Source organism: Janthinobacterium sp. SUN128 (assembly GCF_030587275.1).
In the GTDB taxonomy this organism is placed as follows: Bacteria; Pseudomonadota; Gammaproteobacteria; order Burkholderiales; family Burkholderiaceae_D; genus Janthinobacterium; species Janthinobacterium lividum.
This window is the reverse complement of sequence record NZ_JAPWHY010000001.1, coordinates 225,262-282,117: the sequence shown is the minus strand read 5'-3', so window position 1 is coordinate 282,117 and position 56,856 is coordinate 225,262. Positions and strand designations below refer to the sequence as shown.

Here is a 56,856-nt window from a genome sequence, read left to right as displayed (position 1 = left end):
CAGGAAGAGGAACAGATAGACCAGATAGGAAAGCATGATGGATCAGCGCCCCGCCGCAGTGGGTTCGAACAGGGCGGCCGACACGCCGATGCCAAAGCTGTTCAGGCGCTCGAGGAAGCGCGGGCGGATGCCGCTGGCCGAGAAATGCCCGACCACCGCGCCGCCCTCGGCCACGCCCGTCTGCCGGAAACTGAAGATTTCCTGCATCGTGATGACCTCCCCTTCCATGCCCGTGATTTCCTGGATCGACGTGACCTTGCGCTTGCCGTCGATCAGGCGCGACACTTGCACCACCACCGACACGGCCGAGCTGATCTGCTGCCGGATGGCCTTGCTGGGCAGGTTGGCGGCCGCCATGCTGATCATGTTTTCCAGCCGCGTGATGGCGTCGCGCGGCGTATTGGCGTGGATGGTGGCCATCGAGCCTTCATGGCCCGTGTTCATCGCGCCCAGCATGTCGAGCGCCTCGGCGCCGCGCACCTCGCCCAGGATGATGCGGTCCGGGCGCATGCGCAGCGCATTGCGCACCAGCGCCCGCTGCGTCACTTCGCCCTTGCCTTCGATATTCGCGGGCCGCGTTTCCAGCCGTACCACGTGCGGCTGCTGCAATTGCAGCTCGGCCGCGTCTTCCACCGTGACGATGCGTTCCGTCTGGCCGATAAAGCCGGAAATCACGTTGAGCATGGTGGTCTTGCCGCTGCCCGTGCCGCCGGAAATGAGGATATTCATCTTTGCCTTGCCCAGGCCCTGCAGCACTTCGGCCATCTCGGCCGTCATGCTGTGGTAGGCGACCAGGTCGGCCAGGCGCAGCGGATCGACGGAGAAGCGCCGGATCGACATCACGGGGCCGTCGATGGCCAGCGGCGGAATGATGGCGTTGACGCGCGAACCGTCGGGCAGGCGCGCATCGACCATGGGGCTCGATTCGTCGATGCGCCGGCCCACGCGCGAGACGATCTTGTCGATGATCTTCATCAGGTGGGCGTCATCGTCGAAGCTGACGTCGGTCAGCTCCAGGCGGCCGCCGCGCTCCACATACACCTGCTTGTGGCCGTTGACCAGGATGTCCGACACGCTGGCATCCGCGAGCAGCGTTTCGAGCGGCCCGAAGCCCAGCATCTCGTGCTGGATGTCGCGCGTCAGGCTCTTGCGCTCGGCGTCGTTGATGACCACCGCCTCTTCGTCCAGCAGGCGCTCGACCAGGCCGCGCAACTCTTCGCGGATGCGCTCCTGCGACAGGCGCTGCATGCTTTCCAGGTCGACCCGTTCGAGCAGCAGCCCATGGATGCGCAGCTTGAGGTCGCGGTAGCCGTGGTTGTCGATGGTGGCCATGCGTAGCGGCGCGAGCGCGGCGATCTTGGCGCTGCCGAGCCGTTCGCGGATGGACAAGGCGGCGATGGGGGAACTAGCCATGAAATGCTCCTGTTCTGGGATGGGGATCAGCGCGTGGATCAAGCGCGCCGCAGGACGCGGCCGAACCAGCCCTGGCGCGCCGTGCTGGCCGCGCCGCCGGCCAGGCTGGCGGCGAACTCCTGCAGCGAGCGGGTGATGGGGCTGGCTTTGTCGAGCTGCAGGATAGGCACGCCCTGGTTGACCGAGGCGGCCGCCGAGGCGTAGTGATTCGGCACCGTGCGGTAGACCGCCGTGCCGTACGCCGCTTCCAGGTCGCGCAGGCGGATTTCACCGCCCTTGTCGTGGCGGTTGACGATGATGTGCACCTTCTCCTTCGCGTATTCGAGCGAGCGGAACATGCCCAGCAGGCGCTTGCCATCGCGGATATACGGCAAGGTTGCCTGCAGGACGGGAAAGATCATGTCGGCGTGGTCCAGCGCGCGCACGCTGACGGCGTCGAGGTTGCGGCCCACGTCGAGCACGATGAAATCGTACTGGCGCCTGGCTTGCCGGATGATGGCGTCGATGTGTTCGGGCGCCACTTCGCTGGCGTGGGCCGGATCCTCGGGCGCGGCCAGCACGCTGTAGTTGGGCGTGATGTGCAGCATGCTCGATGCCAGGAACGAGGCGTCGAGCCGGTGGATGTCGCGCGTGACGTCGGACAGCGTGGCCAGCGGCTTGTTCTCGGACACGAAGAGCGAGGCGTCGCCAAAATGCAGGTTCATGTCGATCAGGGCAACGCGCTGCTGGCCGCCGGCGGCCAGCGCATAACCGAGGTTGCTGGCGATGAAGGTGGCGCCGCTGCCCCCCTTGCAGGAGATGAAGGCCAGCACCTTGCCGTTGCCATGTTCGCGCCGCTCCAGCTTTTCCTCGATGCGTTCGAGCGCCGCATACAGGCTGGCCGGCGCGGCGGGAAACGGCAGCACGTCGCGCACGCCTGCACGCATGGCCTGCAGCAGGAACTCAGGCGCCTGCTGGTGGCACAGCACGATGAAGGCCATGCGCGGATGCTGGTTGCTGAGGCGCTCGATGGCGGCCAGGTCGGCGCCGTCGTTCGACGGGCGGTCGAAGATCAGCACGTCGGGCAGCGATTGCGCCGCCTGCAGCGGTTCCAGCGTTTCGCCGCCTGCGTTGATCTCGTCGAGCCGGTTGCGGCTGCGCAGCAGCAGGCCCAGTTCGGACAGCGTTTTTTGATCAGTGGAATGGATGGCGATTTTCACGATATGCCTTGCTGGTTCTGTGGTGACGATGCCAGGCTCACTGGCGCGCCCCGACGCCGATGGTCAAGGCTGCCCCTTGCGGTGCGGGCGCGGCAAAGCTTTTCTGGTACGCCGTGTAGGCGGCCTGGGCGGCCTTGCCGTCCATGCCGGCCACGGGATCGCGGTTCGCGCCCGCCTGCGGCGACAGCACTTGCCGCAGGCGCAGTTGCGCGACGCTGTGGCCGAACTGGCGGTCCAGGTTCGGCGTGGCGGCGCAGCCGCTGGCGGCCAGGGCGGCCAGCAGCACAGAGAGGGAAAGGGAATGCTGCATGCTGTGCTCCTAGTGAGTGTCAGGGCCGGCGGGCGCCGTCTGCGTGGCCGCTTCCTGCCGTGGCCGTGGCGCGCTAGCGCCTTCCATTTTTCCTTGCAAGAAGAACTCGCCGCGGCTGGGCGCCACATAGGCGTCGGTCGGCAAGACGATATCGCCGTCAAGCGTGCCGTCGAGCGGCTTGACCAGGTGCGGCGTGATGATGAACACCAGTTCCGTGCGGTCGGTCTGGAAATCGCTGCTGCGGAACAGCGCGCCCAGCACGGGAATCTCGCCCAGGAAGGGCAAGGCCTTGATATTGGTCGTCACATTGTTCTTGATCAAGCCGCCAACGGCAAAGCTCTGGCCGTCAAACAGCTGCACCGTGGTGGTGGTGCGCCGCGTGGTAAAGGCCGGCAACACGGCATTGGCGGTGGCGCCACCGCCGGTGGTGATGCCGATGCCTTCGCGGTTCAGCTCCGATACTTCCGGCGCCACCTTCAGGTTGATGCGTCCGCCCTCCAGCACGGTGGGCGTGAACTTGACGGCGATGCCGAATTCCTTTTCTTCCAGCGTGATCTTGTTGGTAGTGCTGTCTTGCGCGACCGGAATGAAAATCTTGCCGCCCGCCAGGAAACTGGCTTCCTGGCCACTGATGGCCATGATATTCGGTTCGGCCAGCACCTTCACCAGGCCGTCGCGCTTTTGCGCATCGAGCGTCAGCCCGTTGCCATTCTTGCCGTGCACGGCGCCCAGCTGGCTGGGGTTGCCGCTGAGCAGGTTCGACAGCAGGCCATACGTCCAGTTGCCGCGCGTGCCGCTGATGCCCACGCTGGCGCCCAGCTGGTCGACCAGGGTCTTCGATACTTCGGCGATTTTCACTTCCAGCATGACCTGTTGCGGCGCCGCGATCGACAGCATATTGATGACCTTGACGCCGCCGGCCGCGCTGGCCGCGCCTTCGGCCGGCGCAGCCGCTTCGGCGGCGCCGCGCTGCGCATAGGCCTGCGCCATCTCCAGGATCTGGCTGGCCTTGACGCTGTCGCTCACCTGCCCCGACAGCACGATGCTGCCGCCGGCCGCACCGGCCTTGACGGCGCTCTCGCCGGGGAAGACATAGGCCAGCTGCGCCTGCAAGCCTTCGACATCGACCTCGACTTCAATATCGACGATCACGGGACGCTGCTGCCGGTCCCACAGGATCAGGTTGGTGCTACCCGGGGCCAGGCCCCAGACGAACAGCTGGCTGGACGTGCCCAGCATCCTGGCGCCGGCCACCCGGGGATCGTTGACGGCGATCTGCGACACAGGCAGGCTCAGGTTGCGCAAGGTAGACTTGCCCACGGCGATGCGCACGGGCGCGCCCAGGCGGGCGATATCGGCGCCCAGCGACATGGCTGGCGCCGCGACGGGCGACATGACGGCCTGCCTGGCCGGCGCCGCCGCGCTGGCGCTGACCGGCCAGGCCATGCCTGCCGCCGCGCCGCCCAGCATCAGGGCCAGGCGCATGCCCGCACCCGCAGCGTGCTTACGAAATTTGTTCATCGATCATCCTTGCTTGCCTGCTGATTTTTAAAATTGCTGGACGCTCGTATCCATGCCCTTGATGACGGTGATGCTGTCGCGCGCGGGAGCGCGTGCCGGGGCCGCCTGGCGCCGCGCCGCGCGCACCGGCGCGGCCGCCGGCGCCTTCAGTTCCAGCAGCGACTCCTTGGTGGCGCCGCCCGTGGTGACGGGCGCCGGATCGACCTGGTTGCGCAACACCAGCGACAAGCTGCCCACGCTGCGCGCCAGGTCCAGCTTTTCCACCTGCTCCGGCGTCAGCTCCAGGGTCACGGCATTGACCACCTTGGGCTTGTTGTCGTCGCGGCCGGACTCTTGCGCCACGGCCAGCACCAGGATGCGTTCCAGCACGATCTTGGAAATGGCCAGCGGCCCGCCGCCCGCCGGCCTGGCCCGGTCATCCTGCGTATGCACGAGAATGTCGACGAAATTGCCCGGCAGGGCGAAGCCGGCCACGCCCACCACGTCATTGACGCGCACGGTCATGGCGCGCTTGCCGGCAGCCACGATGGCCGACAGGCCGCCGGTGGCGCCGGGCGGCGCAAGCTTGCTTTCCAGCACAGGCTCGCCCCTGCTGACGGCCGTGCGCGTGATGCGCCCGTCCAGCGCACCGGCCTCGCCAAACGCCCCCGGCGGCATGGCGCCCGCCGGCCAGTCCATGCCGCGCAGCATGGCTGGCGTCACCTTCGCGCCCACGCCGATATCGACCAGCGCAACCATCACCGTCTGGCTGGCCGGCGCGCCTTGTCCCGACATCCAGCGCGCCGCCGCCAGCACGGCGCCCCCCGCCATCAGCAGCGCCAGCAGCAGCACGATCGCAACGCGGCTATTTCTCATGATTTTTCCTCTTGGTAAAACTTGGGTTTCCGGACGGGCATGTCATGCATGGCCGCCCGCCGCCAGGGCCAGCCAGATGGCGGTGCCGGCGGCAATGGCGATCGCGTACGGCAGTTTGCCGCCCGGCACGGCGGGCGCATCGACCCGCGGCACTTCCCCTGCCGCGGCGCGCAGCCAGCCTTGCAGCAGCAATTGCCGGGCATTGCTCATCGCCTGGCGCAGCGTGCCCTGGCTCAGGGCGACGGCCAGCGCCAGCACGCCGCCAGCGAGCAGGCTGCACAGCACGGCAAACACGGCGGGACCGGGGCCAAGAAAAGCCCCCACCATCGCCATCAGCTTGACGTCGCCCGCGCCCAGCGCCTTCATCGCATACATGGGCAGCAGCAAGCCCAGGCCGACGGCCATGCCGCCCAGCGCCAGCCACGGCCCGGCCGGCGTCACCCCGGGCAAGGCCAGGCTGTTGAGCAGCACGCCAAGCAAGGCGCCGGAAAACACCAGCCGGTTGGGAATGCGCCGGCGGCGCACGTCATGCCAGACAGCCGCGGCAAGCAGCCCCCACAAGACCATGGCGGGGCTGAACGTCCAGAAAGAATGAGGGTCCATCGTGTACCTGATGCAAGCCGATGGCATGACGGCATGCACATCGTTGGGCGGGAAGTCGACAGGCCGGTGCGCAAGGGCAGCCGGCCTGCCGGGGTGCAGCGCGGTGGGCAGGCGCCTTAGATCGCCGCGCCCGTCAGCTTGGTGCCGATCGCCTTGAAGGCGCCATCGAGGCCGGTGGTGAAATAGCCGACGGCCGTGACCAGCGCCGCAGCCACCAGCGCAGCGATCAGCGCATATTCGATGGCAGTCACGCCATCTTCTTCGGCGATAAAGTTTTTAATGAAATTCATATTATTCCCTTTCAGGTCAAGTTTTAAACATGATAAAAACTGAAAATACAGTCTGAAAATAAAAACATTATCCTTGTTTTTATTTGCCATTTTCTGATGCGTGTATTTTATATAAACAAACATTAAATAGAATCAGAGAAAAGTCATTTTATGCCCAGTACAAACCATCTTAATTTTTTGTCTATAATCAGGACATATGTACTGTCATTCCGCATGGACGGGTTCGGCCAGGCGGTTGCGGGTGGCGTACACATATAATTCCAGGCGGTTGGTGACATCGAGCTTGCTGTAGATCGATGTCAAATGATTACGCAAGGTTTGCTCCGAGATAAAAGCGCGCTGGGCGATCGCACGGTTCAGCGCGCCATTTCCTTCCACCATCATGGCCACGATCTTGCGCTCCTTCAGCGTCAGCCTGGCGATCCGCTGCTCTTCCGGGTCGGGCGCAGCTTCCGGCTTGTTCAGCACGCCCAGCATGCTGTCGAGCAGCGCCGGGTCCAGGCACAATTCGCCTCGATGCAGGCGGGCGATGGCGTCGATCAGTTGCTTGACGGACGTTTCCTTGCCCAGCACCGCGCGCGCGCCGCTGCGCACGGCCCGCCCGCACTCTGCCTGGTCCTGCGTGCCGCTGAACAGCAGCACCCGCGAGACGCCATTGCCCAGCAGCTGCGGCAGATAATCGATGGCGCAGGTGCCGCCACAGCCAAGATCGGCGTCGAGCACGATGACGTCGGGACACAGGGTGCGCGCCAGCAGCAGCGCGCTGTCGATCTCGGTGGAGCTGGCCACCACCTGCATCGCGGGCTGGGCGCCGGCGAGCAGCTGCTCCAGGCCCCACAGCCAGGTCTTGTGGTCCGACACCAGCACGACGCGTATGACATTGTTTGTTGACATGCTTTACCTCTTTACTTGTAGCCCACTCCCTTCGCGGGAAGGTGGTTGATCCGAATCGGGTTGCCTGCCTCGTCCGCGCGCGCCTTCTGCTGCCGCGCACGGGGGAAAGAAGTCATGGGGGCACGAAGGAAGAGGCGTTGGGCCGGCACGCGCCAACGCGGTGCGTGCCCCAAGGCAGCGGTCGCCGCATGCCGGGCGTGAGCCGATGGATGGGCAGCGTGGCCAGGGCGGACGCGCCGCTGGCGCGCCATCGCTGCTGCCACCGCTGCTGTTGCTTACATTGCAGCATTTTTGTTGCATCACCTTGCAAAACAAGTCCTTGCCTGCACGCAGGACAATCCTGACACCAGGCCTGTTTTCATACCCGCGCATATTACTCCCGGCCCTGTAGCGACGGGGCCGGCACGTTTGAAATAACGCAGTTAATTGCGATTATCTTGACCTGTAATAATTTAAATGGCGGACACACCCTTGAAAATCGATATAGAATAATTGCCAGTCAAATGGCGCAATGCCATCCGCCCGACATTCGTCATCGCGGAACTTAACCGGATTATTCCCATGCGCTTAAAACAGGCCGATTCCCGCATATTCCGCAAGCACAGCGGACAGGCTGGCGCCACCCTGGTCGAATTGGCCCTGATAACACCGGTCTTTCTCATGCTGATAATCGGCATCATTGAATTGAGCATGGCTTATTTTGCCAATATGACCATGCAGCACGCGGTGCGCGAAGGGGCGCGCTATGCCGTCACGGGGGCCAGGGATCTCGACCCCGACAGCGCCAACCAGCAGCGCTACCACGCCGTCATGCAAAAGATACGCGACAGCTCCATGGGCATGTATGACAAGGTCAGCCCCGTGATCTCCGTCAACGGCAGCGATGCGGTGGGCGCCGCCATGTTCGGCCAGGCCGGCGATATCGTCGTCATTTCCGTCGATTGCCGCTGGGCGTTTGCCACGCCTTTGATCCGTGCCCTGTTCCGCGACGGCCAGGCGCATTTCGTGGTGGCGGCCACCATGCGCAATGAAAGCTTTGGCGGCCTGTGATGCGCGCGCCCACTCCCCGTTTTCCGCGCCGCGCCGCGCGTGGCATCGCCGCCATCGAATTTGCCATCGTGCTGCCGCTGCTGGCGCTGCTGCTATTCATGCTGGTTGACCTGTCGCGCGCCATCCAGGCCAAGACCATCCTGCTCAATATCAGCCGCGAAGGCGCCAACCTGTCCGCGCGCGCCACGTCCGACCTGAGCGGCTCCAGCCAGGGCATCATGAACGCGCTGGCCGCCAGCACACCGCCGCTGGACATGCACGGGCGCGGCATGATCTACATCACCAAGATCATGGGCTACACGGCGCAGAGCGGCTTGCGCAATATCGTGCTGGAACAGTACCGCTGGGACGCCGGCGCAAAGGCCAGCGGCTACCTGCCCGCCAGCCAGGTGTGGCAATGCGGCAGCTGGCGCGATGGCACGTGCACCGGTATCGCCAAGGATGAATACGCCCCCGGGGTGTCATTGATGCAGAGCCAGCTGGCCGATGGCGAACTGATCTACGCCGTGGAAACTTTCTACAATTTCGACATGCTGTTCGGCACATTGAAATTTGGCAACAGCACGACGCCCGTGCTGGCGCCCAACCTGACTTCGATGACGGTATTCTGATGCGCATTCCACACCAGCGGCAAGGCGGGCAAGTACTGGTCATGGTGGCGCTGTCGGCCGTCGTCCTGATCGCCTCCGTGGGCCTGGCCATCGATTCGGCCCTTGGCTACTTCGTCAAGGCCAAGCTCAACGCGGCCGTCGACGCGGCCAGCCTGGCGGCGGCGCGCGGCGTCACTGCGGGCAACTCGGAAGAAGAACAGCGGACCAGGGCGCGCCAGTCGGCAAGGGATTTTTTTGACGTCAATTATCCGGACCACTTCCTGCTGTCGACGCCGACCCTCCATCCCGTCGATGTCACGTTCGACAAGGGCACCGTCACCATCGACGTCTCCGCCAGCGCCTCGCTGCCCGTCTCGCTGATGGGCGTACTCGGCTTCAAGACCCTGGAGGTGGCCGCCAGCGCGCAAACCATCCGCAAGGACCTGGACATGGTGCTGGTGATGGATACGTCGGGGTCGCTGAAAAACAATGCGGACGCCGTGCGGGCGGCGGGCAAGTCCTTCCTGAACAAGTTCAACGCCACGGTCGACCGGGTCGGCTTGCTGCACTTCGCCTCGGAAGCGCAAATCGACGTCCCGATCAGGCAGATCGAGCGCGGCTTCGACCGCGGCGGCATGACCATGAAAGGTGGAAAGATCGATCAATTCGCCTTTGTCGGCGGCACCAACTCCTCCGCCGGCATGTTCCAGGCGCGCAAACAGCTGAACGACATCGAGCAGGTCAACCGCTCCAGCCTGCGCGTCATCGTGTTTTTCTCCGATGGCTCGCCGGCGGCATTTTCCTCGTACTTCCCCAACAAGGACAACAAATGCAAGGACGCAGGCGGCCTCGCCACCTTTCCGAAACTGCAAAACCCGGCATTGGCGGGCCTGTACCGGATGAAAGTGAGCGACTCGCTCCAATACGGCGATTGCGCCGCCAGCCAGATCACCGCGCTTCCCGCATGGTATAACGCGACGAATGACGCCGCCCACGCCAACGACGCGGCACTGCGCGAGTTTCCCATCGTCACCAACTCGCCACGCGTCGTTACCGCTTCCACCGCGACGGCGCAGGCACAATGGACGAATGTGCACCGCGCCTCGCGCAACCTGGTCGAAGCGATGGCGGCAAAAGCGCGCCAGGAAGGCATTTTCGTCTTTACCCTGGGCATGGGCGCCTCGCTGAAAACCAAGGAAGGGCCGGACAACGAGCTGGGCGAAGACTTGCTGCGCTGCCTGGCCAATACCACCGATGCGAAAGCGACTTGCCGCAAGCCGGCCGAACCCGTGGGCCTGTACTGCTATGCGGCCAGCGACAGCGACCTGAGTCCCTGCTTCACCCGGCTCGCCTCGGCCATCCTGCGCATTTCCAAATAACGCCTGGCCAGCCGCTAAAAGGCGAAACAGCTACAGCCCAAGGTGCCCCAGAAACCGGAAAAATCGCTGACCGGCACGGCCGAGGCGCGCGCCCGGTCGTGGGCATGCGCATGCACGCCGCAGGCGCCCGCGCACTGGTGCGGCAGCATGGCTTGCGCTTGCGCTGGCCTGGCTGCGGGACGGTAGTGTCCCGGCACCGTGCGCACGGGCGACCATTCGGGCAGCACGGGAATCAAGGGCGGCGCAAGATGGGTAAATTCCGCCTGGCCGTAGACGATCTTGCCGCCCACCATGGTCAGCACGGATTCGATGGACTTGATCGCTTCTTCCGGCACGGCGAAGTAATCGGCCGACAGCACGCTCAAATCGGCCAGCATGCCCTCGCGGATGCGCCCCTTCTTGCCTTGCTCGCTCGAGAACCAGGCGCTGCCCGCCGTCCACAGTTCCAGCGCCGTATCGCGCGACAATCTGCCCGCCGCATCCGTCAGGGCCAGGCCGCCCACGGTGCGCCCCGATACCAGCCAGTACAGCGCCGTCCATGGGTTGTAGCTGGCCACCCGCGTGGCATCCGTGCCACCGCCCACGGGCACGCCCGCGTCCAGCATGCGCTGTACGGGCGGCGTGGCTTTCGCCGCGTCCGCGCCATAGCGTTCGACGAAGTACTCGCCCTGGAACGCCATGCGGTGCTGGATGGCCAGGCCGCCGCCCAGCGCCCTGACCCGGTCGATATTACGGGGGCTGATGGTTTCCGCGTGGTCGAACAGCCAGTGCAGGCCGCCGAACGGCGTGTCGCGGTTGACCTTTTCAAACACGTCGAGCATGCGGCTGATCGATTCGTCATAGGTGGCGTGCAGGCGGAACGGCCAGCGCTGCTCGACCAGGTGGCGCACGACCTTTTCCAGCTCGTCTTCCATGCCGGCCGCCAGCTCGGGACGCGGTTCGAGGAAATCCTCGAAGTCGGCCGCGGAAAACACCAGCATTTCGCCGGCGCCGTTATGCCGGTAAAAGTCCGTGCCGTCGCCCGGCTTGATCATGCCCGTCCACTTCTGGAAGTCCTGCAATTCCGCGCCCTTGTTTTGCGTAAACAGGTTGTAGGCGATGCGGATGGTCAGTTGCTCTTTTTGCGCCAGTTCGTCGACGACGGCGTAATCCTCGGGATAATTCTGGAAGCCGCCGCCCGCGTCGATGGCGCTGGTGATGCCGAGCCGGTTCAATTCGCGCATGAACTGGCGCGTGGAGTTCACCTGCAATTCCAGCGGCAGCTTGGGGCCTTGCGCCAGGGTCGCATACAGGATCATGGCGTTCGGGCGGGCGATCAGCAAGCCGGTGGGGTTGCCGGCCCCGTCGCGCACGATTTCGCCGCCGGGCGGGTTCGGCGTGTTCCTGTCGTAGCCGACGGCGCGCAGGGCGGCGCGGTTCAGCAGGGCGCGGTCGTACAGGTGCAGGATGAAGACGGGCGTGTCCGGCGCGGCCGCGTTGATTTCATCAAGCGTGGGCATGCGCTTTTCCGCGAACTGGAATTCCGTCCAGCCGCCCACCACGCGCACCCATTGCGGGTTCGGCGTGCGCAGCGCCTGCTCTTTCAGCATGCGCAAGGCGTCTGCCAGCGAAGGCACGCCTTCCCAGCGCAACTCCAGGTTGTAGTTCAGGCCGCCGCGGATCAGGTGCAAATGCGAGTCGTTCAGGCCGGGAATCACCGTGCGGCCAGCCAGGTCGATCACCTGCGTGGCGGGGCCGCGATGGCGCATCACGTCTTCAACGTCGCCCACGGCGAGAAATTTGCCATCGGCGATGGCGACGGCGGACGCCAGCGGCTGTGTCCTGTCGACCGTATGGAAACGGCCATTGAGCAAGATCGTGTTTGCGTGCATGGGAACTCCCGAATCAGGTGAAAACACGGTCCCGCCGGCAGGCGGCGGAACCGGGCTCAGTGAACAATCAATGGCCTTCGCTGGCGTTGAACATGGATTTGGCGTAGATCAGGCCCAGGCCATAGCCGCCGCCGTGCGCCACGGCCGTCGCCACCGTCTCGTTGTAGGTCTCGCCACGGGCCCAGTCGCGCTGCAGTTCCAGCAAGTATTGCACGGACGTCATCGGCTGCGCACCCGCCTGTATCATGCGCTGCATGGCCATCGCATGCGCTTCGTCGGAGACGTCGCCGCTGGCGTCGGCGATCACGTAGACCTCGAAGCCCTGCTCCAGCGCCGACAGCGCGGGGCCGACGATGCAGACGGAGGTCCACAGGCCGGCCAGCACGATCTTGCCCTTGCCGTAGCCATTCACCTTGTCGGCGATGCGCGCATCTTCCCAGGTATTCATGCTGGTGCGGTCGATCGGCGCCTGTTCGGGGAAGACGGACTGGATTTCATCGAAGATCGGGCCGGAGAACGATTTGGCTGCCACCGTCGTGAGGATCGTCGGCACCTTGAATTCCGCCGCCGCCTTGGCCACCAGGGCCGCATTGTTGCGCAGCAGGGCCAGGTCGATGGAACGGGTGGCGAACGCCATCTGTGACTGGTGGTCGATCATGATCAGGGTATGATCGTTAGGGGTCAGCAGTTTTTGTGCGGCTTGGGCGGTGGCGATAGGCATGATGTTTTCCTTAGTGAAAATAATTGAATATGAAAAAAGATGTCGTTGCATGGTGTTTCTGCTCCTGCCCTTGCGTCACACTGTGTGTGCCGGGCCAGTGCTATGCAGTATGGACGAGATACTTTGAAAACAAAAACGGAAAGAATGCGAAGTTATATTCGATTTTTTCGATGATGAAAAATAATCGCGGCGGCAGCCCGCGCATCCAGGAGAAAACATGGGATTTGAATTCAGGGTCACGGCCAGCCTGACGCAGGAACAGCGCCAGCACATCGCACCGCTGCTGGCGGCGCTGCCGCAGGCGTCAGGCGCCATGCCGGACACGGACGCCAGGCTGACGGACGCCGGCCTGTATATATGCCAGCACCTGCGACCGGACCCGTGGCACGGCCTTGAAGCCCTGCGCGCCTGGCTCGATGCGCAGGGCGTGCGCTACACCGTCGACGAGATCGACGACTAGACACCCTTTTCTTTACTTGCGGCATTGCAAAGCTGAAACAAAACAGGCGCGTTTTTTCCAGGCTGTTATACTTCGCGTGTGCGGCACATATGACCAGTCCCCTTGCCGCTGTCTTTCGACCCCTAATCTGATTGCCTGCGACTGGCGCCCCACGATGGCGACAGGCCGATCTCACAATAAAGTTACCATGTCCTTTTCCTCCCTCGGATTGTCCGACGCTATCGTACGTGCCGTTACCGAACACGGCTACACCGTGCCGACCCCGATCCAGTCGCAGGCGATTCCCGCCGTGCTGGCTGGCGGCGACTTGCTGGCCGGTGCACAAACCGGCACCGGCAAGACGGCCGGCTTTACCCTGCCCGTGCTGCACCGCCTGTCGACGGACGCCAATGGCGCGTCCATCACCAGCAACACCTCGACGCGCCCGATCCGCGCCCTGATCCTGGCCCCGACGCGCGAACTCGCCGCGCAGGTCGAGGAAAGCGTGCGCGCCTACAGCAAGTACACCAAATTGAACTCGACCGTGATCTTCGGCGGCGTCGGCATCAACCCGCAAATCAAGCAGCTCAAGCATGGCGTCGACATCCTCGTCGCCACGCCGGGCCGTTTGCTGGACCATATGGGCCAGGGCACCGTCGACCTGTCGAAAGTGGAAATCCTGATCCTGGACGAAGCCGACCGCATGCTGGACATGGGCTTCATCCGCGACATCAAGAAAGTGCTGGCAGTACTGCCGCCAAAACGCCAGAACCTGCTGTTCTCGGCCACGTTCTCGGAAGAGATCAAGGCCCTGGCCGACGGCTTGCTGAACAAGCCAGCCATGATCGAAGTGGCGCGCCGCAATTCGACCGTCGAAGTGATCAAGCAAAAGATCCATCCGGTCGACCGCGACAAGAAGCACCCGATGCTGTCCTACCTGATCAAGTCGAACAACTGGACGCAAGTGCTGGTATTTACGCGCACCAAGCATGGCGCCAATAAACTGGTCGAGCAACTGGGCGCGGACGGCATCGGCGCCCTGGCCATCCACGGCAACAAGAGCCAGTCGGCACGCACGCGCGCGCTGTCCGAGTTCAAGGATGGCACCTTGCAAGTGCTGGTCGCCACCGACATCGCCGCACGCGGCATCGATATCGACCAGTTGCCGCACGTCGTCAACTACGACTTGCCGAACATTCCGGAAGACTATGTGCACCGTATCGGCCGCACGGGCCGTGCCGGCGCCAAGGGCGAAGCCGTGTCGCTGGTCTGCGTGGATGAGCACGAAATGTTGAAAGACATCGAAAAGCTGATCAAGCAAACCCTGCCGCGCGAAGTCATCCCGGGCTTCGAGCCCGACCTGAACGCCCGCGCCCAGCCTGTGCAATTGCGCAGCGGCACCGGCGGTCACCGCAACAACAGCCGCGCGCCAGCCGGCGCCGTGGTGCGCGTGAAAACGGGCGGCAGCGGCGCCAAGCCACGCAGCGCCGGCCCATCGGGCGGCGGTGGCGGTGGCAACCGTTCGGGCAATGCGCCACGTTCGGCGGCGAACCACAGATCTGGTGGCCGAGGCCGTTAATACACGCTGGTAAGCGCGTATCGCAGGAATAAAAACCGTTCCAGGACTTGCTTCTGGAACGGTTTTTTTATGCACGCCACCATTTGCCGATTTGGGCTAGGATAGTATCCATCGTCCTCACCTGCGTGCTGCCATGCCGAACTTCGCTGCCAACCTCAGCATGATGTTTACCGAACTGCCCTTCCTCGACCGCTTTGCCGCCGCCAGGGAAGCGGGCTTCGATGCCGTCGAATTCCTGTTCCCCTATGCCGTCGAGACGCGGCAGATCGCCATGCGGCTGGAACGCCACCAGCTGCAGCTGGCCGTCTTCAACTTCCCGCCAGGCGACTGGGAGCACGGCGAGCGGGGCATTGCCTGCGATCCGCGCCGGGGCGAGGAATTTCGCGGCAACGTGCAACTGGCGCTCAACTATGCGCTGGCGCTGGGGGCGAAGCAGTTGCACTGCATGGCCGGCATCGTGCCGCCCGGCATGAGCCTGGAGCGGGCGCGGCAAAGCCTGATCGGCAACCTGCAATTTGCGGCCGACGCCTGCCGTCCGCATGGCATCAACGTGTTGATCGAGCCCATCAACCGTTACGACATGCCCGGTTACTTTCTGAACCATAGCCAGCAGGCGGCCGACATCATCGCCGACTGCCAGCGCAGCAATATCTTCCTGCAATACGACGTTTATCACATGCAGCGCATGGAGGGCGAGCTGAGCAACACCATCCGCGCCATGCTGCCCCTGATCCGCCATATCCAGATCGCCGATACGCCGGGCCGCCACGAACCGGGCACGGGCGAGATCAACTACCGCCATGTGTTCAAGCTGCTCGACCAGATCGGCTACGCGGGCTGGGTCGGCTGCGAATACCGCCCCGCCAGCGATACCGTCACGGGACTGGGCTGGCGTGAGCAATTGACGGGCACAGCGGGCACGCTGGGCGCCTGATCGCAGCGCGCTTGCGCCCGCACAAGGCGGGCGGCGCAAGCCGGCACGACAATACCTTTCCATACAGTATTTCCTGTCGAGAGGTGCCGTGTCCACCCTGCCCGCCCGCCATCGCCGCGCCCTTTGCCTGAAGCTGTACCTGAGCCTCTTCCTGGCTGCCGTGCTGTGCGGCTGTACCACTTCGCGCCCCGAGCTGGCGCAAGTGCGCGCCCTGGCCGCCGGCACCAATGCCCTGACAGCCTTCAACGAACTGTCGCAGCGCCACGTGGACACTTACCAGCGCGCCCGCCCCTATCTGTCGCCGGCCGAAGACGCGCGCGAGCGTCTGCTCGACGTACAGCGCCGCGCCGCGCAGGCGGACGTGGCGCGCCTGGCGCAGGCCGTGCGCCTGTACCTGCAGGCGCTGGGCCGGCTGGCCAATGCCGATGCGTATGACGTGCAGTCCGAACTGGCTGGCGCCGGCGCCGCCATCCGCGCCTGGCCAGGCAGCGGCATCGACGACCGCCATGTCAGCGCCTATACCTTGCTGCTGCAGCAACTGCCGCGCCTGGGCGGCGCGGCCAGCCAGCAAGCGCACCTGGCGCAAGTGCTGCACGAGGGCGACGCGCCGCTGCAAGCCCTGCTGGCCGCGCTCGACAGCTTGCTGGCGCTGTACGACAAAAGCGGCGATAACGAGCGCGACATGGTGCTCGGCTTGCTCGACGTGGAAATCGCCTATGCGGACACGCCGCAGCAGCGCCTGCTGGCCGTGCTGGCGAAAAACATGCAGCAAAGCAAAACCGAGGAATATCGCCTGGTTGGCCTGCGCCATACCCTGGCGCGCCGGCAACTGGCGGCACTGGGTCGCGAACACGCGCAGCTCGCTGCCACCCTCACCACCACGGAGGCAAGATGGACGGATCGGTAGGCAGCAGCAGCGAACGCCGCGAAGCGGCTCTCAGCAGTGCCATGCGCGTCGAACAACTGGCCGACAGCCTGTCGCAGGCGGCCGTCACCTTGCACGGCGCCGTCATGCGCGCCATCCGCAAGCGCGCCAGCCAGGGCGCCAATGGCATCAGCCACAGCCAGGCGCAAGCCGTCTTCGCCCTGGAAGTGGCCTTGCGCCAGCAAGCCAACCAGCTGTATGCCGATGCCGCAGGACACACCGTGGCGGGCCTGGAAACGGCGCAGCGCCAGCTCAGCGGCCTGCTCGACACGGTACGCCTGCGCATCGCCCGCAACGACGACGTGCGGCACTGGATCAGCCTGGCGACGAGCTTGTTGCACCTGGGCAGCGCCGTCCTCGCCGGCAATCCCGAGCGCATCCTCGCCACTCTGGGCAGGGTGCGTGAGCGGCTGCAAGAGATGGCGCCGGACTGATTGAAATCGGCCGGCAAGCGCCTATACTGGGACGGCCCCGCCTGGCAATCGTGCCTGCGGGGCGATGACCAGAGGAGACCAACATGCGTATCGAACCGTATTTGCAATTCGATGGAAACTGCGCGCAAGCGCTGGAATACTACCGCCAGCACCTGCATGGCACGGACCTGTGCCTGATGCCGTATCGGGGCAGCCCGGGCCAGGACCAGGTCAAGGAAGACTGGTATGACAAGATCATGCACGGCTCCGTGCAGCTGGGACCCACCATGCTGATGGGCTCGGACGGCGGCTGCAGCGAAGATGGCGCCAAGGGCATGAGCGGCAGCGCGATCTGCCTGACCGTCGATACGCCGGAAGAGGCGGAACGGGTCTTCGACGCGCTGGCGCGTGACGGCAACATCCAGATGCCCCTGGAAGTAACGTTCTGGGCCAAACGCTTCGGCATGCTGAAAGACCAGTTCGGCGTGGCCTGGATGGTCAACTGCCTCAAGGAACCAGCATAGAACGGCCGCTGCCAGCCTGCGCCGCGTCAAACGCGGCGCGGGTGGTAGCGCAAGCAGAGTCGCCAATCTTGGACTACCATGATGGAAGTAACCTCTACCGGGTGACAACCATGAATGGATTGCCGCAAGACCAGCTGCAGCGTCTGCAGGGCGTGCTGGAGCAACGCAAGCTGGCGTTGCTGGAACAGATCGAGAATGAAACGGCGGAAGCGGATGCGCGCGCCTCGCTGCTCAATGAAATCGAAGCCTCGCCGGCCGACAACGCCAGCGTGCGCACCTTGAACGCCCTCGTCAGCGAAGCGGCCGAACACAACCTGGCGCAGCTGGCCATCATCAAGCACGCGCTGGCCAAGTTTGCCGATGGCAGCTACGGCCTGTGCGACAACTGCGGCGAAGCCATCGGCCTGTCGCGCCTGAACGCGCGCCCCGAAGCGCGCCTGTGCATCGATTGCCAGACGCGGCTGGAAAAAACCCAGCGCTGAGTAGCGTGGCAGTGCCATGACGGCTGCGCCACGACAAAGGGCAAGGCATCGCTGCCCTGCCCCCTGTTTTCCAGCGTGACGACCATGCTGCCAGCCGCCCCCGCCAGCGTCTGTGCGCCGGCTGGATGGACGGGTCTCCTCTACTGCCATTGCCCTGCTTCACGTATCCAGCTGCACGCGGGATCAACTCATGTGCTGTCCGCCATTGATGGCGATATTCGCGCCCGTGACGAAGGCCGCCTCGTCGGACGCCAGATAAGCGACCAGGGCCGCCACCTCGCCCGGTTCGCCCAATCGGCCCAGGGGAATCTGCGGCAATATCTTCGTTTCCAGGATCTCGGCCGGCACGGCCGTCACCATCTGCGTGCGCAGATAGCCGGGCGACACCGTGTTGACGGTGATGCCGTGGCGCGCCACTTCCAGCGCCAGCGCCTTGCTGAAGCCATGCACGCCCGCCTTGGCCGCCGCGTAGTTGCACTGGCCAAACGCGCCCTTCTGGCCATTGACGGACGAGATATTGATGATGCGGCCCCAGCGGTTAGCCAGCATCGGCTCGAGCACCTGCTTGCTCATGTTGAACAGGCTGTCGAGATTGGTGCGCATGACCTCGGCCCAGTGCGGCAATTCCATCTTGCGCATGCTCTGGTCGCGCGTGATGCCGGCGTTATTGACCAGCACGTCAATGCGGCCGAACTGCGCCAGCACGCTTGCCACAGCGTCGCTGCAGGCATCGAAATCGCCCACGTCGATGGCCAGCGGATGAAAATAATACTGCTGTGACTGCTGCTTGTCGAGCCAGCTTTCCACGCGGGCATTGCCCGGCGTATGCGCCGCCACGACGGCAAAGCCCGCCGCATGCAGGCGGCGGCACAAGGCCGTGCCCAGGCCGCCCATGCCACCCGTGACCAGCGCTACTTTTTGCTCATTCATTGCTGTATCTCCCGCTTGTTATGGTTGTTCTGCGTGGGATCAAGTGTAAGTGGCACTTTTGAAAGCGGCATTGCGCCATATCAAAGGCTGAGCCCGCATATAGCAGCGTCTGCCTGCGCTGCATCCATGCATGAAAAATTGTCAAAATTATACTCATCCGTGAGGTGATGGCACCTCGACAGGCAAGCCGTGCAGACTTTGCTTGAAGGTAAGACTCACATGGAGAACGCGATGGAAATCCAGGACGACACAGAAGCATTGAGGGACTTGTTCAACGACATCAATCCCGGCATGAGCGACGTGGAATCGGTGCATCAGGCGGAGCTCGATCCACAGCATGCGCTGCCCTGATGGCCAATCCGAAAGCGGCGCTGAAAGCCATGGGCATCCCCGTCAGCGATGCCTCGCAAGTGCAGGTGACGATGAAGAACCGCGCCAGCCGCGCCATGCCGGAGGTGGCGCAAAAGGCGGCGCAATTGCGGCGCATCATCGTCATCGTGATTCACTACCGTAACTGCGACGCCGACATCATCATCATCGCCATGAGCTGAGGCGGCAAGCACCGGCCGCAGTCGTGCGCGGCCGGCACCCCGGACTGTGCCAGAATGATCCCTACTGCACAGCGAGAGGACAGGCCATGACGTACAAGACCGTATTGCTCCACATCGACGACAGCGCCGGGCGCGCCGCCCGCATCGAGGCGGCCGCCAGCATCGCCCAGGCGTGCGGCGGCCACCTGACGGGCGTGGCGCTGACGGGCGTGTCGCGCCTGCTGTACCAGAACCAGCCCGACCTCGATGCGGACCCGAACCTGAGTCTGCACCTCAATTTCCTGCGGGAACGGGCGACGCGCGCCCTCGACGGTTTCGAGGCGCAGGTGCGCGCGGCCGGCGTCGCCTCGTTCGAACAGCGCGTGCTCGACGACGAGGCGGCGGGCGGCATCAGCCTGCTGGCCCGCTATGCGGACCTGGTCGTCATCAGCCAATACAATGCCAAGGATAAATCGCCGTCCGTGATGCGCGACTTTCCCGCCTATGTGCTGCTGCATTCGGGCCGTCCCGTGCTGATCGTGCCGTATGCGCCGCCGCTGCCCCTGCTGGCGCCGCCGGCAGCGGCGCGCAATGTGCTCATTTCCTGGAACGCCAGCAAGGAAGCGAGCCGCGCCGTGAGCGCCGCCCTGCCCCTGCTGCAACGCGCCGGACAAGTCCACGTGGCCATCTTCGATGCCCAGGTGCACGCGGCCGAACATGGCGAACAGCCGGGCGCGGAACTGACGCACTACCTGGCGCGACACGGCGTGGAAGCGCGGCTGCATTTGCTCGATGGCGGGGGCGTGCGGCGCGGCGATATCGGCGAAGCGCTGCTGTCGCAGGCAGCCGACCTGTCGGCCGACTTGCTGGTGATGGGAGCGTATGGCCATTCGCGCCTGCGCGAAACGATTCTCGGTGGCGTCACGCGCACGATCCTGCAAAGCATGACCATCCCCGTGCTGATGGCGCACTAGGGACGAGTGAAAACGGCGGGCTAGCCGCCCTGCCATGGCAGGCTGCGGATCTTCGCCACCTGGCGCTGCGCCAGCCACTGCCACAGCTGCAGGGCGTCGCCCTGCGGCAGGGCCGACATGTGGCGCGGACTGGCGAGGGCGATCTCGCAATCGCGGTCCGACCATTCCTCGAAAGTGACTTCGCCTCCGCTAGCGACTTCGACCTGATACATCAAGCCATCGTCGTAGCCAAAGCGCAACAGGACGGCGGCCGGGCTGCCGTCCGGCGCGACGCCGCCACCGCGGTAGACCTCGGCCAGCGCATCGGCCAACTGTGCCGGCGAGGGAGCACAGATGTCGCGCCCATCGGCCCGTGTCAGAATGAACCATGCCTGTGTCATGACGCGACCTCCTATCCATACTCGTTAGCATGCGAGGCAAGTACTACAGGCAGTCACCTTGGTCCAGTGTCACTTCGGGCGCGCGGAAACTATCCCTGTCGGCATTGTTTACCAATAATTACGAATACTAACAAGGATCATACCTAAATTTCATGCAGCGCGGCATTTATGCATATTGCACGGCTGGCGCGCCGATTCACGCCACCAGCACGGGAATGCTGAGCGGATCGAAATCATGCCAGTCGCCATTGGCGATCGTGCCTTCCGCTTCCTCGATATGCTCGGCGCCGAGCCGGTGCAGCGCCTCGAGCGCCCGTTCGCGCTCGTCGAGGCCGCCCAGCGCCACGGCGATCAGCATGCCCGGATGGCGTGGCTGGCGGCGGTTTTCGCCATTGCTTTCGCCATTCTTTTCGGCTTCGCCCGCGTCCTTCATCTTATTGAAACTGTAGAGCGAACCCACGTGGGCGCCCACCAGCGCCCCCACCACCGGGCCCAGCGGCCCCGTCGCCAGGGTGGTGACCGCGCCGATGCCCGCGCCCACGGCGGCCCCGACGGCCACGCCTTCCACCACGCCCTCCGGCGTCTCTTTGGCGCCCGGCGACATGTCGCGGTCGCCGCCAAGCGCATGCAGATCATGCTGCCCCGGCTGGTTGACAAAGAAAGCGCTGATGCGGCTATCGGAAAAGCCCGCCTGGTTCAGCGCGGCGCGCGCGACGTCGATCTGCTCCTGCAACTGAAAATGACCTGCGATGATGCGTGACATGATACGGCCCTCCTCGTCGGCTGCTGGCGCACCATGCGCCGCCTCGATAGCGTGCGCCAGACAACGCCAGGTTACCGTTCGCTTACGCACACAGCTGCTTACTCCCATGCCCAATCATATGCTCACTCAAGCAGACGCGCTGAAGGGGCTGCGGATATCAGACAGGAATTGCTGTGCGCGCGCATGTTGCGGCCGCGCAAAGAATTCGCCGGGCGTGGCCCGTTCCAGCACTTGCCCATGGTCCATGAACCAGACCCGGTCCGCCACTTCGCGCGCAAAACCCATCTCGTGCGTCACGCACACCATCGTCATGCCGCCCTGCGCCAGGTCGCGCATCACTTGCAGCACCTCGCCCACCATTTCCGGGTCCAGCGCGCTGGTCGGTTCATCGAACAGCATCAGCGGCGGCTGCATGGCCAGCGCGCGGGCGATGGCCACCCGCTGCTGCTGCCCGCCCGACAGGGCAGACGGCATGGCGCGCGCCTTGTGCGCCAGGCCCACCCGTTCCAGCAGGGCCAGCGCCCGCTCTTCCGCTTCGCGCCGGGTCAGGCCGCGCAAGCGCTGCGGCGCCAGCGCGCAATTGTCCAGTACGGAAAGATGGGGAAACAGGTTGAATTGCTGGAAAACAAATCCGATATGCGAACGGAAGGCATTCACGTCCAGCCCCGGCGCATAAATGTCCTGGCCCGCCACCGTGATGCGGCCCGAAGCGATCGGTTCCAGGCGGTTGATGGTGCGGATCAGGGTCGACTTGCCGGAGCCGGACGGCCCGCACACGACCAGCACCTCGCCCTTGGCGACGTGCTCATTGATGCCGCTCAAGGCCTGATAGTCGCCATAGTATTTGTTGACGTTGTCAAAGGTGATCATGCAGCCGCTTTCAAGAGACGCGCCTGGCGCCGCTCAAGCCAGAAGGCCGCGCGCGACAGGCTGAAACACAAGACAAAATAGGTCATGCCCAGCAGGAAATACACTTGCACGGGTTTCGTCAGCACCAGGCCGTTCACTTGCGAAGCGATGAACGACACTTCGGCCAGGCCGATGATGTATCCCAGCGAGGTTTCCTTGATGGTCGAGACGAACTGGTTGACCAATGACGGCAGCATGTGGCGCAGCGCCTGCGGCAGGACGACCTGGCGCATGCTGTCCAGGTATGTCAAGCCCAGGGAACGGGCCGCCTCCACTTGCCCCTTGGGCACGGCTTGCACGCCAGCGCGCACGATTTCCGCCAGATAAATGCCGTCAAAGATGACGAGGGCCGCCAGCATGGTGCCGAACTGTCCGCTTTCGTGACCCGTGATGCTGGGCAGGAAGAAATATGCCCAGAAGATCACCAGCAGCAAGGGAATGCCCCGCACCACGTGGATCAGCGCGGCGATGGGCCAGCGCAGCAGCCGCCAGGGACTCAGGCGCGCCAGCCCCAGCAGCAAGCCGAACGGCAAGCTGAGCACCAGCGCCAGGCTGGCCAGCAGCACCGTCAGCGCGAGGCCGCCCAGCGGTCCCTCGGGATAGCGGCCGACGAGGAAATACAGCCAATAATCGTGGATCAGTTCCAGCATCAGGACACCTTCTTTTGCAGCAAGGCCGCCAAGCCCGCGATCACCAGCGAAACGGCAAGATACGCCGCGCTGGCGAAGACGAACGCTTCCACGCTGCGGAACGAGGCCGCTTCCACGCGCTGCGTCTGGTACATCAGCTCGGCCACGCCGATGACGGTGGCGATGCTGGTGTTTTGCCACAGATTCAGGGTTTGCGACAGCAGCGGCGGCGCGGCCAGCCGCAACGCCTGCGGCACGATGCACAGGCGCATGGTGGCGAGAAAGCTGAAACCCAGCGCCCTGCCCGCCTCGAATTGCTGGGCGGGTATGGCGCGGATGCCGCTGCGGATGTCTTCCGCCATGTAGGCGGCCGTGTACAAGGTCAGGGCCGTGACGGCGCTGACGGCTTCGATATTGCCGGCATACAAGCGCTCCTTCCAGGAGTCCGGCAACAATTCGGGCGCGCCGAAATACCAGAACAGGAAGTGGGCCAGCAAGGGAACGTTGCGGATCAGTTCGACATACGCGGCGCCCAGCCCGTTGAGCAGGCGCGACGGCGCCAGGCGCAGCATGGCCACGCCGCACGCCAGCGGCAGGGAAAAGAGCAAGGTAATGCCCATCAGTTGCAATGACAACAGCAGGCCGGACAGCAACCAGTCGCGATAGTCGCCAGCCAGCAAAAAGTTCAGATCAAACATGCGGAAGAGTCAGGCAAGGTTCAGGCGTCGATCTTGTCCGATTCAATTTTAAATGTGCGCTTCTGGAATTTCACATTGCTCGTCGGGCCATACCATTTGAAAAACAGTTTTTCTGCCTCGCCCGACTTTTCCAGGCCGCGCAGCACCTGGTCGACGGCTGTTTTCACGCCCGTCTCGCCCTTGCGGATGCCGAAGGCAAACACTTCCTGGCTGATGTTTTGCGGCAGCACAATGTAATCCTTTTGCGCGGCGCCCAGCTTGGCGTAGTTATTCAGCAAGGAGACTTCATCGTCGACATAGCCGACGCCCTTGCCCTGCTGCAAGCCCAAGTAAGCCTGGCCCGCCGTCTCGAACGTCACCACATCCACACCAGGCACGGCCTTGCGGATATTCGGTTCCTGCGTGCCGCCCTTGACGGTCAGCACTTTCTTGCCGGCCAGGCCAGCAACCGTCGTGATATTGCTGCTTTTTTTGACCAGCACGCGCTGGCCTGTGTAAAACGTGGACAGGGAAAAATCGATCAGCGCTTCGCGTTCCTTGTTGTGCGTCAGCGATGCCGTCAGGATATCGATGCGGCCCTGCTGCAATTCAGGAATGCGGGCGGCCACGGCCAGCTGCTTGATCACCGGCTTGACGCCCAGGCCCTGGGCGATGGCGCGGCACAGGTCCACTTCATAGCCGACCAGCTGGCGCGATTTGGCGTCGATAAAACTGTTCGGTTCATCCGTGCCCAGGGTCCCGCAGACCAGCTCGCCCTTCGCCTTGATACTGGCCAACTGGTCCGCTTGCGCCACCTGGGTGAAGGCGATGGAGGTGAAAAGAAGCGCGGCGAAGTGAAGACGGGTCTGCATGGAATTCCTCTGGTGAATAATGAATGCCGCCATTAGACCGCGGCACGCTTATTTCCAAAAAGGAATCTTTTCACCCATGTTTATGCAGAATTCATCTAAGGCATCAGCGAAGACATCAACTAAGGCGCCAGCGCCTTCGTCTCGCCGCCCAAGCGAATGATCGCCGCCTTGGCCCCCACGGCGCCCGGATAGCGGGGGTCGAGCTGCAGCGCCTGGCGATAGGCGGCCACCGCCTGTGGGTGCAAGCCTTGCTCCACATAAAACTCGGCCAGGCTATCCTGCAGATTCGCGTCGCGCGGATGCAGGCTGACGGCCGCCTGCAGCACGGCCATGCCTTGCGCCACGGCGCCGCTACCTTTCAAACGGTAGGCTTCCAGGTTCAGCGCCGCAGGACTGGCCGCGCCCAGCGGGTCGCGGTCCAGCGCCAGGCGCAGGGCGGCGAGGGCAGGCTCCGTCTTGCCGGCGCGCAGCAAGGTCAAGCCTTGCAACGCATGCGCGCGGTCGCTGAGCGGATACAGCTCCACGGCCAGGCGGCTGGCCGCCAGCGACGTATCCGCCTCGCCGCGCGCGGACGACGCTTGCGCCAGTTCCTGCAGTTCGGGCACGAAATCGGGATAGGCGCGCTGGCCGCGAAAGGCCGCGCGCAGCTGGCCATCGCGCGCGGCGATGGAGACGGACGCGGCCGGCCAGGCGATGGCGGCCGTTCGGTCCCAGCTGCTGGCCAGGGCCACGATGGCCTGTTCGAAGGCGGGGTCGAAGCGCGGCAAGGCACCGGCCTTTGTACCTTGCGACAACAGGATATAGTCGCGCGCAAATGCCAGCGCGCCGCCGCGCGAGTATTGATTCAGGTCGATGCCCGCCTCGCGCAGCTGCCTGGCCATGCTGGCGCCAGCCGTGAGAAACACGCGGCCGCCTGCGGGATGGCGGGCCGCATCGATATAAGCGCGCGCCGCCTTGGCGTCAGGCGCCAGGGCCTGGCGGTTGATTTGCGTAAATGCCTCGCGCGTGGTGGCGGCATCGGCATATGCTTGATCCGTGCGCTCGGCATACGCCCTGCCCTCCTCGAACAGGCCTTGCGCCACCCGGTAAGCGCGCTGCGCGCTGGCATCGGCGATATACGTGTTCAGCTGCCACGGTTCGCCCGTGACCACTTCGAACAGGCGCTGCACGAAGGCCTCGGGATTGACGCGCTCGAGATTGGCGGCGACGGCGATGGTGAGCTTGCGCGAAGGAAAGCTGTACAGGTAGGTGACGGTTTCCGGCTGCTGGCCACTGTGGGCAATGGCGTAGCGCCCGCCCGTCGGCAGGATTTCCCAGCCCATGCCGTAATTCGTCAAGCGGCCCGCGCGCGTGGCCATCGGCTGCACCATGGCGGCCACGCTGGCCGCCGACAGGATCTTGCCGTCGTGGACGCCCCGGCCGAAGGCCAGCATGTCGGGCACGCTGGCGCGCGTGCCGCCGGCAGAAAAGCGGCTGCTGATGTCGACGAATTCGGAATTCTTCAACTCCTTGCCGGCCAGCCGGTAGCCGCGCACGCGGTGCGCGATCACGGCGTCCGGGTCATCCAGCACGGTGGCGTCCATGCCCAGCGGCCCCCACACGTGGCGCCGCATGTAGCCGCCATAGCTTTCGCCCGAAGCGCCCTCGATGACGGCGCCCAGCAAGTTGTAGCCATAGCTGGTGTAGCGGAAGCGCGTGCCCGGTTCGGCGATCAGGTCGAACTGTTCGAAGACGGCGATGGACTGGCGCGTGTCCTTGTGTTCCTTGAAATGCTGTTCCACTTTGCTGTCGCGGTAGGCGTCGATGCCGCCCAGGTGGCCCAGCAGCTGGCGCACCGTCACGGGGAACGGCTTGACGGGGAAATACGGCACATAGGTTTGCACGGGTGCATCCAGGTCGATCTTGCCCTGTTCCACCAGTTGCAAGATGGCCACCGCCGTCATGGGCTTGGTGACGGACGCCAGCCGGTAGCTGGACTGGGCCGTGGCCGGCACGCGGTTTTCCAGATCGGCATAACCGTAACCCTTCACCCATTCCACGTCGCCCTGGCTGAAACCGACGGTCACGCCCGGAATGCGTTCCGCGCCCATGCGCCGGGTCGCCCAGCCATCGAAATCCGCCAGGCGCGCGGCCAGCCCAGCGGAGGGAACGGAGGCGGCTTGCGCCATGCCGCAGAACAGCGCCAGCGCGCCGGCGAAACCGTAGTATTTGCTGCTTTGCATAGTCATGATTCCATGGTGAGGGCCGTGTGCACAGCACGGCGCTGATGCATGGTAAATGTCTTTCACACACCGTTGGCGGGCCGTGCACGAAATGCACGCAGCCCGCACGAACGGCACCGGCGTTGATGAAAATGTTGCAAAGGGGTAGCAACGGGGTAGCACATGAGCAGCTACAATGCCCGCCATGCCCTGCTTCTTCCGCTCCCTGCTGCGGTACTGCCTTGCTTGCTGCCTGGCCGTGCCCTCTTTCGCCTGCGCCATGCATCCGCTCTGGCTGGACGAAGGCTGGCGCACCTGCGGCAACACCCCGTCCGCACCCGCCTCGCTGCAGCAGCTGGTCCGACCGGGCCTGTTGCTGTGCGTGGAGCGCGAGGTCACCCTGGCCGCCACGCCGTCGTCGACGCAGTTGCTGGTGCTGTCGGCGCTGGCTTCCAGCGAACTGTGGCTCGATGGTGTCTTGATCGGCAGCAATGGCCAGCCGGCCCGCCAGGCCAGCGGGGAACGCGCGGGCGACATCGATTTCGCCATCCACCTGACGCCACAACAATTGGCCATGGGCAAGCACGACCTGCGCCTGCTGCTGTCAACGCAGCACGTGCCGGCCCACCTGGCATCGCCATTTTATGCGCTGTACCTGGTCGACCGGCAAGACTACCGCGCGGGCCTGGCCTGGTACCGGCTGCCGCCACTGCTCCTGGCCGGGGCGCTGGGCGCCGTCGCAGCGCTCTTCCTGGCCCTCACGGCGCTGTACCAGCGGCAGCGTCACTGGGCCATGTTTGCCGCGCTGTGCCTGGTGGCGGCGCTGCTGGTGGTGGTGGAACTCTGGCGCAGCTTGACCGGCTATGCCTATCCCTGGCACATGCCGCGCCTGTATGCCGTCAGCGCCCTGACGTGGCTGTTTTCCGCCTTGCTGCCCCTGTATTTCTATACGGCTTACCGCCTGCCGCGCTGGCCGCTGGCGGCGGCGGTACTGCTGGCGGGCATCGCGCTGGCCGGCGCGCTGCACGTGCATTTCGACGCGCGCTGCTGGCTGATGTTCCTGACGGGCCTGGCGACGAGCCTGGCGCTCAACCTGGGCACCCTTTGGCGCCGCCTGCCGGGCAGCCGCGGCGGCACCTTGATCGCGCTGGCCTCGTGCGCGCTGTTCCTGCTGACGGGCAGCCAGTTTGCCGAAGGCGGCTTCGCCCTCGTCGTGTGCTTCCTGCTGCTGCCTTTATGCGCGCAATTGCTGGCGCAACTGCTGCGCGAGCGCAGCAAGGCGGCACGCGCCCAGCAGCTGGAAAACCAGCTCCTGCGTAAAAGCATGCAACCGCATTTCCTGATGAATTCCCTCAGTCTGATCAGCGAACTCAACGCACAATCGCCGCGGTTAGCCGAAACCTTCATCGAGGCGCTGGGCGCCGAGCTGCGCATGCTCAACGAATTCGCGCAGCAGCCCAGCATTGCCCTGACGCAGGAACTGGCCCTGTGCGAGAATTACTTGAGCATCATGGGCACGCGGCTGCAACAGCCGTGCAGCCTGCAACTCGATGGCGAGGCGGCAGGCATCACCGTGCCGCCCGCCATGTTGCTGACGGCACTGGAAAATGCGTTCAGCCACAACCGCTACCGCCACGGCGCCGTGTTTGTCCTGCGCATCGCACAACATGCGCAAACGCAGGTGCTTACCCTGCTCCTGCCCGCAGGCGAGGCGCGCCCGCACGCGGGCGGCGGCGTGGGCGAACAATACATCCGCGCCAGCCTGCAAGCCGTGTTTGGCGATATGGCCCGCTATGCGAGCGAACAGCAGCCAACGGGCTGGCGCCTCACCTTTACCTTGCCGGCGGCGCCATGAATGTCTTGATACTGGAAGATGAACCGCTGATTGCGCAGGGCCTCGAACGCGAGGTGCGCGCGCATTTCGGCGCGCGCCTAACGGCGCTGGCGCTGCATGACAATGTGCCGCAAGCCTTGGCCGCCCTGGCGCAGGAGCAGGGGCAGGACCGGATCGACTTGCTGCTGCTGGACTTGAACCTGCATGGCGCGGACGGCTATGACCTGCTGCGCCTGGCCCAAAATGCTTCGTTCCAGACCATCATCGTCTCGGCCCATGCGGAACGCTCGATCACGGCGTTCGAATTTGGCGTGCTCGACTTCGTCGCCAAGCCTTTCAGCCGCGAACGCCTGCACAAGGCGCTGCAACGCTATACGGGAAGGCACACGGAGACGGCCTCGCTGGCCGTCAAGAAGCGCGGTTCCCTGGAATGGATCGCCATGGCCGACATCGACCACGTGCAAGCCGACGGCCACTACAGCAATATCGTGCTGCGCAACGGCGAACAGTGTTTTCATGACTTGCCTATCGACAAGCTCATGGCCCTGCTGCCGCCCCACTTCCTGCGCGTGCACCGCTCCTACATCGTCAACAGCCTGGGTTTCAAGCGGCTGCAGATTGCGGCAGGCGGCAAATATGCGCTCGACACGCAGACCAGCACGGGCATCCCCGTGTCGCGCAGCAGCTATCCCGCACTGAAACAGCGGCTGCTGGGCTGATGTTGTTGAGTTAAAGCCAAACTTACCAGTGCGGCGCGTAGTTGGGGAACGGCGGGGCCATGTGCTCGGCTTCCACGGGCGGCGCCATCCAGTCGCGCGGGTCGACCTTGTAGTACTGCAAGAATTGCGCGTACAGCTCCTCGTGGTGCTCGGCCATCTGGTACGGCTTTTCAAAGAAGGTTTCCGTCGCCACGGCAAAGAATTCGGCGGGATTGGTGGCGCCGTAATGGTCCATCACGCTTTGCTGCTGGACCATGGCGTCATGGCGCAAGTTGTCGAAGTCGCGCGACAGCACGGTGGCCCAGCTGCGATAGCTCGACACGCTGGGCAGGTAGGGCGCGCCATTCGCGGCGCCCGATTCGCTGTCGAGCTGATGCGCAAACTCATGCAGCACGACATTGTGGCCATCGCTCCAGTCGGCCGCGCCCCGCTGCACGTGGTCCCAGGCCAGCACCACGCGGCCATCGCCCCAGGATTCGCCCAGCAAGCCATTCGCCGATGGCGTCACCACGCCGCCCGGCCCCACTTCATCGCGCGTGACGATAAATTCCGTGGGATACACGAGGATGGTGTCGAGTTCCGGATACACCTGCGTCTGGCGGTTCAGCAGCAGCAAGCAAGCCTGGCCGGCAATCGTATAGCGCATCTCGTCCGTGATCTCCAGGCCGCCGCAACCGACGAATTTCTTTTGATACAGGAATTGCACGACGAGACGGCGCAATTGCTCCTGCAGCGGCGCCGGCATATGCCGGTAGACGGGAATATTGTTTTCCAGCACAGCCAAGCCTTCTGCGGGCAAGGGTTTCGCCAGGGCCCGCTTCAAGCGCCAGCGGGGAAACCACAGTGAAAAGACGATGGCGGCCGTGACGAGGGCGATCCACAGCAGCGGATTCATGCGGCGGCCCGTTTCAGGCAAGGCAGGGGCGGACACGATAACAAGGCGGCGTAGGCAGACAAGGACAAGCTCCTTCGAATGAACCCCGCATCGGGACGGGCGGGCAGTCCAGCCCACATGGGGTTGATTAACATCTTTTCAATCCGCCAAGATCAAAGGGCCGGCTCCAACGCCAAAAGCCGGGTTGCAACCCGGCTTTCGACATGCATATGAGAATCAAAACCACAAGCATTACGCCCGCCAGCCGCCAGGCGGCAGTTCAGGCGCAATATTGTTTACTCCGCAGCCTTTTGCTGTGGTGCGCCAAACAGGGCGGCAACCAGGGGATCGCGCGTCACGGGACCGCGGTTGACGCGGATGGCGTAATGCGTGTCATCGGCCAGGATGTGGAAGTGACGGCCGCTGCCTGCCATGCTTTGCTCGCGCAGGCCTGGACGGTCCTTGCGCGGTGGCGCGCCTTCGCGTTTTGGCTGAACGATGGCGGCCAGGAAGGCGCGCACGCGCTCAGGATCCGGCGTCAGCTGGTACACTGCCTTGCCCAGGTAGGTGGCGGTGCCTTCGATGTAGCGGGCCAGTTCGATCACGCCCGCTTCGCGCAGGTCGCGGATGTATTTGCGGGCGCCCGATGGCGAAAACTTGAGGAACCACGCGATTTCGTCGGCCAGCATCTCGTGCAGCGACAATTCGCCGATCAGCTTTTGCATGTTTTCAATGCGGCGCAGGGTGGCCGACGTCGAACGCACGCGCTCGATCGGTGCCATGGAAATGGGATTCATGCGTTCCGGGGGGACGGGTGCTGCGCGTTCTACCATTTGCGAGCCTTTTTCGGGGCTACGAAGTTCCTGGTGCGCTGCCTTTAATTCGCTCTTCACGTGAGACTGAGTCATTGCATGCATTTGAATACTCCTTTTAAACGATTGCCGGTAGCCCGGATTGTTAAGTTCTTGGCAATTTTTATACCAGAACACCACGAATCCTGAGCGTCTGGACACAGAATGCCTGTGCCGGCGGCTACGGTCTGTGCGTTAACGAACATTAGAAGCAAGAAAGTGAAAAATATTGCCCTACTGAATTCTTTCTCTCATGGCATTTCAAAAAAACATCTAAAAACTGGGCACTCCCGCTCTGTGCTCCCATTCATGGCACAAAGTGAAATAGCGAACAGAAGCGGAACCACCATTGCAATAAATTCAAGCTTCGCACGCGGCGCCCGCCGCCCGCATCGCGCACCTTCGACTCTTGCAAAGGAAATATCATGAAAATACCTGCCCTGTTGGCCGCCGCCTTGCTTGTCAGCCTGTCCGCCTGTAAAAAACCGGCCGAGCCGCCCCTGCCCGAAACGGCACCCAATCCCGCTTCCACCCCGCAAGTGATGCCGGCACCTGTCATGCCAGCCACGCCGGAGACGGGTCCAGGCAGCACGACGCCGCCTGCGCCGCTGACCGACCCGGCCACCGCGCCCGCGCTGCCGCCCGCCACGGCGCCGAAGTAAAGCCTGAAGACGAGGCCGCCGGACGGCGATCGATCAGGCGCCCGCGCGGCGCCGCCCCTACTCCACGGGGGAGTTACGCGTTGCCAGCCTGTCTGCAACGCGTTTTTTTACGATTGGAGTCGGCTACGCCATGAAGGTTCACCTGCAATGAGCCCGCAAGCGGACATCGGACCCGTCCGCCAAAAATGCGGCAATCCGCACAGCCTTTCCCCTCCCCGTGCGGAAAGGCGGAATATCGCCATTTCCCATTTTCAATAGATCCAAATTAAACCTTTATAAACAATCACTTGCAATAAACGTCAAAATGCGCTCCACTGGCACGGAAGATGCTTTTATATTTTCATAACCGCCATCAGAGCGGCAGCCTGACCCACTATATAAAACCATCTACCTTTTGGAGACAACAGCATGGCACGCACCTTCCGCATCTCGTCCTTCCTGAACACCAAGGCACTGGCCGTCGCCGTCGCACTGGCCGCGCAATTCCCGCTGGCCGTCCACGCAGCCGATACCGTACGCCTGGGCAACCTGAAATTCGCCCATTACGGCGCCGTCGCCTACATGAAGGAAATCGCGCCGAAATACGACCTGAAAATTGAAGAACGCATCTTCGCCAAGGGCCTCGACATCGTGCCGGCCATGATCGCCGGCGAAATCGACGTGTCCGCCAGCGCGCTGGAAGCGGCCATCACGGGCCGCGCCACGGGCTTGCCCGTGTACCTGGTGGGCGGCTTCGCCAAGGGCGGCGTGCAGATCGTCGGCCGTCCCGACCTGAACATCAAGGGCATAGCCGACCTGAAAGGCAAGAAAGTCGGCGTCACGCGCGGCGGCCCGCAGGAAATCCTGCTGTTTGCCGAACTGACCAAGGCCAAGCTGACCTGGTCCGACAAGCCGGGCAAGGACGTGCAGATCCTGTACATGGGCTACCCTGACTTGAACCAGGCGCTCCTGACCAAGGATATCGACGTCATGAGCCAGTCCGAGCCGTACTCGACGCAGGCAATCCACAAGAAATACGGCGCGGCTATCCTCAAGCCTTACGACACGCCGCTGGGCGAACCCGTGCGCGCGCTGGTGATGACGGAAAAGATGTACAAAGAGAAACCTGCCGTGGCCCAGCGCTTCATGGATTGCTTCGTCGCTGCCACGCGCGCCTTCCTGGCCGACCCGAAACTGGCGGAAAAATACGTGCGCGAATCGATGTTCAAGAACCAGATCACCACCGAGGATTACCGCGATGCCATCGACAATGCCATCTTCACGGAAGACATCACGCAAAGCCACGTGCAGCTGACCACCGACTACATGGTGAAATTCGGCGTGGGCCGCATGGCCAAAGCGCCTGTCGCCAAGGATTGGGTCAAGCTGGACCTGCTGGAAAAAGCCAAGAAGTCCTACGCACCTCGCTAATCTGAAAGTGTCACGATGAATATTCAAATGATGAAACGCTTCGCGCACGGCGCCGCCGTGCCCGTCGCCGTGCTGCTGTTGTGGCAAGCCATGTCGACGTTTGGCTGGATCAACCCGCAGATCCTGCCGTCGCCCGTCGCCGTGGTGGTGAAATGGTATGAATACCTGATCCCCATGGAAGCCTACACGCCCGAAGCGGGTAATTACCTGGTGTGGATGTTCTCCGGCGAACTGCCGCACGATGCCTGGGCCAGCCTGTCGCGCGTGCTGGGCGGCTTTGCCATCGGCGCCGGCCTGGCCTTGCCGCTGGGCCTGCTGATGGGCACCAACAAGACCATCTATAAACTGTTCGACCCGCTGGTGCAGGTGCTGCGCCCGATTCCACCGATCGCCTACATTCCGCTGGCGATCCTGTGGTTCGGCCTGGGCAACCCGCCCGCCTTCTTCCTGATCAGCATCGGTTCCTTCTTCCCCGTGCTGATGAATACCATCGCCGGCGTGCGCCAGGTCGACGGCATCTACATCCGTGCCGCGCGCAACCTGGGCGCCAGCCAGATGACCATGTTCCGCCGCGTCATCCTGCCGGCGGCCACGCCGTATATCCTGGCCGGCGCGCGCATCGGCATGGGCACGGCCTTCATCGTCGTGATCGTGGCCGAGATGATCGCCGTGAATAGCGGCCTCGGCTTCCGCATCCTGGAAGCGCGCGAGTACTTCTGGTCCGACAAGATTATCGCCGGCATGTTCACCATCGGCCTGTTCGGCCTGGCCATCGATATCGCCATGAATGCCCTGAATAATCATTTGCTGCAGTGGCACCGCGGCCTGGAACACTAAGAGGAACGGCCATGACCACGATCAATATCAACGCAGTCAATAAAATCTTCACCACGGGCGGCGCGGACGTCATCGCCCTGAAGGATATCAACTTGGAAATCGCCAGCGGCGAGTTCATCTGCCTGCTGGGCCCCTCCGGCTGCGGCAAGTCGACACTGTTGAACGCCATCGCCGGCTTTTCGCAGCCGACCTCGGGCCAGATCCTGGCCGGCGGCAAGCTGATCACCGAACCCGGTCCCGACCGCGGCATGGTGTTCCAGGAATACGCGCTGTTCCCCTGGATGACTATCGAAAGTAATATCGCTTTCGGCCTGGAAATCGCCGGCAAGACGTCGGCCGAAATCAAGGAACGGGTCGACATGCTGCTGAGCATGCTGGGCTTGACGGAATTCCGTGCCCGCTACCCGAAAGACTTGTCGGGCGGCATGCGCCAGCGCGTGGCGATTGCCCGCGTGCTGGCCCTCGATTCGCCGATCATGCTGATGGATGAACCGTTCGGCGCGCTGGACGCCTTGACGCGGCGCAACCTGCAAGATGAATTGCTGAAAATCTGGAAAGTCTTCGGCACCACCATCGTCTTCGTGACCCACTCGATCGAGGAATCGATCTACCTGGCCGACCGCACCATCGTCATGACCTACCGTCCCGGCACCATCAAGCGCGACGTGGCCATCGACCTGCCCCGCCCGCGCGACCCGAGCGACCCCGAGTTCAACCGCTTGAAACGCATGCTGGGCGAGATGGTGATGGAAGAGCAACAGCGCCATCACAACGCGGAAACCATGGCAAGTACGGCAGACTGATAGTATGTCTGATTAGTTAGCACCGGGGCAGTGCCGTCTGGCCTGCCCCATCAACCCGACACACGGAGCACCATGGCATTCGGCAAATGGCCCCTGAGACCCGCGCTCGCCCCCCTGCTGGCCGTGGGCTCGCTGGTCGTGCTGACGTGGGCGTCGTATGCCTGGGTCAAGCAGCGCCAGCTCGATGAATTGCACCGCACCCTCGATTCGCGCGCGGAACTGTATGCGGCGTCCATCGGCGGCGCCCTCAACAAGTACGAATTCCTGCCCCTGGCCGTGGCCCAGAGCGATGCCGTCGCGCAATTGCTGGAACAGCCCAGCGCCGACAAGGTCACGCAGATCAACGCCTACCTGGTCGACATGAACCGCCGCGCGGGCGCCTTTGCCGTCTACGTGCTCGACGACAAGGGCACGACCCTGGCGTCGAGCAACTGGCAAGACCGCAGCTCCTACGTGGGCGTCAACTACGGTTTCCGGCCCTACTTCAAGGATGCGTTCGCGGGCGGCATCGGCCGCTTCTACGGCATCGGCGCCTCGACCTTCGAAGCCGGCTATTTCATTTCGCAGCCCGTGCAGCGCAACGGGCGCATCATCGGCATCGTCGCCGCCAAGGTCAACCTGGACTGGATCGAGCAATCGTGGCGCACGCCCGGCGCGGGCGAACAGATCTGGGTCAAGGATGCGAATGGCGTGCTGATCCTGGCGACCACACCCGCGTTCAAGTTCAAGACCCTGGCCCCGCTGTCTGCGGACGCCAAGAAAGACATCAGCGAACAGCGCCAGTTCTTGCAAGAAAACCTGCCCATCCTGCCGCACCGCGTGCGGCGCCAGTTTGCCGATGGCGCCAGCGTGATGACATTGGAACGTCCGCAGACGGGCGACACGCCTGCCCTGTCCGGCAGCGCAGACTACCTGGCCGTGAACCGCTCCCTGGGTCCGCTGCAATGGCAGATCACCGTGCTGGCCGAGCTCGACCAGGTCGACGAGGCGGCGCGCAATGCAGCCATCGCCGCCGCGCTGGGCTGGGCCTTGCTGCTGCTGGCCCTGATGTATGCGCGCCAGCGCCGGCGCCGCATCGCCGACAAGCTCAATGCGCAACAAACCCTGGCGCGCGCCTATGAACAGCTGGAAATCAAGGTCGAACAGCGCACGGCCGACCTGGTCCATGCGAATGGCCGCCTGCAGGCCGAGGTGGCCGAGCGCGAACGGGCCGAGCAAACCCTGCGCTATGCCCAGGCGGAACTAGTACAAAGCGGCAAGCTGGCGGCCATCGGCCAGATGGCGGCCGGCGTCACGCACGAACTGAACCAGCCGCTGGCCGCCCTGCAAACGTTTTCCGACAATGCCAAGGTGTTCCTGGCGCGCGGGCGCATCGATGATGCGCTCGACAACCTGTCGACCATATCCGACCTCGTCAAGCGGCTCGGCTATGTGACGTCGCAACTGAAAGGCTTTGCCCGGCGCAGCGACGATGCCCGCAAACCCGTCAGCGTGCGCCAGGCGTTTGCGCAAACCATGCTGCAAATCCGCACGCGCAAGCATTCGCAGCGCCTGACCCTGCATGAAAGCTGGCTTGAGGACGACATCATCGTGCTGTGCAACGCCATCGGCCTGGAACAGGTGTTTACCAACCTGATCACGAACGCCATGGATGCCGTGCCGGAAAGCGAGCCCGTGCACATCTGGTTCCAGGTGCGCCGCGAAGGCGACCTTGCCGTGCTGCATATCACCGATAATGGTCCCGGCATCCCGCTCGCTTCGCTCGACAAGATCTTCGACCCCTTCTATACCACCAAGGAACACGGGCTGGGCTTGGGATTATCGATCAGCGCAGGCATACTGCGCGCGGCCGGCAGCGCCCTGGCCGTGCGCAACCGCAGCGCGCAGGAAGGGGGCGGCGCACAATTTACCATCACCCTGAGCTGCGCCCCGGGGGAAAAGAATAAAGAGACAGAGGAAACACCCGATGCACGAGAATAATTTTGAAGGCATGCAAGTGCTGCTGGTGGAAGACGACGCCGTCGTGCGCAAGGGCGCCCGGCAATCGCTGGAGCTGGCCGGCTTGCAAGTGACGGCCGTCGCCACGGCCGAGGAAGCGCTGCCCTACCTGGTGCCCGAATTTGCCGGCATTTTATTGAGCGATATCAAACTGCCAGGCATGGATGGCTTGAAACTGCTTGATATCGCCGTGGCGCAGGATGCCAGCCTGCCCGTCATCCTCGTCACGGGCCACGGCGACGTGTCGATGGCCGTGGGCGCCATGCGCCGTGGCGCCTACGATTTCATCGAAAAACCGTTTTCCGCCGACTTGCTGGTGGAAGTGTGCCGCCGCGCGCTCGACAAGCGCCACCTGGTGCTGGAAAACATGAACTTGCGCCGCCAGCTCGAGCAGCGGGTCGGCATCGAGGCGCGCATCGTGGGCCGCAGTGCGGCCATGGCCAAGGTGCGCCAGCTGGTGCTGAACCTGGCGCCGAAATCGGCCGACATCATCATCCTCGGCGAAACGGGCACCGGCAAAGAACTGATCGCCCGCTGCCTGCACGACTTCAGCGAACGGCGCGACCATCCGTTCGTCGCCATCAACTGCGGCGCCCTGCCCGAATCGATCTTCGAATCGGAGCTGTTCGGCCATGAGGAAGGGGCGTTTACGGGCGCGCAGCGCCAGCGCATCGGCAAGATCGAATATGCGAACGGCGGTACCCTGTTTCTCGATGAAATCGAAAGCATGCCGCTGGCCCTGCAAGTGAAACTGCTGCGCGTGCTGCAGGAACGCCAGGTGGAACGGCTCGGTTCCAATAAACTCATTTCCGTCAATTTCCGCGTCATCGCCGCCGCCAAGGAGGATTTGAATGTCCTGGCGGAACAAGGGAAATTCCGTCCCGACCTGTATTACCGCCTGAACGTGGCCAGCCTGACCCTGCCCGCCCTGCGCAACCGGCGCGAGGATATCCCGCTGCTGTTCGAGTTTTTCGTGCTGCAGGCAGCCCTGCGCTACGGCCAGCCGGCTGCCCTCGTCAGCGGCGAACTGATCTCCTCGCTGATGGCGCAGCGCTGGGCCGGCAATGTGCGCGAGCTGCACAATGTGGCGGACCGCTTCGTGCTGGGCTTGCTGGACGACACCCTGAGCCCGGCCGGCTGCCGCGAAGCCTCGCTGGCCGAGCAAGTCGACACGTTCGAGATTTCCATCATCGAAGAAGCCTTGCGCCGCCACAACGGCAACGTCATCGACGCGGCTGCCAGCCTGAATATTCCAAAGAAAACCCTGTACGACAAGCTCAAGCGCTTCGATATCTCAACGGAACAATTCCGATAATCAGTAGCAAGTAGCCGACACAGCCATGAGGCGGCGTCCTACCCGTGCCGCCGGTATCCTGTGTGAGAATGCAAGCTCTTCCTCATTTCTGCACAGGACACTGCCATGAAAACCGCCGCTCTCTTGCTGGCCGCCACCCTGATGACCGTCGGCGGCGCCTGGGTGCAAGCCCAGTCGACGACGAATCTGAACCAGACGGGCAACCACACCAACAATCCCAACGATCCAGGCCAGAAATCAGACCAGTCCGACAAGCTCGACAATAAAGGCAAGCCGATCCACGACGCCAAGCCCGCCAAGACGCGCACGGACAAACGCACGCGGCGCGGCAAGCCCGTGGCCGCGCCGGACACCCCGGCCGCCAGCGGACCGGCCACCGCGCCGGCCCGCTAAATCCCGCATCCAGCGCTGCGCCACATTGCTCCAAGGCACGTTATCATCGCGCCTTTGCAATATATTCAGGATGACAATGAAAGCAGCATGGTGTGGAATAGTGGCGGCCAGCGTATTCGCGGCCGCGAGCGTGCAGGCGGCGCCCACGGTGGGCGAATGCATGGAGCTGACGACAGGCATCAAGTTCAGCAAGAACAATGGCGATGCGCAAGTCAACGTCGAGGAAACCTTCGAAGGCAAGAAACAAAAGGGTACGCAACTGATCCTCGACGGCGGCGTCTTGCTGGCCACGTCTTACCAGGACATCCGCGATGGCCAGGTATTCCTGACGGGCGCGGTCCATTACAATGAGGACGGCACCTTGCGCAGCAAGAACGTCTACACGCCGCAGTCCGCCATCCCCGCCACCATGCGCCCCGGCCAGGAAGTGCGCGTGCAGTTCACGGACACGCGAACGGACACCCACTATCCGCTGGCGGGCCTGTCCGACAAGATCACCACCTCCACGCGCACCGACAAACGCGATTTCTCCATCACCTTCCTGGGCTGGGAGCGCCTGGAACTGGCCGGCCGCCGCTTCCCCGATGCCTGCAAGTTCGAACTGCGCGACGTCGGTGGCAAGAGCAAAGGCAAGAGCGGCGAATACGTGTGGTACGCGCAAGGCTACGGCGTGATCATGACGGACAAGCTGGACAAGGATGGCGACGTGCAGCCCGCGTATCGCATCGCGCTGACGAAGATCATCAGTGCGCCGTAAGGCCCCCTTCTTTTCCGCAATGCTTGCGTAAACGCAATTAATCCGCCATCCCGCCCCTCTACACTGGCCTGTCTGGTCAGCATGGAGCGGCGATGGCGTATCCCAAACTTCCCTACACCAGCGGCAAGAATACCGCCCTGCTCCATTGCGGCCGCCTCAACGACGCCATCGTGCGCATCCGCCCTGAGCTGCCGGGCAACGTCATCGTCATCCATGGCGTCAACGACGTGGGTACGAGTTTCAGTGCCGTGGAAAAAGGACTCTGCCAGGGACTCGATGCGCGCATGTATGGCGGCGGCCACGTGTTCACCCCAGCCACCTATCGCCTGCCGCAGGAGTCCGACAAGCGTGAAACCATAGCCGACCCGGACGACGTGTATTTCAAGCGCAAGCCGGATGACGCGACGTACAGCCCCGTCATCCCGTTCTACTGGGGCTTTCGCGAACGCAGCAACGCCAGCAAAATGGTCAACGGCCAGAATACGGACCGCTATGGCAACCGCCTGGACAAGGACATGTCGAAGAACGGCGGCCCGTTCGGCAATGCCACCAATACCCTGCCCGACATGTGGAACAAGGGATTATTCTCTCCATACGACGTGGGCGGCGACCCCGTGCGTCCGCTGATGACGGCGCCGGGCCGCATGTACATGGTGCTGGCCGCCAAACGCCTGGCAGCGCTCATCGCCATGATCCGCGACTACGACAGCAATGACGTGGTGTCCATCGTCGCGCACAGCCAGGGCTGTCTGATCTCGCTGCTGGCACAGGCCTTTCTGCTCGACGAAGGCAAGCGGCCGGCCGACACGCTGATCCTTACGCATCCGCCCTACAGCCTGGTGGAAGACACGACCATGTTTTTCGGCGCGGCGGAAACCAGCCGCATCTTCGGTGGCGGCCGGGATGCGGCGATGGAAGACCAGTACGACGCCATCAGCAATCGCCAGACCCTGCATGCGCGCCTGCAAACGCTGGTGCAGATCGTGCAGGGCGTGGTGGCAAAAAAGCACGCCACGCCAGCCTTTGCGCAGATCAAGGACCACGCCGTCTGCCATGGGATGGCGGGCGCGGCATGGCGCGCGGAAGCGGACCGCGACAACCGGGGCAAGGTCTACCTGTACTTTTGTCCCGAAGACATGACGGTGGCGCTGGACAATATGCAAGGCATCGGCTGGCAGGGGATACCCGACCACATCGACGGGCATGGCCTGTCAAAGACCAGGGGCAAGACGGACAAAAGCATCTGGGGCGATGGCCCCACCTATTGGGAAAAGGAATTCCAGCGCCGCCAGCCGCTGGTGGAACTGGGTAAAGGATTTTACCAGCGCATCTTTACCAACAAGCAACGCCTGGATGCCACTGGCAAGAACAGCGGGCCGGTGCTGGTGGGCCTGCCGCCGCACGACTTCGCCCTGCGCGTGGAGGGTGAGGATGACCATGCCCATGTGGCGGGCGCCAACCGGGGTCATCGGGGCAACCATGCCGAGACACAATGGCCGCCCGTCAAACCCGCAAAATGGAATATCTTTTCAACGGAAGCTGGACGGCGCGAAGGCTTGCGCACGATCAATGGCGAAGCACTGCGCGCTCCCAGGGCGCCCGTGCTGGACGGTGGCGAGATCCGCCCTGGTAAGTTCCCGAGGGATTCCGACCAGGCCAGGCTGCCGCGCGACCAGCAAGGACCGTGCGAGGAGGTCGACCCGATCGATGCGGCCATCGCGGTAACCAGCAAGCAAGGTTTGCGCATGCGCAGGCAGGAAATCATCGCCGATCCCCGGCCACTCAAGCATCGTATTCCCGAATACGGCGCCGGCATATTCGGCGCGGGCGAGCGCGAGCAAGTGGAAAAGGCCCTGAACCTGGGCAAGGAAGCGGGCGACCAATGCAAGCTCGACCGCGTCTCGCGCCACCCGGGCGGTGGCGACAGGCTGCGCGTGGACCGCGAAGAAACCCCGAACGAGGCGCGCCAGCGCTGGCAGAACGAGGTCAGCCCCAAATCCTTCCACGGCGCCATCATCGGCAACGCGGAAAACCACCGCAACGTGACGGCGTATGACGTGGCTATTGGCGGGGGCAAGGCGAGCAGCGATCCACGGTTTTACCAGTATTTGTGTGCGGTGGCGGATTGGCGGCTAAAAACGAATGACAACATACCGCGTCCATCGATATTGAAGTGGGATACTTTTGCGAAAAAATTTGCAATCTATTTAGCTGCTGAGCCGGCGTCGCGTAAGGCTATCATCAAGGGCAATGCGGACTATTACAGCTCGGGAGAACTCCCCGCGTGTGTCCCCGCATTGCATGCTGGCCTGCCGTCCACCGTCGTGTGCGAAATAGTCAACGGCAGGCGCACTGAATCGGTCATCTCTCCTGTCGTTTATAAAGCCAGCGACGACATCCCAAAATGAAAAACCCATTTCCACGCTTGCGATATCCGCTCGGTGCAGCCTTCATCGCGCTGGCACTGCTTGGATCCTTGTTGATCAGCCCATCACCCTTCTTACTGGAGCCTACGATGAGCAGCAATATATGGAAGCACCTGCAATGGCTGTTGCTGATCCCGCCCATCGTCGCGGCCACATTACTCGGTTCGCGCTGGCTGCACTCGTCGAAGCCCGTGGCAGCCGCAAAGCCGCAAGTGCAGCAGGCTGCGCCCAGCGAACAGGAAAAGCGCGAATATATCCTGGAAGTCATCGGTCTCGGCGTCACCCTGGACAAGTATCGCCAGGGCAAGCTGTGGGAAGCGCTGCAGCAGGGTAACGCCTATGCCAGCATCCGTGAACAAGATAGGAAGAAATATCCATGGAGTAGCCTGGACAAAGCTGGCACCAGTGGGGGACGTGCAGGTGACTCCCTGGAAAATGGCGCACTGAACACGCCGATGTATTTTGCCGTGCCCATATTTAACGCCGAAGGTCCCATTGCCGATCCGGCGCTGCAAGATACTCCACATTCCCCCATCATGGGCCTGGCGGGCAGCGCCTCCTCCTCCGGCATGCACTGGCATTTGTTTGTGGCAGGGGCGCGACGCTTCGACGAGCACCCCGAGCATATTCTGGAAGATGTTTTCGCATTTTTCGATGCGAATCCCGACGTGCCATACATCATCCTGAATTCGCATGATGGCATAGAGTCACGCGATATTAATCGCCTTCCCACAACACCTGAACTGCTCAAGGACGGCTATTACATCCCCGAAATGCCCGACGCCTCGGCCCTGTTCGTACTGGCCCGGCGCGAACGCATCGATGCCGTGCGAAAGTTCGCCTACGACGATGCACCGCCCGAGGATAGCGTCGATGACTTGAATACCTACGGCGTGGCGCGGCGCCTGTATCTGGCCTACTATGACTTGATGGGCACCGTGCCCCAGGAGCGTCTGGAAAGCGATCCGGCAGCCACCACCCGGCGCCAGCCCACGATCGCCGAATGGCTCCCCGTCGCCGCGCAATTTGCGCAGCGCTCCGACATCCGCGGCACGGGCAGCTTCAGCATGCTCGACAAGCTCCAGCACAAGACCTATCACCCACCGAAAGACTGGCAACCCACGCCCTGGTTTCCCTTGCCGTTCAACAAGGAGCAACTGGCGCAGCTGGACCGCCTGCCCACCTTCGGCTTCATCCACAGGCCCACGTTCGTCAGGATGCTCGACAAGGATGGCAAACCCTTGACGCGCAAGGACCAGCGCGAACAGGCATTGCAGGCGGGCTGGCAGGAAGCCTTGCGCAGCTTGCCGGAAGCCGAGCGTCCCGCCGCACCGGCACGCCTGGTCGCCGCCACGGGCGGCAATCAGGCGCAGCTGGTGGCGCTGCACAAGACCTTGCTGAAACATGCGGAAGATGGCGGCACGGAACTCGACAGCGGCAACACGGCGCAGTGGATCGACACGGATCAGCGACTGGGCAACACGGGCGCGGCCTCCCTGTTCGTGCAGATGGCCATCGGCGTGATGGGCAGCTACCGCGATGGGGGGATCAGCGCCGTGGTAAACCTGCGCAATCCGGACGAAGCGACCATCGTGCTGGTCAGCCCGCCATCGGAAGAAAAACGCCGCACGCAAAAGCATCCGCACGGCGGCGATGTATTGCGGCACTACGTCACGCCAGCCATCGACCCGGCGAATTATCCATCGAACTGATTATTTGCCCTGTGCGGCAAGCTGCGCCAGCGCATTGCCCCGCACCTGGAACGCCACCTGCGCCACCGTCTTGCCGGCGCCGTCGACGAGCGCCAGCGCATGCTTGCCCGGCACGGGGCGCCAGCTGATGCTGTCAAGCGCCGCGCCCATGTCCTTGCCATCGAGCACCCAGCGCAAGGCGTGGCTGCCCTGGGCCTGGAAAAACACGCGCTGCAAGGCGGGCGGGATGTCGGGATCGATGGCGAGGATGCTGTCCTCGGCCGGATACACGATGGCGGGTGGCTTCACGGTGTCGCCCAATACGGCGATGACGGGGCTTTCCGTGCCTGCGATAAACCATTCGCGGCGCGGCGATTCCAGTGCGGGCTGGTACGCCACCATCTGCTGCAATACGCCGGGCGGCGCTTTCGGCGCATGGCTGGGCACGTTCTTGTGCAGGTAATCCATCACGTCGCGCCACACGGGCGCGGCGCCCGTCACGCCCGACACGTCCCACATGGGCTTGCCGTCGAAGTTGCCCACCCACACGCCCACCGTGTAGCGCGCCGAGTAGCCCATGCACCAGTTGTCGCGCATGTCCTTGCTCGTGCCCGTCTTGACGGCGCTCCAGAAATTCGTCCCCAGCTCGTTGCGCAAGCCAAAGGTCATGCTGCGCGCGGCGCGGTCGGCCAGGATGTCGCCGACGATGAAGGCAGCGCCCGGCTCCATCACGCGGCGCCGGTCCTTGCCCGCATGGCCCGGCTGCAGGCTGGCCGTGCTGTACAGCCCGCCATTGGCCAGCGCGCGGTAGGCGTTGGCCAGTTCCAGCAGGCTTACTTCGGACGAACCCAGCGCCAGCGAGGGGCCGTAGTATTCGGCCGGTTCCGTCAGGCTGGACAGGCCCACGTCCTTGAGGCGGTTATAAAAGCCATCCTGCCCCGTCAGCAACACCGTGCGCACGGCGGGAATGTTGAGGGAACTGGCCAGGCTGGTGCGGGCGCTGACATACCCTTTGAAATTGCGGTCATAGTTTTGCGGCGCATACATGCCGGACGCCGTGGCGACGTCCAGCGGCGAGTCGTCCATGACGGACGCGGCCGTCATCAGCCGGCGCTCGATGGCCAGTTCATACAAGAACGGTTTCAAGGTGGAACCGGCCTGGCGCAGGGCCGCCACACCATCGACATGGCTGCCGCCCGCATTGCCTACATAGGCGAGAATGTCGCCGCTGCGGTTGTCGAGCACGATGATGGCGCCATCGTTGACATTGCGCTCGCGCAAGGACGCCAGTTGCTGGCGCAGGTTTTCCTGCGCAAAACGCTGCAAGGGGCCGTCCAGGGTGCTGGCGACTTGCGCGCCCGGCTGTTTCAACAGTTGCTGCGCCACTTGCGGCGCCGGCGCCAGCTCCGCATACAGGGCGTTACGCTGCAAGGCCGTCTGCACGCGCTGGCCGATCAGCTGGCAACTGCTGTCCATGCGCCATTCCTTCGCCAGCGCACAGGCGCGGCGCGTGACGGCGGCCGGCGGCGCATTCGGCGCCCGCACGAGGCTGGCCAAAATGATGCCGTCCGTCTGGTTCAGGCCCGACGGCGCCTTGCCGAACAGGCTGTACGAGGCGGAGGCGATGCCCTGCAATTCGCCACGGAACGATACGAGGTTCAAATACGCTTCGAAAATCTGCGCCTTGCTCCAGCTATCCTCGATAGCCTGGGCCGCACGCATCTGGTCCCATTTCTGGCGCAGGCTGCGTCCGCCCGAAGACGCCTGCAAGTCCGCGTCCAGCTGGCCTGCCAGTTGCATGGTGATGGTCGAAGCACCCCGAGGTTTCTTGGAAAACAGATTGTCCCAGGCGGCCGTGGCCAGCGCGGACACATCCACGCCGCCATGCCGCATGAAGCGCTGGTCTTCCGCCAGCAGCACGGCCTGCTGCACGGCGGGAGAGATGTCGGCCAGCGGCACCCACGGCAAGCGGCGCACCTTCATGTCCACGCGCAAGGATTGCAGCGGCGCGCCGCTGCGGTCCAGCAGCTGCGCTTCCGAACTGCGGTACGCGGCCTGCACCTGGGCCGGCGTCAATATCGCTTCAGCGAAGACCGGGCCGGCCAGCAAGCCGCCCATCAGTAAAACAAACCCTTTCACTGCGCCACCTTCACATTCGCGTTCGGCGACTCGCCAAACATCTCGGGCGAATACATGGCTTCGATGCGCGTGGCCGGCAGGCTGAAATCCCCTGCATTGTTCAGGCGCACCGTGTATTCCACGCTCCAGTTACCCTTTGGCACGAAGGCGTAATACGCGCGGAAAGCGTCGAACGCCCGCTCTTCGAACGTGGGCCAGACCCAGCCCGTGGATTTTTCGCCCGCCGTGAGCAGCTGCGAATCGCGCCCCAGGCCATTGCCCAGCACCGTGGCGCTGGCGGGAATCGGGTCGTCGACCACCACCCAGCTCATGTCCGCCTGCGCGGACAGGTCCAGGCGCACGCGGTAGACGTCGCCGCGCGACCAGGCGCCCGCCGTCTTCTGTTCCACCGGCAAAATGGTTTTCTTGATCGTGTAGCCGCTGGAGACGGGCGCCTTGAGCGGGATGGCCGCCAGGCTTTGCACGGTGGCCCAAGGCTTGCCCGTGCCGCTGTGCGCCAGGCCCAGGGTGTCCGTGCCCTTCGGCCACGCTTGCAGCACGGGGCCGACCTTCGCCGCGCCATTCCACACGAGCGCTTGCGTATCGCTGCCCAGCTTGACGGCGCTGGCGCCCGTCACGGGCGTGGCTTCGAACTTGGCCGAGAACTTGGCGATCGCCAGGGTGCCCCAGGCGTTGGCCACCGTCGTATCCCAGCGGCCCTTCTTCTGGCGGCCCATGCTGCCGCGCACAAGACGGCCGATGTCGTCCTTCCACGCCGGATTGTCCATCACGGCCAGCAGCAGCCGGTTGGCATTGACGTCGCCGGAGACCATCAGCCACCACCAGTTATCCTTGCGCTCGGTGGAAAAGCCCATGGTCGTGCCCTGGAAATTCAGTCGCGCGCGCAATATCTGCTGCGCCTCGGCCAGCAGAACATCGCGGCGCGCCAGGCTTGGCGTGCGTTGCAGCAACAAGCTCCAGTCGATGACGGCGGACGTCGGCCACAGGTTCGGGCTGATGCTGATGCTTTCCAGCGCATCGGGCGGCACCTTGTTCGAACGCGACAGCGCTTCCAGCGCGGCCAGCTTGCGCACGGCCAGGTCGGTCGTATCCAGCGCGGAACGGCGCACGATGCGGCCCTGCACGAAGGCCGTCAAGGCTGCTTCCATGCGGTTCTTCGTCTGTTCGGGAATCGCATAGCCCGCCTCTTTCGTTGCCGACAGCACATACGCTGTCAGGCTGTCACTGCCCTGCTCCATGATGGGGAAGTATTTCAGCAGGCCGTCGCTGTCCAGGTAGGCGGGCAGGCTGGCGGCCAGCTTGTTCCACGCATCCTGGTCTTGCAGGGCGATGGCCTTCGACGTGTTTTGCTCGAAGCACGTGTACGGATAGGCCGCCATGTACTCGCGCACGCCGGGCAGCTCGCTGCCCAGCCTGGCGACAAAGCTGGTCTGGATGCCGCCCCGGCCCGGCAAGGCGCCGGCCGGCATCTGCACGGACATATTGATGGGCTTGTCGATCTGCTGCAAGGTGGCTTGATACGTGCGCACGGGCGTGGCCTGGCCCACCTTTTGCGTGATTTTGAGTTTATCGGTATGGCTGCCCGCCTTGGCGACTATCTCCCACACAATGCTGGTCGCGCCGAGCGGCGCCTGGTAATCCCAGCCCGTTTCGCGCGCTTCGCCCGCCGCCAGGGTCAAGCTCTGGCGCGGCAAGGCTTTGCCGGCCGCGCTGGCGTTGAGGTCCACGCTCAAGGATGCGGCCGAGGTGTTGCGCACGGTAAATCCCGCGCGCAACTGGTCGCCTTCGCGCACGAGGGTCGGCAAGCCCGACATCAGGATCAAGTCTTGCGAGCTGCGGATATCCGTACTGCCCGTGCCAAACAATTCCTTGCCGGCGCTGGCGATGGCGACGATGCGAAACGCCGTCAGCGAGTCGTTCAGCGGCACTTGCACCGTCGCTTCGCCCTTGGCGTCGAGCTTGACTGTGCCCTTCCAGAACAGCAGGGTGTCGAACAGCTCGCGGCTGGCCCCCTTGCCACCGCCACCGCCGGCCGGGAAAGCCTTGCGGCCGAAGTGACGCTTGCCGATCACCTGCATCTGCGCCGTCGCCGTTTCCACCTGCAGGCTGCGCTGCGCCATCATGGTGTCGAGCAACTTCCAGCTATCGTTGGGCATCAGTTCCAGCAAGCCCGTGTCGACGGCTGCCAGCGCCACTTCGGCGCCAGCCGGCAGCGGTTTGCCATCGGCGCGGCGCACGCGCACGGACACTTCCGCCTTGTCGCGTGTTTTATATACTTCCTTGTCGGACACCACCATGACGTTCAGTTCATGCGCCTGCCAACCCACGTTCAGCGGTGCAATGCCCATCTTGTAGGCGGGCTTGCCCAGGTCGACCAGGGCCGTCGGCTGCACGCCATCGACCCTGCCCCGCACGACAAACACGGAGACATACACATTCGGTGCATAGTTCGGTTTGACCGGGATAGTCACCACCGGTTCCCGCCCATTGAGCTGGCGCACATAGGTGTCGAGGATGCCTTCGCGCTCGACCGTGATCAGGGCCGTGCCCGAGCGGAAGGGCATGCGCACTTGCAGGCTCGCTTCCTGGCCCGGTTCATAGCGTTTCTTTTCCGGCAAGACGTCGATGCGGTCATTGTCGCTGGCGTTGAACCACCAGTCGCCGCTGCCGGCCACCCAGGTTTCGCGGTTGGCCACCGCCGCGTTGCCGGACGTATCCTGTGTGCTGGCGCGCAAAATCAGATTGCCGCTGGCGGGCGCCTTCACGTCGCACATCAACAGGCCCTTGGCGTCCGTCTTGCCCGAGCATGCCGGGCCCAGCCTGACCACTTCGCTGCTGTTTTCATATGCATAGAAGCCCCCGATCAGGCGCCGGCGGTGCGAATAGCTGTTGCGCTGGAAAAAGTCGACGGCGACCGGGGCGTTCGCCACCGGCTTGCCATTGGTACCGAGCACGGCCACCGTGAATTTGAAGGCATCCTTGCTCAAGGCCCAGGCATCGGGCTTGATGCCGATCACGACGTTCGATGGCCACAGCGGCACTCTTGTCGCCACGGAGGCCGTCTCGCCATTCGCATCCTGGAAAGCCATTTCCGCCACCAGGTCGTGCGGCGTGGACAGCTGCGGCAGCTGGTCGATGACGATGCGCGCGCCGCCCGCCTTGTCCAGGGTCAAGCTTTGCGTGCGCGCGGCCGCCGCGCCGGCGCCGGCCGCGCCATGGCCCTCGTCCTGCCACTCGCCTTCATCGTCGTCGTAACCTGTGCCCTGCTTGACGAGCCCTTCCTTCACGTCGCCATTGCTGAAGCTGTATTCGGGATAGTCGGCAAAGGAAACACTCTTGTCTTGCAGCACCGTGCGCAGCTTGACGGGCGCATTCGTGGCGGCGCCGCCGGCCAGATACGTGATTTGCGCATCGAGGGCCAGCTGCTTCGCCTGCACGGCGGGCGCCTTCGGTCCCTGCAGCACGGCCTTCATGGTCGGCACGCGGAACGCTTCCACACGGAAACTGCCGGACGGGCGGCCCGCCATCGTCACGCTGTATTCGCCCTGCTTGGCGTCGGCGGGAATGAGCCAGTCGCTTTCCGCCGTGCCGCTGGCGGACCAGCGCAGGGGCAACTGGTAGTTCTGGTCGCTGCCCAGGTGCGTGATGACGATGGAGGTGGCGCTGCCGGGGCCGTTGTTCTTGTCGACCAGGCTCATGCCTTCGCCCGTGTGCTTGCGGATGAAATGCTTCATGTGCACGGTTTCGCCGGCGCGCAGCAAGGTGCGGTCGAATACCGTGGCCAGCAAGGTGTTGTCGGCGCGCGTGTCGTCCGTGGGCAAATTGAAACGCCAGGCTTCGATGCCGCCCACCCAGTCCGACAGGGTGAACGTCATGTCGCCGCCGCTGCGCGCACTGATAAAGTAGCGGCCATTGTTCTTGCACGAGGAATTGGCCAGCTCGCCGGGGATGTGCGCCACGCCGTCCGCGCCCGTGGCGCCTTGCCACAGCAGCTTGCCGGCGCAGTCGCGCACGGCCACTTGCGCCTTCGCGACAGGCGCGCCCTTGTCCAGCGACGTCACCCACACGAGCGACGATTGCGCGCCATGCTTGAAGTGGGCCGCCAGATTCGTCACCAGCGCGGCCGTGCGGATATAGGCCGCCGTCGGTTTGCCCAGCAAGGCCTTGCCGAGGATGGGGCTGGCCAGCTCGACCACATAAAAGCCCGGTTTCTGCAGCGGGATGCCGATCACTTCAAAGGTTTTCTTGCCGTCCGGACGAGGCAAGCTGATGGGGCGCGTGCCGGCAGCGTCGGCCAGCACGGATTTACTCATGTTGCCCGCATATTGCGCATATGGCTGCCAGTATTCGCCCCCATCGCCATTGCCGGCCAGGCGCCGCATCCACTCGATGATGAACTTGTCGTCATTGTCAGGCACGCGCAAGGTGGCGCCCGTGGCGGCAGCGGATGGCTGGGCGACCTCCTTGCCGGAGAGCACAGGCTCGATATTGCGCACGGTGACGGGCAGCAAGCCATCGCCCTTGGCTTCGATGATGCCGAACGGGGCCGGGAACTTCAGCAGCGGCGGGTGTTCGCCCGTGCGCACCGTCATGGGGAAGCGCGCGCGGTTGAGCAAGGCGCGGCCCGCGTCATCCGTCAGCTTCGGCGGCAGGGCCAGCACGAAACTGGCCTGCACGGGAAACGGGCCATTGAAGGTGGCGCCATACAGGAATTCCGCCTTTTCTTCTTCTTTTGCAATCGTCGGCGCATACGTCTTGCCGCCGCCTTTCAGGGTCATGGCGCGTACCTGCGCCGCGCTCACGGGCGCGGAAAACTGCACGCGCATGGGCAGGAAGGGAATGCACTGTTCCTTCGGATTGCTGCGCTCGCAGCTGAACTTGGCCGTGAAATCGGGACGCGTCTTGAACTGCAGCGTTTGCGCCTTGTCCGTGGCGATGCCGCTGGCGCTGGCGATGCCCTCGCCCCACACGAGCGACACCTTGGCGTTGGCGGGAAAACTGCGCTTGCATTGCAACACGGTCACAGGCAGCGGCGGCGCACCCTTGCTGGCGACGGGCATGCCCACTTTCCACAGCGTGCCCCGCTTCTTGAAATACACGGTCAGGTAGCGGTCGAGAAAACTCTTGCGCAGGGTCAGTACCTGCTCCAGTTCCTTGCCCACAAGCTGCCGCACGGGAATCTTTTCATTGATGCCATCGGCGCGGCAATACGCGTTGGCGGCCACGCTGGCGTCGTTCGGCACGGCGTCGAGGCCCAGCACGAATATCTGGTTTTCATCGATATACGGCTGGCCGTCATACGGCACGGCCTCGACGATGGCCGGGCCGCCCGTGGAAAAGCGGTAGGCGCTAGTGCCCTGCAAGGGCTTGCCTGCCTGGTCCTTCAGCCCCGCTTTCAAGCTAAAACTGCACGCCACGCCGGCCGGCAAGTCGCGCTCGAAATCGTAGTTCCAGTTGCGCTCGTCGGCCCAGCGCCCCGCGCCCGCCACGACGGCAGGTTCGGCCTTGCCGCAATCGATGGCGAACGGCGCGGGCAAGCCCATGTCGCCGAACGGCACCATCGGCGTGGAGAACTGGGCCCGTACCTGGCGCACGGCCTTGACCGTGCCGCTCGGTGAAAACAGGGACACGCCGCTGTCTGCCCAGGCCGGCATAGCCATGCCCAGCGACAGCAGCACAGCCAGCAGACCCAGCGGGGCCAATTTGCCGGACAGCGGGGAAGAAACAGCACGGGGGTGGTCAGGCACGGGTAACTCCTTGATGAAAAGTGGCGGAGCTGACTGCGGCGCACGATAGTTGCCCGAGAGAAGCCCGGAAAAACAACAGAACGCGGCAGGAATACAACATCAATGTAATATTAGTTATCAAGCTCATCATTGTTGCTAATATACAGTGGCATGCTGGTAACAAGTCGTACGATTGCCTCCAGTTACGGCGCCAGGATATGGCCGTGATTGCAAAATTTTCCGGAGGCGAATTAGTTTTTTTCAACACCGAAGTAGTTGTCGTGAATCTGCAACACCATTGATATACAACAATGCTTTGTGCGCTAACGCACCGACCACGTGAACCTGCAACCGTATTCTCTACTCCAACAGCAGTGCATTTATCGCAAGAAAGCGCACCTGGAATTGTTGTCCATCTCTAGCAGAGCATGTCTGGCAGTTGTCGCATTGATGCATTAGAGAAAATCTCTTATCAACGTTGGGAGTTACTTGTGAATAATCTAAAAAAAATCGCCGTTGCCGCCGCAGTACTGTGCTCCGCCCTCGGCGCACAGGCCCAGGAAATCAATCCTTCCTGGTACATTCAACCTAGCCTCAACGCCCTCAAGCCAGATTCCGACTTCGCTACGGATAAAACCGGGTATGGCGCAGGCTTGCGTTTCGGTAAACCTGTTTCCCAGGACTGGGATATCCAGCTGGGCACCACGTATGCCCGCTCCAAGGATGGCCAACAACGCTACCAGCAAAATACGCTGGGCGTAGACGGTCTGTACATGTTCTCGCGTAAAGCCTTCCGCCCCTTCCTGCTGGTCGGTGCCGGCATGCAGCGCGACAAGGACACCAGCTTTGCTTTTGGCGAACGCAAAAAGAGCTCGCCGTACGCCAGCGTCGGTCTGGGCTTCCAGTCCACGATCAACGATCAACTGTCGTTCCAGGCTGACGTGCGCAACGTGCACGGCTTCCTGCGCGGCAATACGTTCGACCCGAGCAGCAAGGCCAACAACTACTACGTCACCGTGGGCCTGAACTTCGCGTTCGACAAACCACCTGCACCGCCACCACCACCGCCACCGCCGCCAGTGCGTGAAGAAGTCGTCGTGGTCGTGCCGCCACCACCGCCGCCACCGCCAGCACGCTTTGAAAAAGTGACGATGGCAGCAACGGAACTGTTCGCGTTCGACAGCGCCAAGCTGGGCCCGACACAGACCAAGCTTGACGAAATCGCCCGCGTGCTGAACGCAGCGCCGGACGTCAACAACGTCGTCATCAGTGGTTATGCCGACCGCATCGGTTCGGCCAAGTACAACCTGAAACTGTCGCAGCAGCGCGCTGATGCAGTCAAGGAATACCTGGTCGCCCACGGTGTCGCCGCCAACCGCCTGACGGCCGAAGGCAAGGGTTCCACCAATCCTGTCGTCACCTGCGATAACAAGAAGCGTGCCGACCTGATCAAGTGCCTGGAACCAAACCGCCGCGTTGAAGTGGAACAAATCACCATCGAACGCCGCGTGCAGTAAGCTCAACAGTGGTACGCCACTTGTGAATAAAAAAAGGGGCTCGCGCCCCTTTTTTGCATTGAAAGCCACCATGAATATTTCTACCCGCTACCCCAGACTGGCCGGCCTGGCGCCGTTCAGCAAGCAGATGCGCAGTGTCATCGTCTGTTCCGTCACCGAATGGCTGGAACACCGCGCCTCGAGCAAGGGCGCGGCCCTCGCCTATTACACCCTGTTTTCCATCGCCCCCATCCTCGTGCTGGTGATTGCCATCGCCGGCTTTTTCTATGGCCCGGCCGCCGCGCGCGGCGAACTGATGGGGCAACTGCAGGGATTGCTGGGCACACAGGGCGCCGAAGCCATCCAGCTGGTGCTGGCCGGCGCGAAGAACCATGAGCAGGGACGCATTGCCACCCTCATCGCCAGCGCCCTGCTGCTGTTCGGCGCCACCAGCGTATTTGCCGAACTGAAAGCCAGCCTTGATGAAATCTGGCAAGTACCGCCGCTGAAGGAAGCAGGCGCCTGGGACATGCTGCGCACGCGCCTGCTGTCCTTCGGCCTGGTGCTGGTGCTGGCCTTCCTGCTGATGGTGTCGCTGGTGGTCAACGCGGCCATGGCCATCCTCGCCAACTTCTGGGAAGGCGTGTGGAAGGACACGGCCGTGCTGTTTACCATCCTGTCGAACCTGATCGGCTTTGCCGTCATCGCCAGCCTGTTTGCCGTCATCTATAAAATGCTGCCGCGCGTGCGCCTGTCCTGGCGCGACGTGCTGATCGGCGCCATCGGCACGGCCTTCATGTTTTCACTGGGGAAATATGCCATTGGTGTGTATATCGGCAATAGCGGCGTGGCCAGCAGCTATGGCGCGGCCGGTTCGCTGGTGGCCCTGCTGCTGTGGGTATATTATTCAGCGCAAATCTTCTTCCTGGGCGCCGAATTCACGCGCCAGTTCGCCCTGCAGCTGGGCAGCATGAAGGATATGCCGAAGACGGACGATGGCGATGTGCAAGTCAAGATACTGAAACGCCACCAGTCGTAAGAGATACATCTGCATGCAACAACGGCGCCCGCGGGCGCCGTTTTCTTTACGTTGCCGCAAGCTATTCGCCCAGCAGCTCGGCCACCACTTCCATGCCCTGCACACGCTCGGCCACGACCTTCACGATGACGATGATGGGCACGCCCAGCAGCAAGCCCCAGACGCCCCACAGCCAGCCCCAGAACAGCAGGCTGATGAACACGGCCGTGGGATTCATCCGGGCGATGCGCCCCGTCATCCAGGTGGTGACAAAGGTGCCCACCAGGGTGGCGATGGCCATCGACGTGCCCGTCACCAGCAAGACCATTTCCAGCGATTCGAACTGCAGGAAGGCAACGAGGCCCGTGGCGATGGTGATGAGCAAGGGGCCAAAATACGGCATGATGTGCAGCAAGCCGGCCACGATGGCCCAGGCGCCCGCGTTTTCCAGGCCGATCACGCGCAGGGCGATCCACATCAGGACCGCCAGCAAGCCATTCGTGACGAGCAGCATGAACATATAGTTCTGGATCGACGTATTGATGTCTTCCAGGATGTGCACTGTGACCTTCTTGCGGCTCAGCGACGGCCCCGTCAGCTTGACGAGCTTGCGCTTGAAGGTATCGCCCGACAGCAGCAGGAAAAACACGAGGAAGATGACCATGGTGGCCTGGCTGAGGAAGCCCACCAAGCCCAGCGAGCCGGCCCAGATCCAGTCCATGATCTTGAAGTTGGGCGCCTCGGCGGCGGCCGCGCGGCGGTTGTTGCGGCGCGCTTCGGCGCCGGCAGCCACTTGCTCGATTTCATTGGCCACGGCCTGCATCTTCTGGAAGGTGCTGTTCTTGCCGCCCGTACTGGCGGCGATCAGGCGCGACAGCTTATGCGTGGCGGCCGGCAATTCTTCAACGATGGATTCGAATTCGCCCTGCACGCGCTCGACCACGACGATGGAGCCGAACAGGATTAGGGCCGTCACGGCCGTGGCGCCGATGGCGCGCCGCAGGCGCAGCTTTTCCAGCCAGGCGACGACGGGATTGAGGGTGTAGGCGATGAAAATGCCGAAGATGACGGGAATGAGGAATTTCTGTGCCCACTGCAGCGCATAAATGAAGCTGACGGTGGCGATGATGCCCAGCGCCATGCCACGCGCATTGACATGCAGCGGCAAACGCAAGGATGAATCTGGCTGCTCCGCGGGCGCGCCGGGAGGTGGCCCGGCAGGCTCGGTGGAGGCAGCCGCCACCGGCTCGGGCGGGGTATCTGTAGGCTGGATATGCATGCGATTCCCGCGACGGTCGGTGGAGGGCCGCAGGGCCAGCCCTGAGGCTGGCCGCTGCGGCAGGTCAGGCCATTACTTGACGCGGATGTCGTTTTTCACGGACTTCACGCCCTTGACGCCACGGGTGATTTCACCCGCTTTCGCGGCATCGGCTGGCTGGGCCACGAAGCCGCTCAGCTGAACCACACCCTTGAAGGTTTCAACGTTGATTTCCGTCGATTTCAGGGTAGGCTCGTTGAAGATGCTGGCTTTCACTTTGGTGGTGATGGCGGCGTCGTCGATGTACTCGCCCGTGCCTTCCTTGGTTGGGGTCGAAGCGCAACCTGCAACAGCGAACAGGGAAGCGACGAAAAGGCCAGTAGCGATAGATTTGGTGAATTTCATGGTTTTTTCCTTAGGAGTGGTCAATCAATGTGCTCACAATGAGCTTCTTATACCAGTTTGGTGACTGCGCGCCGGAGGGAGCTCAGTAACCGAACTGGGTTTTTGCAGCCTTGATACAGTCATCCTTGGCTGCGCCGGCTAATGCATCGCATTTTTCTGTCGCGACCTTGTACTCGGCTTTTCTTTTTGCTTCACGCGCATCGCTGCGCGCTTCGATGACTTTCTTGTCTGCCTTGGCATCGGCCAGGGCCGCCACCTTGGTGGACTTGGCCAGCTTGACGCAGACATCCTTGTCGTTGCCCGTCAGCGCATTGCAGCGCGCCAGGTCGACGTCGTAATTGGCATCGGCAATCTTGATGCGCGCCTTGGTGTAGGCGCGCAGGGTATTCGTGTATTGCGCCTGGGCCACAGCTTCATCGTAGGTGCGCACGGCCTTTGCTTCGGCGATGCAGACATCCTTCGGGTTGCCCGTGATTTTTTCGCATTCGGCATGGGCCAGCTTGTAATTCAGGCCCGCCTGTTCATTGGCCGCCTTGTAGGCTGCTTTCGCTTCCGGCGTGGCAGCCACGGCCTGGCCGCCCCAGGCGGCGCACGCCAGGCTGACAACGATGGCGGTGAAAAGCTTATTCTTGTTCATGTATTTCTCCCTGGTAGTGACAAGCATGTCTGCTTGGCATGACTACCGTTTTACGTGGATCGCCGACTCTCTTCTGTACGCTGCCGTACACAAGTAATTTATTTTGAAAGCGGAAGGCAGACAGGGATAAATAACAACGTTTTGCTGGATCGTTCCGGTAAAAAATACCATTTTCGGCACCAAATAAGTACGTGCGGCAGCGTACAGACCGGAAACAGGGGCATGACTAAGATGGCACTACACCCTCACCTCGTCAGGAGAATAAAATGAAAACCAACGCCACCTTGGCTGCACTGATGCTCGCCGCCACCGCCGCACTGAGCGGTTGCGCCACCGGTCCTTCCCAGTCACAACAATATTACCCGGCCAACCAGCCTGAATCCGCCATGTACGGCACCGTCGACTCCATCCAGATCGTGCAGGGCGGCGGACAAACCAGCGGCGCGGGCGCCGTGGTCGGCGGCATCGCCGGCGCACTGCTGGGCAATACCATCGGCTCGGGCGGCGGACGCACGGCCGCCACCGTGGCGGGCGCCGTCGCCGGCGGCGTCGTGGGCAACCAGGTGGAAGGCCGCAGGCAGCAAGCGCAGGCCTACCAGATCAGCGTACGCCTCGACAACGGCGAATACCGCACCGTGGTGCAGGACAACGCGAATGATCTGCGCCCGGGCAACCGCGTGCGCGTCGTTGACGGCCGCGTCTACCGCTATTAATTTTCGGCGGAGCTTGCCAACAGGCAGCCGCCATCCC

54 protein-coding genes (1 of these 54 only partly in view) are annotated in these 56,856 nt (G+C 63.4%); 28 read left to right on the top strand and 26 right to left on the bottom strand.

Features of this window, described 5'->3' with window-relative positions; translation table 11 throughout:
* From O3297_RS01445 to O3297_RS01405, 9 genes are all read right to left on the bottom strand, one after another.
* A protein-coding gene (locus O3297_RS01445; protein WP_305047551.1) for a type II secretion system F family protein crosses the window boundary here: on the bottom strand, positions 1-36 show its 5' end (the start). The gene continues 933 nt to the left of window position 1, outside the view; the window shows 36 of its 969 coding nt (coding positions 1-36); the start codon lies at positions 34-36; its stop codon lies off the left edge, out of view.
* Between the two features lie 6 nt (positions 37-42).
* The gene (locus O3297_RS01440; protein ID WP_370385420.1) at positions 43-1,389 is read right to left on the bottom strand and encodes a CpaF family protein; all 1,347 of its coding nucleotides are present in this window, start codon (positions 1,387-1,389) and stop codon (positions 43-45) included.
* A 62-nt stretch (positions 1,390-1,451) separates the two neighbouring features.
* Complete coding sequence (locus tag O3297_RS01435; RefSeq protein ID WP_092612555.1) at positions 1,452-2,612, bottom strand: AAA family ATPase; 1,161 nt, start codon at positions 2,610-2,612, stop codon at positions 1,452-1,454.
* Positions 2,613-2,649: 37 nt separating this feature from the next.
* Complete coding sequence (locus tag O3297_RS01430) at positions 2,650-2,922, bottom strand: pilus assembly protein (protein WP_305047550.1); 273 nt, start codon at positions 2,920-2,922, stop codon at positions 2,650-2,652.
* Positions 2,923-2,931: 9 nt separating this feature from the next.
* Positions 2,932-4,443, bottom strand: coding sequence for a type II and III secretion system protein family protein (locus O3297_RS01425; protein WP_305047549.1), 1,512 nt, complete (start codon positions 4,441-4,443; stop codon positions 2,932-2,934).
* A gap of 27 nt (positions 4,444-4,470) precedes the next feature.
* Complete coding sequence (gene cpaB / locus O3297_RS01420; protein ID WP_211547013.1) at positions 4,471-5,298, bottom strand: Flp pilus assembly protein CpaB; 828 nt, start codon at positions 5,296-5,298, stop codon at positions 4,471-4,473.
* Positions 5,299-5,340: 42 nt separating this feature from the next.
* On the bottom strand, positions 5,341-5,901 hold the full coding sequence (locus O3297_RS01415) for a prepilin peptidase (RefSeq protein WP_305047548.1): 561 nt from the start codon (positions 5,899-5,901) through the stop codon (positions 5,341-5,343).
* Between the two features lie 116 nt (positions 5,902-6,017).
* Positions 6,018-6,191, bottom strand: coding sequence for a Flp family type IVb pilin (locus O3297_RS01410; protein WP_071650303.1), 174 nt, complete (start codon positions 6,189-6,191; stop codon positions 6,018-6,020).
* Positions 6,192-6,395: 204 nt separating this feature from the next.
* Positions 6,396-7,085, bottom strand: a complete 690-nt coding sequence (locus tag O3297_RS01405; RefSeq protein WP_305047547.1) for a response regulator transcription factor — start codon at positions 7,083-7,085, stop codon at positions 6,396-6,398.
* 561 nt (positions 7,086-7,646) lie between these two features.
* Between O3297_RS01405 and O3297_RS01400 the strand changes: the two genes are divergently transcribed.
* From O3297_RS01400 to O3297_RS01390, 3 genes are read left to right on the top strand one after another with little or no spacing between them, the layout of a single operon-like run.
* The gene (locus O3297_RS01400; protein ID WP_099394541.1) at positions 7,647-8,135 is read left to right on the top strand and encodes a TadE/TadG family type IV pilus assembly protein; all 489 of its coding nucleotides are present in this window, start codon (positions 7,647-7,649) and stop codon (positions 8,133-8,135) included.
* Positions 8,135-8,746, top strand: coding sequence for a TadE/TadG family type IV pilus assembly protein (locus O3297_RS01395; protein WP_305047546.1), 612 nt, complete (start codon positions 8,135-8,137; stop codon positions 8,744-8,746). Before O3297_RS01400 ends, O3297_RS01395 begins: the two co-directional genes overlap by 1 nt.
* On the top strand, positions 8,746-10,104 hold the full coding sequence (locus tag O3297_RS01390; protein WP_305047545.1) for a vWA domain-containing protein: 1,359 nt from the start codon (positions 8,746-8,748) through the stop codon (positions 10,102-10,104). Before O3297_RS01395 ends, O3297_RS01390 begins: the two co-directional genes overlap by 1 nt.
* A 14-nt stretch (positions 10,105-10,118) precedes the next feature.
* On the opposite strand, the gene O3297_RS01385 is transcribed toward O3297_RS01390, so the two are convergent.
* Positions 10,119-11,975 carry an amidohydrolase gene (locus O3297_RS01385; protein ID WP_305047544.1) on the bottom strand — a complete coding sequence of 619 codons (1,857 nt, stop codon included), beginning with the start codon at positions 11,973-11,975 and terminating at the stop codon, positions 10,119-10,121.
* A 67-nt stretch (positions 11,976-12,042) separates the two neighbouring features.
* Positions 12,043-12,696 (bottom strand): hydrolase, encoded by a 654-nt coding sequence (locus tag O3297_RS01380; protein WP_092718713.1) that lies wholly within the window; start codon positions 12,694-12,696, stop codon positions 12,043-12,045.
* Positions 12,697-12,913: 217 nt separating this feature from the next.
* Between O3297_RS01380 and O3297_RS01375 the strand changes: the two genes are divergently transcribed.
* The 7 genes from O3297_RS01375 to O3297_RS01345 all read left to right on the top strand — a co-directional run bounded on the left by O3297_RS01375 (position 12,914) and on the right by O3297_RS01345 (position 17,992).
* Positions 12,914-13,156, top strand: coding sequence for a hypothetical protein (locus O3297_RS01375; RefSeq protein ID WP_305047543.1), 243 nt, complete (start codon positions 12,914-12,916; stop codon positions 13,154-13,156).
* 187 nt (positions 13,157-13,343) lie between these two features.
* Positions 13,344-14,714: a DEAD/DEAH box helicase gene (locus O3297_RS01370; protein WP_034786262.1), complete on the top strand. Its 1,371-nt coding sequence runs from the start codon at positions 13,344-13,346 to the stop codon at positions 14,712-14,714.
* 133 nt (positions 14,715-14,847) lie between these two features.
* Positions 14,848-15,648 (top strand): 2-oxo-tetronate isomerase, encoded by an 801-nt coding sequence (gene otnI, locus O3297_RS01365; protein ID WP_305047542.1) that lies wholly within the window; start codon positions 14,848-14,850, stop codon positions 15,646-15,648.
* An 88-nt stretch (positions 15,649-15,736) separates the two neighbouring features.
* Positions 15,737-16,555: a hypothetical protein gene (locus O3297_RS01360; RefSeq protein ID WP_305047541.1), complete on the top strand. Its 819-nt coding sequence runs from the start codon at positions 15,737-15,739 to the stop codon at positions 16,553-16,555.
* The gene (locus O3297_RS01355) at positions 16,540-17,007 is read left to right on the top strand and encodes a hypothetical protein (protein WP_052140479.1); all 468 of its coding nucleotides are present in this window, start codon (positions 16,540-16,542) and stop codon (positions 17,005-17,007) included. Before O3297_RS01360 ends, O3297_RS01355 begins: the two co-directional genes overlap by 16 nt.
* An 83-nt stretch (positions 17,008-17,090) precedes the next feature.
* The gene (locus O3297_RS01350) at positions 17,091-17,510 is read left to right on the top strand and encodes a VOC family protein (RefSeq protein WP_034786265.1); all 420 of its coding nucleotides are present in this window, start codon (positions 17,091-17,093) and stop codon (positions 17,508-17,510) included.
* A 110-nt stretch (positions 17,511-17,620) separates the two neighbouring features.
* A complete protein-coding gene (locus O3297_RS01345; RefSeq protein WP_070278630.1) occupies positions 17,621-17,992 on the top strand; it encodes a TraR/DksA family transcriptional regulator in 372 nt (123 codons plus the stop codon).
* A 183-nt stretch (positions 17,993-18,175) separates the two neighbouring features.
* Here the strand turns inward: O3297_RS01345 and phbB are convergent, their stop codons facing one another.
* Complete coding sequence (gene phbB / locus O3297_RS01340; RefSeq protein ID WP_305047540.1) at positions 18,176-18,922, bottom strand: acetoacetyl-CoA reductase; 747 nt, start codon at positions 18,920-18,922, stop codon at positions 18,176-18,178.
* A 219-nt stretch (positions 18,923-19,141) separates the two neighbouring features.
* Between phbB and O3297_RS01335 the strand changes: the two genes are divergently transcribed.
* The 3 genes from O3297_RS01335 (at position 19,142) to O3297_RS01325 (ending at position 20,426) form a co-directional block, all read left to right on the top strand.
* On the top strand, positions 19,142-19,273 hold the full coding sequence (locus tag O3297_RS01335; protein ID WP_305047539.1) for a hypothetical protein: 132 nt from the start codon (positions 19,142-19,144) through the stop codon (positions 19,271-19,273).
* Positions 19,273-19,473 (top strand): hypothetical protein, encoded by a 201-nt coding sequence (locus O3297_RS01330; protein WP_305047538.1) that lies wholly within the window; start codon positions 19,273-19,275, stop codon positions 19,471-19,473. The genes O3297_RS01335 and O3297_RS01330 overlap by 1 nt, the downstream gene beginning before the upstream one ends.
* Before the next feature lie 86 nt (positions 19,474-19,559).
* The gene (locus O3297_RS01325; protein ID WP_034786273.1) at positions 19,560-20,426 is read left to right on the top strand and encodes a universal stress protein; all 867 of its coding nucleotides are present in this window, start codon (positions 19,560-19,562) and stop codon (positions 20,424-20,426) included.
* Between the two features lie 20 nt (positions 20,427-20,446).
* Here O3297_RS01325 and O3297_RS01320 read toward each other — a convergent pair whose 3' ends face one another.
* The 7 genes from O3297_RS01320 to O3297_RS01290 form a co-directional block, all read right to left on the bottom strand.
* Positions 20,447-20,806 (bottom strand): hypothetical protein, encoded by a 360-nt coding sequence (locus O3297_RS01320; RefSeq protein ID WP_034786275.1) that lies wholly within the window; start codon positions 20,804-20,806, stop codon positions 20,447-20,449.
* A gap of 196 nt (positions 20,807-21,002) precedes the next feature.
* On the bottom strand, positions 21,003-21,569 hold the full coding sequence (locus O3297_RS01315; RefSeq protein WP_070278622.1) for a glycine zipper domain-containing protein: 567 nt from the start codon (positions 21,567-21,569) through the stop codon (positions 21,003-21,005).
* Between the two features lie 126 nt (positions 21,570-21,695).
* Positions 21,696-22,439, bottom strand: coding sequence for an amino acid ABC transporter ATP-binding protein (locus O3297_RS01310; protein ID WP_305047537.1), 744 nt, complete (start codon positions 22,437-22,439; stop codon positions 21,696-21,698).
* Positions 22,436-23,128 carry an amino acid ABC transporter permease gene (locus O3297_RS01305; protein ID WP_305047536.1) on the bottom strand — a complete coding sequence of 231 codons (693 nt, stop codon included), beginning with the start codon at positions 23,126-23,128 and terminating at the stop codon, positions 22,436-22,438. The genes O3297_RS01310 and O3297_RS01305 overlap by 4 nt, the downstream gene beginning before the upstream one ends.
* Positions 23,128-23,805, bottom strand: coding sequence for an amino acid ABC transporter permease (locus O3297_RS01300; RefSeq protein ID WP_305047535.1), 678 nt, complete (start codon positions 23,803-23,805; stop codon positions 23,128-23,130). The genes O3297_RS01305 and O3297_RS01300 overlap by 1 nt, the downstream gene beginning before the upstream one ends.
* 20 nt (positions 23,806-23,825) lie before the next feature.
* The gene (locus O3297_RS01295; RefSeq protein ID WP_034786287.1) at positions 23,826-24,656 is read right to left on the bottom strand and encodes a transporter substrate-binding domain-containing protein; all 831 of its coding nucleotides are present in this window, start codon (positions 24,654-24,656) and stop codon (positions 23,826-23,828) included.
* Positions 24,657-24,775: 119 nt separating this feature from the next.
* On the bottom strand, positions 24,776-26,878 hold the full coding sequence (locus tag O3297_RS01290; protein ID WP_305047534.1) for a serine hydrolase: 2,103 nt from the start codon (positions 26,876-26,878) through the stop codon (positions 24,776-24,778).
* 259 nt (positions 26,879-27,137) lie between these two features.
* Between O3297_RS01290 and O3297_RS01285 the strand changes: the two genes are divergently transcribed.
* Both O3297_RS01285 and O3297_RS01280 read left to right on the top strand, forming a co-directional pair.
* Positions 27,138-28,712, top strand: a complete 1,575-nt coding sequence (locus O3297_RS01285; protein ID WP_305047533.1) for a histidine kinase — start codon at positions 27,138-27,140, stop codon at positions 28,710-28,712.
* The gene (locus O3297_RS01280; protein ID WP_070255054.1) at positions 28,709-29,410 is read left to right on the top strand and encodes a LytTR family DNA-binding domain-containing protein; all 702 of its coding nucleotides are present in this window, start codon (positions 28,709-28,711) and stop codon (positions 29,408-29,410) included. The genes O3297_RS01285 and O3297_RS01280 overlap by 4 nt, the downstream gene beginning before the upstream one ends.
* Positions 29,411-29,432: 22 nt before the next feature.
* On the opposite strand, the gene O3297_RS01275 is transcribed toward O3297_RS01280, so the two are convergent.
* Positions 29,433-30,305, bottom strand: coding sequence for a zinc-dependent peptidase (locus O3297_RS01275; RefSeq protein ID WP_034786297.1), 873 nt, complete (start codon positions 30,303-30,305; stop codon positions 29,433-29,435).
* A gap of 275 nt (positions 30,306-30,580) precedes the next feature.
* A complete protein-coding gene (locus O3297_RS01270; RefSeq protein ID WP_010396453.1) occupies positions 30,581-31,081 on the bottom strand; it encodes a winged helix-turn-helix domain-containing protein in 501 nt (166 codons plus the stop codon).
* Between the two features lie 479 nt (positions 31,082-31,560).
* On the opposite strand from O3297_RS01270, the gene O3297_RS01265 reads away from it, so the two are divergent.
* The 10 genes from O3297_RS01265 to O3297_RS01220 all read left to right on the top strand — a co-directional run bounded on the left by O3297_RS01265 (position 31,561) and on the right by O3297_RS01220 (position 43,448).
* On the top strand, positions 31,561-31,797 hold the full coding sequence (locus tag O3297_RS01265) for a hypothetical protein (RefSeq protein ID WP_070255060.1): 237 nt from the start codon (positions 31,561-31,563) through the stop codon (positions 31,795-31,797).
* A gap of 408 nt (positions 31,798-32,205) precedes the next feature.
* Positions 32,206-33,207 carry an ABC transporter substrate-binding protein gene (locus O3297_RS01260; RefSeq protein WP_070278606.1) on the top strand — a complete coding sequence of 334 codons (1,002 nt, stop codon included), beginning with the start codon at positions 32,206-32,208 and terminating at the stop codon, positions 33,205-33,207.
* Between the two features lie 27 nt (positions 33,208-33,234).
* Positions 33,235-34,044, top strand: a complete 810-nt coding sequence (locus O3297_RS01255; protein WP_370385376.1) for an ABC transporter permease — start codon at positions 33,235-33,237, stop codon at positions 34,042-34,044.
* Between the two features lie 11 nt (positions 34,045-34,055).
* On the top strand, positions 34,056-34,847 hold the full coding sequence (locus O3297_RS01250) for an ABC transporter ATP-binding protein (protein ID WP_305047532.1): 792 nt from the start codon (positions 34,056-34,058) through the stop codon (positions 34,845-34,847).
* 72 nt (positions 34,848-34,919) lie between these two features.
* Positions 34,920-36,827 (top strand): ATP-binding protein, encoded by a 1,908-nt coding sequence (locus O3297_RS01245; protein WP_305047531.1) that lies wholly within the window; start codon positions 34,920-34,922, stop codon positions 36,825-36,827.
* Positions 36,814-38,160 (top strand): sigma-54 dependent transcriptional regulator, encoded by a 1,347-nt coding sequence (locus tag O3297_RS01240; RefSeq protein WP_070278602.1) that lies wholly within the window; start codon positions 36,814-36,816, stop codon positions 38,158-38,160. Before O3297_RS01245 ends, O3297_RS01240 begins: the two co-directional genes overlap by 14 nt.
* Positions 38,161-38,265: 105 nt before the next feature.
* Entirely contained in the window at positions 38,266-38,553 is a 288-nt protein-coding gene (locus tag O3297_RS01235; protein ID WP_305047530.1) for a hypothetical protein, read from the top strand.
* Between the two features lie 76 nt (positions 38,554-38,629).
* Complete coding sequence (locus O3297_RS01230; protein ID WP_305047529.1) at positions 38,630-39,310, top strand: hypothetical protein; 681 nt, start codon at positions 38,630-38,632, stop codon at positions 39,308-39,310.
* A 92-nt stretch (positions 39,311-39,402) separates the two neighbouring features.
* A complete protein-coding gene (locus tag O3297_RS01225) occupies positions 39,403-41,718 on the top strand; it encodes a DUF3274 domain-containing protein (protein WP_305047528.1) in 2,316 nt (771 codons plus the stop codon).
* Positions 41,719-41,825: 107 nt separating this feature from the next.
* Positions 41,826-43,448, top strand: coding sequence for a DUF2875 family protein (locus tag O3297_RS01220; RefSeq protein WP_305047527.1), 1,623 nt, complete (start codon positions 41,826-41,828; stop codon positions 43,446-43,448).
* On the opposite strand, the gene pbpC is transcribed toward O3297_RS01220, so the two are convergent.
* Positions 43,449-45,545 carry a penicillin-binding protein 1C gene (pbpC, locus tag O3297_RS01215; protein ID WP_305049581.1) on the bottom strand — a complete coding sequence of 699 codons (2,097 nt, stop codon included), beginning with the start codon at positions 45,543-45,545 and terminating at the stop codon, positions 43,449-43,451.
* Positions 45,546-45,562: 17 nt separating this feature from the next.
* Entirely contained in the window at positions 45,563-51,313 is a 5,751-nt protein-coding gene (locus O3297_RS01210) for an alpha-2-macroglobulin (RefSeq protein ID WP_305047526.1), read from the bottom strand.
* 470 nt (positions 51,314-51,783) lie between these two features.
* Between O3297_RS01210 and O3297_RS01205 the strand changes: the two genes are divergently transcribed.
* Positions 51,784-52,809, top strand: a complete 1,026-nt coding sequence (locus O3297_RS01205) for an OmpA family protein (protein WP_034786319.1) — start codon at positions 51,784-51,786, stop codon at positions 52,807-52,809.
* 70 nt (positions 52,810-52,879) lie between these two features.
* Positions 52,880-53,827 carry a YihY/virulence factor BrkB family protein gene (locus tag O3297_RS01200; RefSeq protein WP_070255091.1) on the top strand — a complete coding sequence of 316 codons (948 nt, stop codon included), beginning with the start codon at positions 52,880-52,882 and terminating at the stop codon, positions 53,825-53,827.
* A gap of 61 nt (positions 53,828-53,888) precedes the next feature.
* On the opposite strand, the gene O3297_RS01195 is transcribed toward O3297_RS01200, so the two are convergent.
* From O3297_RS01195 to O3297_RS01185, 3 genes are all read right to left on the bottom strand, one after another.
* On the bottom strand, positions 53,889-54,980 hold the full coding sequence (locus O3297_RS01195) for an AI-2E family transporter (protein WP_305049580.1): 1,092 nt from the start codon (positions 54,978-54,980) through the stop codon (positions 53,889-53,891).
* A gap of 177 nt (positions 54,981-55,157) precedes the next feature.
* Entirely contained in the window at positions 55,158-55,469 is a 312-nt protein-coding gene (locus O3297_RS01190; protein WP_034786324.1) for a BON domain-containing protein, read from the bottom strand.
* Between the two features lie 82 nt (positions 55,470-55,551).
* Positions 55,552-56,106 (bottom strand): hypothetical protein, encoded by a 555-nt coding sequence (locus O3297_RS01185; protein ID WP_046682431.1) that lies wholly within the window; start codon positions 56,104-56,106, stop codon positions 55,552-55,554.
* 266 nt (positions 56,107-56,372) lie between these two features.
* Between O3297_RS01185 and O3297_RS01180 the strand changes: the two genes are divergently transcribed.
* Positions 56,373-56,819, top strand: a complete 447-nt coding sequence (locus O3297_RS01180) for a glycine zipper 2TM domain-containing protein (protein ID WP_034786328.1) — start codon at positions 56,373-56,375, stop codon at positions 56,817-56,819.
* Positions 56,820-56,856: the final 37 nt, after the last annotated feature.

What these genes read in the sequence shown, in the direction of transcription:
- O3297_RS01250 (WP_305047532.1), top strand. Translation starts at nt 34,056, where the DNA reads ATGACCACGATCAATATCAACGCAGTCAATAAAATCTTCACCACGGGC.
- O3297_RS01230 (WP_305047529.1), top strand. Translation starts at nt 38,630, where the DNA reads ATGAAAGCAGCATGGTGTGGAATAGTGGCGGCCAGCGTATTCGCGGCC.
- O3297_RS01415 (WP_305047548.1), bottom strand. Translation starts at nt 5,901, where the DNA reads ATGGACCCTCATTCTTTCTGGACGTTCAGCCCCGCCATGGTCTTGTGG.
- cpaB (WP_211547013.1), bottom strand. Translation starts at nt 5,298, where the DNA reads ATGAGAAATAGCCGCGTTGCGATCGTGCTGCTGCTGGCGCTGCTGATG.
- O3297_RS01355 (WP_052140479.1), top strand. Translation starts at nt 16,540, where the DNA reads ATGGACGGATCGGTAGGCAGCAGCAGCGAACGCCGCGAAGCGGCTCTC.
- phbB (WP_305047540.1), bottom strand. Translation starts at nt 18,922, where the DNA reads ATGAATGAGCAAAAAGTAGCGCTGGTCACGGGTGGCATGGGCGGCCTG.
- O3297_RS01260 (WP_070278606.1), top strand. Translation starts at nt 32,206, where the DNA reads ATGGCACGCACCTTCCGCATCTCGTCCTTCCTGAACACCAAGGCACTG.
- O3297_RS01400 (WP_099394541.1), top strand. Translation starts at nt 7,647, where the DNA reads ATGCGCTTAAAACAGGCCGATTCCCGCATATTCCGCAAGCACAGCGGA.
- O3297_RS01405 (WP_305047547.1), bottom strand. Translation starts at nt 7,085, where the DNA reads ATGTCAACAAACAATGTCATACGCGTCGTGCTGGTGTCGGACCACAAG.
- O3297_RS01430 (WP_305047550.1), bottom strand. Translation starts at nt 2,922, where the DNA reads ATGCAGCATTCCCTTTCCCTCTCTGTGCTGCTGGCCGCCCTGGCCGCC.
- O3297_RS01190 (WP_034786324.1), bottom strand. Translation starts at nt 55,469, where the DNA reads ATGAAATTCACCAAATCTATCGCTACTGGCCTTTTCGTCGCTTCCCTG.
- O3297_RS01320 (WP_034786275.1), bottom strand. Translation starts at nt 20,806, where the DNA reads ATGACACAGGCATGGTTCATTCTGACACGGGCCGATGGGCGCGACATC.
- O3297_RS01280 (WP_070255054.1), top strand. Translation starts at nt 28,709, where the DNA reads ATGAATGTCTTGATACTGGAAGATGAACCGCTGATTGCGCAGGGCCTC.
- O3297_RS01350 (WP_034786265.1), top strand. Translation starts at nt 17,091, where the DNA reads ATGCGTATCGAACCGTATTTGCAATTCGATGGAAACTGCGCGCAAGCG.
- O3297_RS01285 (WP_305047533.1), top strand. Translation starts at nt 27,138, where the DNA reads ATGCATCCGCTCTGGCTGGACGAAGGCTGGCGCACCTGCGGCAACACC.
- O3297_RS01315 (WP_070278622.1), bottom strand. Translation starts at nt 21,569, where the DNA reads ATGTCACGCATCATCGCAGGTCATTTTCAGTTGCAGGAGCAGATCGAC.
- O3297_RS01220 (WP_305047527.1), top strand. Translation starts at nt 41,826, where the DNA reads ATGAGCAGCAATATATGGAAGCACCTGCAATGGCTGTTGCTGATCCCG.
- O3297_RS01425 (WP_305047549.1), bottom strand. Translation starts at nt 4,443, where the DNA reads ATGAACAAATTTCGTAAGCACGCTGCGGGTGCGGGCATGCGCCTGGCC.
- O3297_RS01275 (WP_034786297.1), bottom strand. Translation starts at nt 30,305, where the DNA reads ATGAATCCGCTGCTGTGGATCGCCCTCGTCACGGCCGCCATCGTCTTT.
- O3297_RS01295 (WP_034786287.1), bottom strand. Translation starts at nt 24,656, where the DNA reads ATGCAGACCCGTCTTCACTTCGCCGCGCTTCTTTTCACCTCCATCGCC.
- O3297_RS01330 (WP_305047538.1), top strand. Translation starts at nt 19,273, where the DNA reads ATGGCCAATCCGAAAGCGGCGCTGAAAGCCATGGGCATCCCCGTCAGC.
- O3297_RS01270 (WP_010396453.1), bottom strand. Translation starts at nt 31,081, where the DNA reads ATGAATCCCATTTCCATGGCACCGATCGAGCGCGTGCGTTCGACGTCG.
- O3297_RS01335 (WP_305047539.1), top strand. Translation starts at nt 19,142, where the DNA reads ATGGAGAACGCGATGGAAATCCAGGACGACACAGAAGCATTGAGGGAC.
- pbpC (WP_305049581.1), bottom strand. Translation starts at nt 45,545, where the DNA reads ATGGGCGGCTTGCTGGCCGGCCCGGTCTTCGCTGAAGCGATATTGACG.
- O3297_RS01325 (WP_034786273.1), top strand. Translation starts at nt 19,560, where the DNA reads ATGACGTACAAGACCGTATTGCTCCACATCGACGACAGCGCCGGGCGC.
- O3297_RS01390 (WP_305047545.1), top strand. Translation starts at nt 8,746, where the DNA reads ATGCGCATTCCACACCAGCGGCAAGGCGGGCAAGTACTGGTCATGGTG.
- O3297_RS01245 (WP_305047531.1), top strand. Translation starts at nt 34,920, where the DNA reads ATGGCATTCGGCAAATGGCCCCTGAGACCCGCGCTCGCCCCCCTGCTG.
- O3297_RS01265 (WP_070255060.1), top strand. Translation starts at nt 31,561, where the DNA reads ATGAAAATACCTGCCCTGTTGGCCGCCGCCTTGCTTGTCAGCCTGTCC.
- O3297_RS01380 (WP_092718713.1), bottom strand. Translation starts at nt 12,696, where the DNA reads ATGCCTATCGCCACCGCCCAAGCCGCACAAAAACTGCTGACCCCTAAC.
- O3297_RS01235 (WP_305047530.1), top strand. Translation starts at nt 38,266, where the DNA reads ATGAAAACCGCCGCTCTCTTGCTGGCCGCCACCCTGATGACCGTCGGC.
- O3297_RS01290 (WP_305047534.1), bottom strand. Translation starts at nt 26,878, where the DNA reads ATGCAAAGCAGCAAATACTACGGTTTCGCCGGCGCGCTGGCGCTGTTC.
- O3297_RS01370 (WP_034786262.1), top strand. Translation starts at nt 13,344, where the DNA reads ATGTCCTTTTCCTCCCTCGGATTGTCCGACGCTATCGTACGTGCCGTT.
- O3297_RS01305 (WP_305047536.1), bottom strand. Translation starts at nt 23,128, where the DNA reads ATGCTGGAACTGATCCACGATTATTGGCTGTATTTCCTCGTCGGCCGC.
- O3297_RS01240 (WP_070278602.1), top strand. Translation starts at nt 36,814, where the DNA reads ATGCACGAGAATAATTTTGAAGGCATGCAAGTGCTGCTGGTGGAAGAC.
- O3297_RS01385 (WP_305047544.1), bottom strand. Translation starts at nt 11,975, where the DNA reads ATGCACGCAAACACGATCTTGCTCAATGGCCGTTTCCATACGGTCGAC.
- O3297_RS01410 (WP_071650303.1), bottom strand. Translation starts at nt 6,191, where the DNA reads ATGAATTTCATTAAAAACTTTATCGCCGAAGAAGATGGCGTGACTGCC.
- O3297_RS01300 (WP_305047535.1), bottom strand. Translation starts at nt 23,805, where the DNA reads ATGTTTGATCTGAACTTTTTGCTGGCTGGCGACTATCGCGACTGGTTG.
- O3297_RS01310 (WP_305047537.1), bottom strand. Translation starts at nt 22,439, where the DNA reads ATGATCACCTTTGACAACGTCAACAAATACTATGGCGACTATCAGGCC.
- O3297_RS01395 (WP_305047546.1), top strand. Translation starts at nt 8,135, where the DNA reads ATGCGCGCGCCCACTCCCCGTTTTCCGCGCCGCGCCGCGCGTGGCATC.
- O3297_RS01375 (WP_305047543.1), top strand. Translation starts at nt 12,914, where the DNA reads ATGGGATTTGAATTCAGGGTCACGGCCAGCCTGACGCAGGAACAGCGC.
- otnI (WP_305047542.1), top strand. Translation starts at nt 14,848, where the DNA reads ATGCCGAACTTCGCTGCCAACCTCAGCATGATGTTTACCGAACTGCCC.
- O3297_RS01185 (WP_046682431.1), bottom strand. Translation starts at nt 56,106, where the DNA reads ATGAACAAGAATAAGCTTTTCACCGCCATCGTTGTCAGCCTGGCGTGC.
- O3297_RS01200 (WP_070255091.1), top strand. Translation starts at nt 52,880, where the DNA reads ATGAATATTTCTACCCGCTACCCCAGACTGGCCGGCCTGGCGCCGTTC.
- O3297_RS01345 (WP_070278630.1), top strand. Translation starts at nt 17,621, where the DNA reads ATGAATGGATTGCCGCAAGACCAGCTGCAGCGTCTGCAGGGCGTGCTG.
- O3297_RS01255 (WP_370385376.1), top strand. Translation starts at nt 33,235, where the DNA reads ATGATGAAACGCTTCGCGCACGGCGCCGCCGTGCCCGTCGCCGTGCTG.
- O3297_RS01180 (WP_034786328.1), top strand. Translation starts at nt 56,373, where the DNA reads ATGAAAACCAACGCCACCTTGGCTGCACTGATGCTCGCCGCCACCGCC.
- O3297_RS01225 (WP_305047528.1), top strand. Translation starts at nt 39,403, where the DNA reads ATGGCGTATCCCAAACTTCCCTACACCAGCGGCAAGAATACCGCCCTG.